At 55.5% G+C, this 56,975-nt stretch carries 51 protein-coding genes, 6 tRNA genes and 1 other RNA gene (1 of these 58 only partly in view); 28 read left to right on the top strand and 30 right to left on the bottom strand.

Features of this window, described 5'->3' with window-relative positions:
• Nucleotides 1–112, top strand: the final stretch of a protein-coding gene (ypfH, locus tag EKN83_RS02345) for an esterase (RefSeq protein WP_126800257.1). The gene continues 584 nt to the left of window position 1, outside the view; 112 of the gene's 696 nt are visible here — the last part of the coding sequence; the start codon falls outside the window, past its left edge; its stop codon occupies nt 110–112.
• 91 nt (nt 113–203) lie between these two features.
• Here ypfH and EKN83_RS02340 read toward each other — a convergent pair whose 3' ends face one another.
• The 3 genes from EKN83_RS02340 to EKN83_RS02330 are packed head-to-tail and all read right to left on the bottom strand — an operon-like array spanning nt 204 to nt 1,914.
• A complete protein-coding gene (locus EKN83_RS02340; protein ID WP_008501627.1) occupies nt 204–401 on the bottom strand; it encodes a YpfN family protein in 198 nt (65 codons plus the stop codon).
• A gap of 24 nt (nt 402–425) precedes the next feature.
• Nucleotides 426–1,553: a succinyl-diaminopimelate desuccinylase gene (gene dapE, locus EKN83_RS02335; RefSeq protein ID WP_126800256.1), complete on the bottom strand. Its 1,128-nt coding sequence runs from the start codon at nt 1,551–1,553 to the stop codon at nt 426–428.
• Between the two features lie 10 nt (nt 1,554–1,563).
• Complete coding sequence (locus EKN83_RS02330) at nt 1,564–1,914, bottom strand: ArsC family reductase (protein ID WP_126800255.1); 351 nt, start codon at nt 1,912–1,914, stop codon at nt 1,564–1,566.
• A gap of 387 nt (nt 1,915–2,301) precedes the next feature.
• On the opposite strand from EKN83_RS02330, the gene ypfM reads away from it, so the two are divergent.
• Entirely contained in the window at nt 2,302–2,361 is a 60-nt protein-coding gene (gene ypfM, locus EKN83_RS02325) for a protein YpfM (RefSeq protein WP_015572204.1), read from the top strand.
• Nucleotides 2,362–2,470: 109 nt separating this feature from the next.
• Here the strand turns inward: ypfM and acrD are convergent, their stop codons facing one another.
• The gene (acrD, locus tag EKN83_RS02320; RefSeq protein ID WP_126800254.1) at nt 2,471–5,584 is read right to left on the bottom strand and encodes a multidrug efflux RND transporter permease AcrD; all 3,114 of its coding nucleotides are present in this window, start codon (nt 5,582–5,584) and stop codon (nt 2,471–2,473) included.
• Between the two features lie 142 nt (nt 5,585–5,726).
• Entirely contained in the window at nt 5,727–7,421 is a 1,695-nt protein-coding gene (narQ, locus tag EKN83_RS02315) for a nitrate/nitrite two-component system sensor histidine kinase NarQ (protein WP_126800253.1), read from the bottom strand.
• A gap of 152 nt (nt 7,422–7,573) precedes the next feature.
• On the opposite strand from narQ, the gene aegA reads away from it, so the two are divergent.
• The 3 genes from aegA (at nt 7,574) to EKN83_RS02300 (ending at nt 11,359) form a co-directional block, all read left to right on the top strand.
• Entirely contained in the window at nt 7,574–9,550 is a 1,977-nt protein-coding gene (gene aegA, locus EKN83_RS02310; RefSeq protein WP_126800252.1) for a formate-dependent uric acid utilization protein AegA, read from the top strand.
• A 66-nt stretch (nt 9,551–9,616) separates the two neighbouring features.
• Nucleotides 9,617–10,210 carry a GDP-mannose pyrophosphatase NudK gene (nudK, locus tag EKN83_RS02305; protein WP_126800251.1) on the top strand — a complete coding sequence of 198 codons (594 nt, stop codon included), beginning with the start codon at nt 9,617–9,619 and terminating at the stop codon, nt 10,208–10,210.
• A gap of 105 nt (nt 10,211–10,315) precedes the next feature.
• Nucleotides 10,316–11,359 (top strand): DUF1176 domain-containing protein, encoded by a 1,044-nt coding sequence (locus EKN83_RS02300; protein ID WP_095452161.1) that lies wholly within the window; start codon nt 10,316–10,318, stop codon nt 11,357–11,359.
• A gap of 96 nt (nt 11,360–11,455) precedes the next feature.
• Here EKN83_RS02300 and tkt read toward each other — a convergent pair whose 3' ends face one another.
• Entirely contained in the window at nt 11,456–13,444 is a 1,989-nt protein-coding gene (tkt, locus tag EKN83_RS02295) for a transketolase (protein ID WP_126800250.1), read from the bottom strand.
• 19 nt (nt 13,445–13,463) lie between these two features.
• Nucleotides 13,464–14,414, bottom strand: coding sequence for a transaldolase (gene tal / locus EKN83_RS02290; protein ID WP_025758795.1), 951 nt, complete (start codon nt 14,412–14,414; stop codon nt 13,464–13,466).
• Between the two features lie 246 nt (nt 14,415–14,660).
• On the opposite strand from tal, the gene maeB reads away from it, so the two are divergent.
• The gene (maeB, locus tag EKN83_RS02285) at nt 14,661–16,940 is read left to right on the top strand and encodes an NADP-dependent oxaloacetate-decarboxylating malate dehydrogenase (protein WP_025758794.1); all 2,280 of its coding nucleotides are present in this window, start codon (nt 14,661–14,663) and stop codon (nt 16,938–16,940) included.
• A 97-nt stretch (nt 16,941–17,037) separates the two neighbouring features.
• Here the strand turns inward: maeB and hemF are convergent, their stop codons facing one another.
• Both hemF and amiA read right to left on the bottom strand, forming a co-directional pair.
• On the bottom strand, nt 17,038–17,937 hold the full coding sequence (gene hemF / locus EKN83_RS02280; protein WP_126800249.1) for an oxygen-dependent coproporphyrinogen oxidase: 900 nt from the start codon (nt 17,935–17,937) through the stop codon (nt 17,038–17,040).
• Nucleotides 17,937–18,812 (bottom strand): N-acetylmuramoyl-L-alanine amidase AmiA, encoded by an 876-nt coding sequence (gene amiA / locus EKN83_RS02275; RefSeq protein ID WP_045286561.1) that lies wholly within the window; start codon nt 18,810–18,812, stop codon nt 17,937–17,939. The genes hemF and amiA overlap by 1 nt, the downstream gene beginning before the upstream one ends.
• A gap of 212 nt (nt 18,813–19,024) precedes the next feature.
• Between amiA and EKN83_RS02270 the strand changes: the two genes are divergently transcribed.
• The 10 genes from EKN83_RS02270 (at nt 19,025) to pdxK (ending at nt 27,370) form a co-directional block, all read left to right on the top strand.
• Nucleotides 19,025–19,450 (top strand): GNAT family acetyltransferase, encoded by a 426-nt coding sequence (locus EKN83_RS02270; RefSeq protein ID WP_023308738.1) that lies wholly within the window; start codon nt 19,025–19,027, stop codon nt 19,448–19,450.
• Entirely contained in the window at nt 19,437–19,886 is a 450-nt protein-coding gene (locus EKN83_RS02265) for a DUF2919 domain-containing protein (protein WP_126800248.1), read from the top strand. Before EKN83_RS02270 ends, EKN83_RS02265 begins: the two co-directional genes overlap by 14 nt.
• A gap of 62 nt (nt 19,887–19,948) precedes the next feature.
• Nucleotides 19,949–20,524 carry an RpoE-regulated lipoprotein gene (locus EKN83_RS02260; protein WP_047959186.1) on the top strand — a complete coding sequence of 192 codons (576 nt, stop codon included), beginning with the start codon at nt 19,949–19,951 and terminating at the stop codon, nt 20,522–20,524.
• Nucleotides 20,525–20,616: 92 nt separating this feature from the next.
• Nucleotides 20,617–21,516 (top strand): Dyp-type peroxidase, encoded by a 900-nt coding sequence (locus EKN83_RS02255; protein ID WP_045286559.1) that lies wholly within the window; start codon nt 20,617–20,619, stop codon nt 21,514–21,516.
• A gap of 176 nt (nt 21,517–21,692) precedes the next feature.
• Entirely contained in the window at nt 21,693–22,706 is a 1,014-nt protein-coding gene (locus tag EKN83_RS02250) for a sulfate ABC transporter substrate-binding protein (protein WP_126800247.1), read from the top strand.
• Complete coding sequence (cysT, locus tag EKN83_RS02245; RefSeq protein WP_025758782.1) at nt 22,706–23,539, top strand: sulfate/thiosulfate ABC transporter permease CysT; 834 nt, start codon at nt 22,706–22,708, stop codon at nt 23,537–23,539. Before EKN83_RS02250 ends, cysT begins: the two co-directional genes overlap by 1 nt.
• The gene (gene cysW, locus EKN83_RS02240; protein ID WP_025758780.1) at nt 23,539–24,414 is read left to right on the top strand and encodes a sulfate/thiosulfate ABC transporter permease CysW; all 876 of its coding nucleotides are present in this window, start codon (nt 23,539–23,541) and stop codon (nt 24,412–24,414) included. Before cysT ends, cysW begins: the two co-directional genes overlap by 1 nt.
• Nucleotides 24,404–25,498, top strand: coding sequence for a sulfate/thiosulfate ABC transporter ATP-binding protein CysA (cysA, locus tag EKN83_RS02235; RefSeq protein WP_023615695.1), 1,095 nt, complete (start codon nt 24,404–24,406; stop codon nt 25,496–25,498). The genes cysW and cysA overlap by 11 nt, the downstream gene beginning before the upstream one ends.
• 118 nt (nt 25,499–25,616) lie before the next feature.
• Nucleotides 25,617–26,528 carry a cysteine synthase CysM gene (gene cysM, locus EKN83_RS02230; RefSeq protein WP_126800246.1) on the top strand — a complete coding sequence of 304 codons (912 nt, stop codon included), beginning with the start codon at nt 25,617–25,619 and terminating at the stop codon, nt 26,526–26,528.
• Nucleotides 26,529–26,533: 5 nt separating this feature from the next.
• Entirely contained in the window at nt 26,534–27,370 is an 837-nt protein-coding gene (gene pdxK / locus EKN83_RS02225; protein ID WP_095449844.1) for a pyridoxine/pyridoxal/pyridoxamine kinase, read from the top strand.
• Nucleotides 27,371–27,414: 44 nt separating this feature from the next.
• Here the strand turns inward: pdxK and crr are convergent, their stop codons facing one another.
• From crr to cysZ, 5 genes are all read right to left on the bottom strand, one after another.
• Nucleotides 27,415–27,924: a PTS glucose transporter subunit IIA gene (crr, locus tag EKN83_RS02220; protein ID WP_003861316.1), complete on the bottom strand. Its 510-nt coding sequence runs from the start codon at nt 27,922–27,924 to the stop codon at nt 27,415–27,417.
• Nucleotides 27,925–27,964: 40 nt separating this feature from the next.
• On the bottom strand, nt 27,965–29,692 hold the full coding sequence (ptsI, locus tag EKN83_RS02215; protein ID WP_008501604.1) for a phosphoenolpyruvate-protein phosphotransferase PtsI: 1,728 nt from the start codon (nt 29,690–29,692) through the stop codon (nt 27,965–27,967).
• A 44-nt stretch (nt 29,693–29,736) separates the two neighbouring features.
• Complete coding sequence (gene ptsH / locus EKN83_RS02210) at nt 29,737–29,994, bottom strand: phosphocarrier protein Hpr (RefSeq protein ID WP_000487600.1); 258 nt, start codon at nt 29,992–29,994, stop codon at nt 29,737–29,739.
• A gap of 317 nt (nt 29,995–30,311) precedes the next feature.
• Nucleotides 30,312–31,283, bottom strand: coding sequence for a cysteine synthase A (gene cysK / locus EKN83_RS02195; protein ID WP_014884739.1), 972 nt, complete (start codon nt 31,281–31,283; stop codon nt 30,312–30,314).
• Between the two features lie 163 nt (nt 31,284–31,446).
• The gene (gene cysZ, locus EKN83_RS02190; RefSeq protein WP_025758773.1) at nt 31,447–32,208 is read right to left on the bottom strand and encodes a sulfate transporter CysZ; all 762 of its coding nucleotides are present in this window, start codon (nt 32,206–32,208) and stop codon (nt 31,447–31,449) included.
• Between the two features lie 230 nt (nt 32,209–32,438).
• On the opposite strand from cysZ, the gene zipA reads away from it, so the two are divergent.
• From zipA to EKN83_RS02175, 3 genes are all read left to right on the top strand, one after another.
• Nucleotides 32,439–33,422, top strand: a complete 984-nt coding sequence (gene zipA, locus EKN83_RS02185) for a cell division protein ZipA (RefSeq protein ID WP_126800245.1) — start codon at nt 32,439–32,441, stop codon at nt 33,420–33,422.
• Between the two features lie 69 nt (nt 33,423–33,491).
• Entirely contained in the window at nt 33,492–35,507 is a 2,016-nt protein-coding gene (ligA, locus tag EKN83_RS02180; RefSeq protein ID WP_126800244.1) for an NAD-dependent DNA ligase LigA, read from the top strand.
• A 1-nt stretch (nt 35,508) separates the two neighbouring features.
• Nucleotides 35,509–35,724 (top strand): DUF3820 family protein, encoded by a 216-nt coding sequence (locus EKN83_RS02175; RefSeq protein ID WP_045286555.1) that lies wholly within the window; start codon nt 35,509–35,511, stop codon nt 35,722–35,724.
• Here EKN83_RS02175 and EKN83_RS02170 read toward each other — a convergent pair.
• Nucleotides 35,721–36,716, bottom strand: a complete 996-nt coding sequence (locus EKN83_RS02170) for a bile acid:sodium symporter family protein (RefSeq protein ID WP_126800243.1) — start codon at nt 36,714–36,716, stop codon at nt 35,721–35,723. The two genes, EKN83_RS02175 and EKN83_RS02170, sit on opposite strands and share 4 nt — an antisense overlap.
• Before the next feature lie 89 nt (nt 36,717–36,805).
• Here EKN83_RS02170 and EKN83_RS02165 point away from each other — a divergent pair, with 89 nt between their 5' ends.
• The gene (locus EKN83_RS02165; protein ID WP_045286553.1) at nt 36,806–37,741 is read left to right on the top strand and encodes a LysR family transcriptional regulator; all 936 of its coding nucleotides are present in this window, start codon (nt 36,806–36,808) and stop codon (nt 37,739–37,741) included.
• Here the strand turns inward: EKN83_RS02165 and EKN83_RS02160 are convergent.
• The 6 genes from EKN83_RS02160 to EKN83_RS02135 all read right to left on the bottom strand — a co-directional run bounded on the left by EKN83_RS02160 (nt 37,738) and on the right by EKN83_RS02135 (nt 38,738).
• A complete protein-coding gene (locus EKN83_RS02160; RefSeq protein WP_025758767.1) occupies nt 37,738–38,076 on the bottom strand; it encodes a FlxA-like family protein in 339 nt (112 codons plus the stop codon). The genes EKN83_RS02165 and EKN83_RS02160 overlap by 4 nt on opposite strands.
• Nucleotides 38,077–38,202: 126 nt before the next feature.
• Nucleotides 38,203–38,330: non-coding RNA, RtT sRNA (locus EKN83_RS02155), on the bottom strand.
• A gap of 29 nt (nt 38,331–38,359) precedes the next feature.
• Nucleotides 38,360–38,435 (bottom strand) — tRNA-Lys (locus EKN83_RS02150).
• A gap of 4 nt (nt 38,436–38,439) precedes the next feature.
• Nucleotides 38,440–38,515: transfer RNA gene (locus tag EKN83_RS02145), tRNA-Val, on the bottom strand.
• A 29-nt stretch (nt 38,516–38,544) separates the two neighbouring features.
• Nucleotides 38,545–38,620 (bottom strand) — tRNA-Val (locus EKN83_RS02140).
• Between the two features lie 42 nt (nt 38,621–38,662).
• Nucleotides 38,663–38,738 (bottom strand) — tRNA-Val (locus tag EKN83_RS02135).
• Between the two features lie 258 nt (nt 38,739–38,996).
• Here EKN83_RS02135 and gltX point away from each other — a divergent pair.
• Nucleotides 38,997–40,412: a glutamate--tRNA ligase gene (gene gltX, locus EKN83_RS02130; RefSeq protein WP_088244323.1), complete on the top strand. Its 1,416-nt coding sequence runs from the start codon at nt 38,997–38,999 to the stop codon at nt 40,410–40,412.
• Between the two features lie 45 nt (nt 40,413–40,457).
• Here gltX and EKN83_RS02125 read toward each other — a convergent pair whose 3' ends face one another.
• Nucleotides 40,458–40,850, bottom strand: a complete 393-nt coding sequence (locus EKN83_RS02125; protein WP_200895911.1) for a YfeC-like transcriptional regulator — start codon at nt 40,848–40,850, stop codon at nt 40,458–40,460.
• Nucleotides 40,846–41,214, bottom strand: coding sequence for a YfeC-like transcriptional regulator (locus tag EKN83_RS02120; RefSeq protein ID WP_045285814.1), 369 nt, complete (start codon nt 41,212–41,214; stop codon nt 40,846–40,848). The genes EKN83_RS02125 and EKN83_RS02120 overlap by 5 nt, the downstream gene beginning before the upstream one ends.
• Before the next feature lie 217 nt (nt 41,215–41,431).
• Between EKN83_RS02120 and EKN83_RS02115 the strand changes: the two genes are divergently transcribed.
• The 3 genes from EKN83_RS02115 (at nt 41,432) to EKN83_RS02105 (ending at nt 44,028) form a co-directional block, all read left to right on the top strand.
• Nucleotides 41,432–41,507: transfer RNA gene (locus tag EKN83_RS02115), tRNA-Ala, on the top strand.
• 41 nt (nt 41,508–41,548) lie between these two features.
• A tRNA-Ala gene (locus tag EKN83_RS02110) sits at nt 41,549–41,624 on the top strand.
• A 214-nt stretch (nt 41,625–41,838) separates the two neighbouring features.
• Nucleotides 41,839–44,028, top strand: coding sequence for an EAL domain-containing protein (locus tag EKN83_RS02105; RefSeq protein WP_126800242.1), 2,190 nt, complete (start codon nt 41,839–41,841; stop codon nt 44,026–44,028).
• 44 nt (nt 44,029–44,072) lie between these two features.
• Here the strand turns inward: EKN83_RS02105 and EKN83_RS02100 are convergent, their stop codons facing one another.
• Complete coding sequence (locus EKN83_RS02100; RefSeq protein ID WP_126800241.1) at nt 44,073–45,260, bottom strand: NupC/NupG family nucleoside CNT transporter; 1,188 nt, start codon at nt 45,258–45,260, stop codon at nt 44,073–44,075.
• A gap of 349 nt (nt 45,261–45,609) precedes the next feature.
• Between EKN83_RS02100 and EKN83_RS02095 the strand changes: the two genes are divergently transcribed.
• Complete coding sequence (locus EKN83_RS02095) at nt 45,610–46,848, top strand: Nramp family divalent metal transporter (RefSeq protein ID WP_126800240.1); 1,239 nt, start codon at nt 45,610–45,612, stop codon at nt 46,846–46,848.
• A 29-nt stretch (nt 46,849–46,877) separates the two neighbouring features.
• Here EKN83_RS02095 and EKN83_RS02090 read toward each other — a convergent pair whose 3' ends face one another.
• Together EKN83_RS02090 and mgrA are read right to left on the bottom strand one after the other, a co-directional pair.
• Nucleotides 46,878–47,228 (bottom strand): DUF2502 domain-containing protein, encoded by a 351-nt coding sequence (locus tag EKN83_RS02090; RefSeq protein ID WP_025758759.1) that lies wholly within the window; start codon nt 47,226–47,228, stop codon nt 46,878–46,880.
• 126 nt (nt 47,229–47,354) lie between these two features.
• Nucleotides 47,355–48,353 (bottom strand): L-glyceraldehyde 3-phosphate reductase, encoded by a 999-nt coding sequence (mgrA, locus tag EKN83_RS02085; protein WP_025758758.1) that lies wholly within the window; start codon nt 48,351–48,353, stop codon nt 47,355–47,357.
• 186 nt (nt 48,354–48,539) lie between these two features.
• Here mgrA and ipdC point away from each other — a divergent pair, with 186 nt between their 5' ends.
• Nucleotides 48,540–50,198 carry an indolepyruvate decarboxylase gene (ipdC, locus tag EKN83_RS02080; protein WP_126800239.1) on the top strand — a complete coding sequence of 553 codons (1,659 nt, stop codon included), beginning with the start codon at nt 48,540–48,542 and terminating at the stop codon, nt 50,196–50,198.
• Here the strand turns inward: ipdC and EKN83_RS02075 are convergent, their stop codons facing one another.
• Complete coding sequence (locus EKN83_RS02075; protein WP_126800238.1) at nt 50,199–51,434, bottom strand: ion channel protein; 1,236 nt, start codon at nt 51,432–51,434, stop codon at nt 50,199–50,201.
• A gap of 206 nt (nt 51,435–51,640) precedes the next feature.
• Here EKN83_RS02075 and glk point away from each other — a divergent pair, with 206 nt between their 5' ends.
• Complete coding sequence (gene glk, locus EKN83_RS02070) at nt 51,641–52,606, top strand: glucokinase (protein ID WP_025758756.1); 966 nt, start codon at nt 51,641–51,643, stop codon at nt 52,604–52,606.
• 32 nt (nt 52,607–52,638) lie between these two features.
• Here the strand turns inward: glk and EKN83_RS02065 are convergent, their stop codons facing one another.
• Together EKN83_RS02065 and EKN83_RS02060 are read right to left on the bottom strand one after the other, a co-directional pair.
• Nucleotides 52,639–53,370 carry a LytR/AlgR family response regulator transcription factor gene (locus EKN83_RS02065; RefSeq protein WP_126800237.1) on the bottom strand — a complete coding sequence of 244 codons (732 nt, stop codon included), beginning with the start codon at nt 53,368–53,370 and terminating at the stop codon, nt 52,639–52,641.
• A gap of 1 nt (nt 53,371) precedes the next feature.
• Complete coding sequence (locus tag EKN83_RS02060; protein ID WP_045285805.1) at nt 53,372–55,078, bottom strand: sensor histidine kinase; 1,707 nt, start codon at nt 55,076–55,078, stop codon at nt 53,372–53,374.
• Between the two features lie 386 nt (nt 55,079–55,464).
• On the opposite strand from EKN83_RS02060, the gene alaC reads away from it, so the two are divergent.
• Nucleotides 55,465–56,703, top strand: a complete 1,239-nt coding sequence (alaC, locus tag EKN83_RS02050) for an alanine transaminase (RefSeq protein ID WP_025757135.1) — start codon at nt 55,465–55,467, stop codon at nt 56,701–56,703.
• A 52-nt stretch (nt 56,704–56,755) separates the two neighbouring features.
• Here alaC and ypdK read toward each other — a convergent pair whose 3' ends face one another.
• Complete coding sequence (gene ypdK, locus EKN83_RS02045; protein WP_099458937.1) at nt 56,756–56,827, bottom strand: membrane protein YpdK; 72 nt, start codon at nt 56,825–56,827, stop codon at nt 56,756–56,758.
• Nucleotides 56,828–56,975 lie beyond the last annotated feature (148 nt).

Genomic DNA, 56,975 nt, shown 5'->3' with positions numbered 1-56,975 from the left:
TAGCATGCAGTTCGCACTCGACCATCTGCGCTATACCGTACCGAAGCACTACTTTGATGAAGCGCTCAGCGGCGGTAAGCCGGATAATGATGATATCGTTGAGTTTATGTGATTATTTCCCCTCACCCCCAGCCCCTCTCCCCAAAGGGGCGAGGGGTGTTTTGTTCCCTCTCCCCTATGGGGAGAGGGTTAGGGTGAGGGGATTACTTCTTCTGGTCCTTCTTCGGCCAGTCGTCGTCATCGTCCCACTTGTCGTTAAAATCGCGGTGCGGGGGAAGATCCGGTTTGTTGGCGAGAAATTTTTTATGGTCAACGCGCTTAAGGTCTTTAATCACATTCAGCAATACGCCGACCAGAAAAACCAACACCAGAACCCACCAGTACTTTGAAAGCCAGTCCATTCGCTATTCCTCTCAGAGCGTTCGTCAGGCGACGAGTTGCTCCATAATACGTTGATACATACGGGCCAGCAGTTGTAAATCTGCCGCATTAACACACTCATTGATTTTATGAATGGTCGCGTTCACTGGTCCCAGTTCGACAACCTGGGCACCCATACGGGCGATAAAGCGTCCGTCTGAGGTGCCACCCGTTGTCAGCAGCTGTGGCTTAATTTCATTATAGTGCTCGATGGCGTTGACCACCGCATCCACCAGCTTGCCGCGCTGTGTCAGGAACGGCTGGCCGGAAAGCCACCAGTCCACGGTGTAGCGCAGGTTATATTTTTCCAGCAGGGCGATAACGCGCGCCTTGATCATCTCGTCGGTCAGTTCCGTGCTGAAGCGGAAGTTGAACTGGACGAAGTAATCCCCCGGGATCACGTTATTGCTGCCGGTTCCGGCTTTGACGTTCGCAATCTGCATGCTGGTCGGTGGGAAGAACTCGTTGCCTTTATCCCATTCAATCGCCACCAGCTCGCTCAGCATCGGCGCAGCGCGATGAACCGGGTTATCAGCCAGATGCGGATAAGCAACGTGCCCCTGAACGCCGTGAATGGTCAGGTTACAGGTCAGCGAGCCACGGCGGCCATTTTTTACCACATCACCCACCACTTCGGTACTGGACGGCTCGCCCACCAGGCAGTAGTCCAGGCGCTCGTTGCGGGCCATCAGCGCCTCAACAACCTTTACGGTGCCGTTATGGGCGCTGGCTTCTTCGTCAGAGGTGATCAGAAACGCGAGCCGGTTTTTATGGTTCGGATGTTGCGCGACAAAGCGCTCAGCCGCCACCACCATCGCCGCCAGTGAGCCTTTCATGTCTGCCGCACCGCGGCCGAACAGCATGCCATCGCGGATGGTGGGTTCAAACGGCGGGTTGATCCAGCGGTCCGCATCGCCAGCGGGCACCACGTCAGTATGTCCGGCAAAGGCCAGTGTTTCGCCCTGGCCGCGCCAGGCCCAGAAATTCTGGGTGTCGCCAAAATCCATACGCTCCACGGTAAAACCGATAGCGCGCAGGCGCTCAATCATTAATGCCTGACAACCTGCGTCCTCCGGGCTAAGGGAAGGACGGCGAATAAGCTGCTGAGTCAGCTCAATGACCGGGCATGACATAAACTACACCTCAACGAATAAAGTCGGAATAAAGGGTTTCACTGAAACCCAGCAGCATAGGCTTCCCTGGCGCGCAGAGCAATGGGCGTTTGATGATTGCCGGCATGTCGAGCATCAGTTTTGCCGCGCTGTCGGCGTCATTGATGCTGGCGCGAAGAGATTCATCCAGTTTACGCCAGGTGGTACCGCGGGTATTCAGCAAGGCTTCCCAGCCCAGCTCGTTGATAGCGGTATGCAGAAATTCTGCATCAAGCCCATCGGCACGGTAATCGTGGAAACGGTACTCTACGTTGTTCGCCTCCATCCAGCGGCGGGCTTTTTTGATGGTGTCGCAATTTTTAATGCCGTACATCACAACCATGGTGAATCCTTTTGTCGTTCTGGTGATTAAATGTTCAGTAAATTCGAAGATATATCCTTAAGTGGAATATAACACATTCAGGAATCGTCTGGATTTATGCGTCATCTTAATTCAACTAACAACTGTACGCTGAATATTCTTTCATCCTTTAAGCATAGATGTCCATAAGCTTTAAATGTCGAATAAACTCAGCGGGTAAAATAAAACTCACCCGTCCGTAGGGTTATTTCAGAATATTGCTGGCCGTCACAAAAAATTGAGGGCTCTCCGTTCATATTTATCATAAATCCCCGTATGACGTGGGGTACAATCGCAGCAATTGGTTAAATAGTCTTCACAATGATGATACGTTTTTGTAGAATGCGCATAATAATAAGAGAGGTTGTTATGATTGAACGTGAACTGGGGAACTGGAAAGATTTTATCGAAGGCATGCTTCGTAAATGACATTCAGTAAGAATTGCAAGAGCACTTAAATAAGTAAAATAACCATAGTGTGAATAAATCACACAATAAAAAGGCGGCCGAATAAGCCGCCTTTTTTTATTTCAACCACTTACTCCGGACGTTCCTTTAGCGGGAAGCGGCGACGCACCAGCACAAAGAACAGCGGAACAAAATAGATGGCCAGGACGGTCGCCGAAATCATACCGCCCATGACCCCTGTGCCGACCGCATGCTGGCTGCTGGAGCCTGCGCCGGTGCTGGTTGCCATCGGCAGTACGCCAAAAACAAATGCCAGCGAGGTCATCAGGATCGGGCGCAGGCGCTGACGGCAGGCGTGCAGCGTGGCGGCCATCAGCTCGTGGCCTTTGGCATTCATCTCGTTGGCAAACTCAACGATCAGAATGGCGTTTTTCGCCGACAGCCCAATCACGGTGAGCAGCCCGACCTGGAAGTAGACATCGTTTTCCAGACCACGCATCCAGGTGGCGAGCAGGGCGCCAATGACACCAAGGGGCACCACCAGCATGACCGAGAACGGCACTGACCAGCTTTCATACAGTGCGGCAAGACAGAGGAAGACCACCAGCAGAGAGAGCGCGTAAAGTGCCGGTGCCTGTGCTCCGGAGAGGCGCTCCTGGTAAGACATGGCCGTCCACTCCAGACCAAAACCGGCAGGCAACTGTTGCACCAGTTTTTCCATGATGTCCATGGCCGTACCGGTACTCACGCCTGGCGCGGCTTCCCCGACGATTTCAACCGCGGAATAGCCGTTATAGCGCTCCAGACGCGGCGAACCGCTCTCCCAGTGTGAAGTCGCAAAGGCAGAGAACGGCACCATTCCCCAGGCACTGTTTCTGACAAACCAGCGGTTTATATCATCCGGCAGCATACGGAATGGCGCGGCGGACTGGACATACACTTTTTTCACGCGGCCGCGATCCATAAAATCATTCACATAGCTCGAGCCCCACGCCGTTTGCAGGGTGTCGTTGATATCGTTGATCGACACACCCAGCGCCTGCGCCTTGCGCTGATCGATATCCACCTGAAGCTGCGGGCTGTCATCCAGACCGTTATGGCGAACGCGGGTCAGGCCCGGATCGTTGCCTGCGAGCGCCAACAGCTTATCGCGCGCCGCCATCAGCGCCGTATGGCCCGCACCGGCGTGATCCTGGAGCTCCATATCAAACCCGGCGGAACTGCCCAGCCCGCTGATGGCAGGTGGGCTGCTGGCAAAGACGCGGGCTTCTTTAATGTGCGCAAAGGCTTTTGTCGCACGCTCAATAATGGCAAACGATGTTCCCGTTTTGCTATCGCGCGCGTCCCAGTCCTTCAGGCGAACGAACATGCGGGCGACGTTTTGCCCGTTCCCGCCCGGGCCGGACCCGACGGTGGAGAAGACGGAGACCACGTTATCCTTCTCTTTGGTGAAGAAGTACTGCTCCACTTTCTGCACCACTTTCAGCGTTTGCTGCTGCGTTGCGCCACTCGGGAGCTGCACCGAGGTGGTGAACATACCCCGGTCTTCCATCGGCAGGAATGAGGTGGGCAGGTGCAGGAACAGCCAGACCATCCCGCCCAGCAGCACAACGTAAATCATCATCCAGCGCAGGCTGCGGTGCAGCACGCGCCCGACGGCAGATTCATACCGGGCGGCATTGCGGTTGAACATCCGGTTAAACCAGCCGAAGAAACCTTTCTGACCGTGATGCTCCCCTTTATGCAGCGGTTTCAGGATGGTGGCGCACAGCGCAGGGGTGAGGATCAGCGCCACCAGCACGGAGAGCACCATTGCCGAGACGATGGTAATGGAGAACTGACGGTAAATCGCCCCGGTGGTGCCGCCAAAGAAGGCCATCGGGAAAAAGACCGCCGAGAGCACCATCGCAATACCGACTAGCGCCCCCTGAATTTGCCCCATCGATTTGCGCGTCGCCTGGCGCGGAGAGAGTCCTTCTTCGCTCATGATGCGCTCGACGTTTTCAACCACCACGATGGCATCGTCCACCAGCAGGCCAATCGCCAGCACCATCGCAAACATTGTCAGGGTGTTAATGCTATAGCCGAACGCGTAAAGCACCGAAAAGGTTCCGAGCAGCACCACAGGAACGGCAATAGTTGGGATCAGCGTCGCGCGGAAGTTTTGCAGGAACAGGTACATGACCAGGAACACCAGCGCGATGGCTTCCAGCAGGGTTTTCACCACGTCCTCAATCGACGCTTTAACGAAGGAGGTGGTTTCATAGGCGACTTTGTACTCCAGCCCGTGCGGGAAATACTGCGACAGCTCATCCAGACGGTCTAACACCAGTTTCGCCGTGGCCATTTCGTTCGCGCCGGAGGCCAGCTTAATCCCCAGACCGGAGGCCTGGTTGCCATTAAAGCGGCTCAGGTAGTCGTACTTTTCTGCGCCCATTTCCACCGTGGCGACATCGCCCAGACGAACTTCCGACCCATCCTGATTCACCCGCAGAGTGATGTTGCGGAACTGCTCCGGCGTCTGCAGCAGGGATTGCGAATTAATGGTAGCGTTCAGGGCCTGTTTATCAACGGACGGGGTTCCCCCGAGCTGCCCTACGGCAATCTGGGCGTTCTGGGCTTTGATGGCATCCGTCACGTCGGTTGCCGTCATCTGGTAGCTGTTGAGCTTGTTGGGATCGAGCCAGATGCGCATTGAATATTGTGAACCGTAAGCGTCGATATCCCCGACGCCGTTAATACGGCTGAGCGGATCCTGAATATTACTGGCGACGTAGTCCGCGATATCCTGTTTATCCATCGAGCCATCTGTCGAGACAAACGCGATGGTCAAAATATTGGTGTCGCCGGTTTTACGCACGGTCACGCCCTGGTTCTGTACCGCCTGGGGCAGTTTGCGCATGGCCGACTGCAGCTGGTTTTGTACCTGCTGCACCGCTTCATCCGGGTCAGTGCCTGCCTTGAAGCTCAGGGTCACCGTTGCCTGACCGGTGGCGCTACTTTGCGAGGACATGTACATCAGGTTATCCAGACCCGTCATGTTCTGCTCGATAACCTGCGTCACGGTATTTTCCAGCGTTTGTGCGGACGCGCCGGGGTAGTTTGCGGTGACACGCACGTTAGGCGGGGCCAGATCGGGATATTGCTCAACGGGAAGTGACGTAATTGCCAGGACACCTGTCAGACACAACAGAATGGCAATTACCCAGGCAAAAATGGGGCGATCGATAAAAAAATTCGCCATGAAAAAGTGACCTCGTTTTGCTGCTCGTCATTATTGTTTATTGCCCGCATAACTTTAGCGGTAAGGCTCAGGTCAAACGTGGAGAAAAAAAGGAGATAGTGTAAATTATCATGCGCTTTTCCCTGCGCTTCCTCCTTTACCGTTATTTACCCGCCGGTGCCTGCGGCACGGGGAACGTGACGCTGACCAGCGTGCCCCCGTTTTGTGGCTGCGAAAAGTGCAGTGCTCCCCCAAGCCTCTGTGCGCGTTCACGCATAATGTTCAGACCGTAGTGTCCCGGCGGCTCGCTGGCTTCGCCAATCCCGATGCCATTGTCACGAATGCTGACGCGGTGCGTACCGTCCACAGCCGTCACGCAGCTCACGGTGATCTCGCTGGCATGCGCGTGCTTAATGGCGTTCAACACCGCCTCACGCACGATCTGTAACAGATGAACCTGCTTTTGCGCGTCGAGCGCCAGCGAGGAGAGGCGACAGTCAAGGTGCAGCTTCGCCTGCGTCTGGCTCTGCAGCGCGTCAAGAGACTCCTGCAACGCCGCGGGTAAATTCGCGTGATTCAGCGTCAGGCGGAAGGTGGTGAGCAGCTCGCGCAACTGCTGCCAGGCGTTGTTCAGTTCGCGGGAGAAATCGGTAATGATGGTCTGCGCCGGGGTATTCTCCTCCGGCACGGCGCGTTTCAGCAGCGTAAGCTGAATGCGCAGATACGACAACACCTGCGCCAGCGAGTCATGCAGTTCGCGGGCAATGGTGGCGCGCTCTTCCATCAGCAGCAGCTGCTGGTAATGCTTCTGCGCCTGGTTAAAGTACAGTCCACGCCCGAGCATGGTCGCCACGCTTCTCATCAGAGGGAGAGGGACGCTGTCCGTCTCGCTTTGCCAGCGAAGCTCGCCGTAGAGCGTGTCCTGCATCACTACCGGCAGGTTTTGCAGTGGGATGTCGCGTGACGCCGTCCCTTCACACAGCCGCCAGTCGTCGCTGGTGCGCAGTTCCAGATAGTTCATCTGCGTATAGTCATGGACAATCTGCAGGATATGCCGGAAACAGTGGCTGTCTATCTGGCCGGTATTCAGCGCCTGAGAGCACTTGAACAGCATGTCGAGCTGCTGGTGGGCGTCATGCAAATGCCGCGTTTTTTCCGCCACCGAGGCTTCAAGCGAGCGGTAGAGCGTCGCTAACTCGCCGGACATGTGGTTGAAGGCGCGCGAAAGCTGGCCCAGTTCGTTCGGCAGGGCGGTATCCGGCGCAGGGGTGGCAAATTCACCGCGCTCAATCCGTTCGCTGGCGGCCACCAGATTGTTAAGCGGTAACACGACCTGACGACGAATGCGGCGCAGGGTAAACAGCGTCAGCAACAGGATCCCCAGCGCGCCGGCCAGGGAGAGCAGGGTCACCGTCTGGATTTTATGCTCAGTGTAGTGCTGCAGGGCGAGCACAAAGGCATCAATGCGGCCGACAAAATCCTCAATGTGGGTCTGATACCAGGCGCTGTCGCCGCGGGCGATACGTTTATCCATCTCCTGCCAGGCCACCTGCAGCTGCTGATAGCGGGCGTTAACATTGTCCGGGACGTACCAGCGGTCCAGCTTCTGCAGTGCCGGCGCGCGCAACGTCTGTTGCCAGTGCTCGCGGTGCGCGGCAAGGGAAGGGCTGTTGCGCTGCATCTCATAGCCCAGTCGATAGCTCTGCATGCGCAGCGAACCCGCAATATTAATCGCCTCGGCATCACGCTGGCTGCTGGCCAGCGTCAGCAGTGCGACGGTACTGGTCAGCGCGGATAAGACAATGATCGAAAAGAAAGCCCAGGCAAGGCTTGCGGAAACGGGTCGTTTAACGGTCACAGAACGGCTCTCTGAATAAAATTGATCTGCCACAGGTTCACTGGAAATAATTGGGTCTTCCGGGCATTTGCACATTGCCCGAACGCGCCGTGATGCGTAAATACCATACTCTTATAAAGAATAAGGATATTGAAGCAAAAACAGGTGTGGTTATGAATCGTTTTATTATGGCTAACAGCCAGCAATGCATTGGGTGTCGTGCCTGCGAAGTGGCCTGCGTCATGGCGCACAACGGTGAGCAACACGTTCTGAGCGAGCGCCATTTTCATCCCCGTATTACGGTCCTGAGGTCCGGCGGGAAGCGAAGCCCCGTCACATGTCATCATTGTGAAAATGCGCCCTGCGCGCAGAGCTGCCCGAACGGCGCCATCAGCAAACGCGGTGACAGCGTACAGGTGAATCAACAAAAATGCATCGGCTGTAAGGCCTGCGCGGTGGCTTGCCCGTTTGGCACGATGGAGATCATCGTCACCCCGCTCGACCACGGCGGCGTGAAGGCCTCGGCGAATAAATGCGATCTCTGCCTGACGCGTCCACAGGGCCCGGCCTGTATCGAAAACTGCCCGGCTGATGTCCTCTCCCTTGCGACGCCTGCCGTGCTGGACACGCTGGTCAAATCGCGCCGCCAGCGTGCGGCCTGCCTGGCGGTCCAGCCCTGGCATGGGGAGGTCGTCAGAGACGATCTTCCGCGTAGCAAACTGCAGCAGATGCAGATGTCCCTGCCACGCGGTGAGCCAGACAAACTGCCCGCTGCGGAACGCGTGTGCCATTTTCACGAAATTTACCTGCCGTTTCGGGCCGAACAGGCCGCCCGCGAGGCGTCGCGCTGCCTGAAGTGCGGAGAGCACAGCATTTGCGAATGGACCTGCCCGCTGCACAACCACATCCCGCAGTGGATTGAGCGTCTGAATGCGGGGGATATTGCCGGCGCGGTCGAACTTTCTCATCAGACCAACTGCTTGCCTGAAATAACCGGCCGCGTCTGCCCGCAGGACCGGTTATGCGAAGGGGCCTGCACGCTTCGTGATGAGGCGGGGGCCGTTACCATCGGCAACATCGAGCGCTATATCGCCGACAGGGCGCTGGCGATGGGCTGGCGGCCGGACATGTCCGCCGTCACGCCGACGGGTAAACGTGTCGCGATCGTCGGCGCCGGTCCCGCCGGGCTGGCTTGCGCCGACGTACTGGCGCGCAGCGGGGTGAGCGTGACGGTCTATGACCGGCATCCGGAAATCGGCGGTTTACTCACCTTTGGCATTCCGGCATTCAAGCTGGACAAATCGCTGCTTGCGCGGCGCAGGGAGATATTTACCGCGATGGGGATCCGCTTTGCGCTGAACTGCGAGGTGGGCAAGGACGTGTCGATGTCACAGTTAAAAGACGAGTACGACGCCCTGTTCATTGGCGTGGGCACCTATCGCTCGATGAAGGCCGGTATCCCGCATGAAGATGCGCCAGGGGTCTATGACGCGCTGCCTTTCCTGGTGGGTAACACGCGGCATGTGATGGGGCTGGACGCAACGGCCAGCGAACCGTTCATAGATACCTGTGGGCTGAACGTGGTGGTGCTCGGTGGGGGCGATACCGCCATGGACTGCGTACGTACCGCGCTACGCCATGGCGCCGCGAAGGTGACCTGCGCCTATCGCCGGGATGAGGCCAACATGCCGGGGTCGAAGAAAGAGGTGAAGAATGCCAGAGAAGAGGGGGCGGCATTTGAATTTAACGTCCAGCCGGTTGAGCTGACGCAGGCTCCTGACGGGAAGGTCAACGGTATCCGGATGCTGCGTACCCGGCTCGGTGAGCCGGATGCGCAGGGGCGGCGTCGGCCCGTTCCGGTGCCCGGCAGCGAGTTTGTAATGGAGGCTGATGCGGTGATCATGGCGTTTGGTTTTAACCCGCACGCGATGCCGTGGCTGCAGGCGCAGGGTGTTGAAACGGATGAGTGGGGACGCATCGTGGCCTCGGTCGAAAGCCGCTACCGTTACCAGACGAGCAACCCACACATTTTCGCCGGCGGTGATGCGGTTCGCGGCGCGGATCTGGTGGTGACCGCGATGGCGGAAGGGCGTCATGCGGCGCAAGGGATACTCGACTGGCTTGGGGTTAGCGCTCCGAAACATCATTAAAGCGGCGGGCGACAAAGCGGGATTCACGGCGTAGTATAGGATCACTCATTATGTCGTGGAGCCCGTATGACCCTGAAAATTGACGTTATCAAAGACAAAATTCTCTCTGAAAACTACTTTGTCCTGCGTAACATCACCTACGATCTTACGCGTAATAACGGTGAAGTGATCCGCCATAAGCGCGAGGTTTACGACCGGGGTAACGGGGCGACCATTCTGCTCTATAACCGTGAAAAGCAGAGCGTGGTGCTGATCCGTCAGTTCAGGGTGGCGACGTGGGTCAACGGTAACTCTGACGGACGTCTGATTGAAACCTGCGCGGGCCTGCTTGATGACGATGAGCCGGAAGTCTGCATCCGCAAAGAGGCCGTAGAAGAAACCGGCTTTGAAGTGGGCGAGGTCAAAAAGATCTTTGAGCTGTACATGTCCCCAGGCGGCGTCACGGAACTTATCCATTTCTTCATTGCGGAATACAGCGACGCCCAGCGTACGCACCGGGGCGGTGGCGTGGAGGATGAAGATATCGAGGTGCTGGAGTTGCCTTTCTCCCGGGCGCTGGAAATGATGCGTTCAGGCGAAATCAGGGATGGTAAAGCAGTGATATTGCTGCAGTATTTGCAGAGTACCGGCTTAATGAATACCATTTTCGAACGGATGTAGAGTGTTTTTCGGATAAATCTATCCGATAAATCCGATTGAGACGACCCGGCCGGAACACGAAGATACTGCCCAGTTACGCGTTTTCGTTCCGGGATTGTGTCATTCATGCGCTATAGCGTCTTTTTATTTTCCCTGTTTTGTCTGCTCCTCGCGCCTCAGGTGCGGGCTGCGCCTGCTCAGCAAGCTTTCTCTGACTGGCAGGTGACCTGCAATAACCAGAACTTTTGCCTGGCCCGCAACACCGGCGAACACCGGGGGCTGGTCATGACGCTCACCCGAAGCGCCGGCGCGAAAACGGATGCCACGCTGCGTATCGATCTCGGCGGGCTGGATACGCCCTCCGTCAAAGAGCCGGAGATTGCCACCCGGCTGCTGCTGGACAATGTGCCTCTGAAGCTGGACAAGCAGCGCTGGCAGCTCACGCCATGGCACCTGAAAACGGACGACGCGGCCACCATCACCGCCTTTCTGAAAAATATTCAGGAAGGGAAGGCCCTGACGCTGCGCGGCGGTAAGCAGGTGATTTCCCTGAGCGGTCTGAAAGCCGCGCTGCTGTTTATTGATGCCCAGCAAAAGCGTGTCGGCAGTGAAACCGCGTGGATTAAGAAAGGTGACGATCCGCCGTTAAGCGTGCCGCCCGCACCCGCGCTGAAAAAGGTGGCGACCGTTAATCCTACTCCAACACCGCTTTCCCACGCCGAACTGAATGACCTGCTGGATTATGGCACCGGGCGGATGAACAGCAGCCAGTGTTCGCTCGATCCTAACCGCCGCGAAGTGCGCGTCACCGCGTTAACCGATGAAAAAGCGCTGTTGATCGTCAGCTGCGAGGCGGGGGCCTATAACACCGTCGATCTGGCATGGCTGGTGTCACGTAAAAAACCGTTCTCTGCCCGCAGCGTCAGGCTACGTCTGCCGTTTACGCCGTCGAGTGGCAGCAGTGAAATGGAGTTAATGAACGCCAGCTTCGATGAGAAGACGCGCGAGCTGACCACGCTGGCGCTCGGGCGCGGTTTGGGGGATTGTGGCATCCAGACGCGCTGGCGTTTTGACGGCCAGCGTTTCCGCCTGGTGCGTTATGCCGAGGAGCCCAGCTGCGATAACTGGAATGGGCCAGATGCCTGGCCCACGCTGTGGATCACCCGCTAGCTTTACCGGGTGGCGGCTTTGCCTTACCCGGCCTGCAAAACATCCGAACTGTAGGCCGGGTAAGCGGTAGCACCACCCGGCAATAAACAGACCGCACTACAGCACGCTCAGCGCCTTCTCTACCACGTTCTCAACGGTGAAACCAAAATACGGGAACAGCTTGTCGGCAGGGGCGGACTCACCGTAGCCGCGCATGCCCACAATCGCCCCTTTAAGGCCGACATATTTGTACCAGTAGTCGGCAATACCGGCTTCAACCGCCACGCGCGCCGCGACGTTAGAGGGCAGCACCGACTCACGGTACGCCTCATCCTGGGCGTCAAAAATATCCGTTGAGGGCAGGGATACCACGCGCACCGCGTGACCTTCGGCGGTCAGTTTTTCCGCCGCTTTCACCGTGATTTCGACCTCTGAACCGGTCGCAATCAGGATCACGTCCGGCTTGCCGCCGCTGTCTTTCAGGATGTAGCCGCCGCGGGCGATATTTTTCACCTGCTCCGGGGTGCGTTCAATCTGCGTCAGGTTCTGGCGTGACAGAATTAATGCCGTTGGGCCATTGTGGCGCTCTACCGCCAGCTTCCAGCCGACCGCGGCTTCGACCTGATCGCACGGACGCCAGGTGCTGAAGTTTGGCGTTAAGCGCAGGCTCGCCAGTTGTTCAACCGCCTGGTGCGTGGGGCCATCTTCCCCGAGACCAATGGAGTCATGGGTATAGACCATAATCTGTCGCGCCTTCATTAAGGCCGCCATGCGCGCTGCGTTACGGGCATATTCGACAAACATCAGGAAGGTGGCGGTGTAGGGCACGAAACCACCGTGATGAGCGATGCCGTTGGCAATGGCGGTCATCCCGAATTCGCGCACGCCGTAGTGGATGTAGTTCCCGGCAATGTCCTCTTTCAGCGATTTCGAGCCGGACCAGATGGTCAGGTTACTTGGGGCCAGATCCGCCGAGCCGCCAAGCAGTTCGGGCAGCAGCGGACCAATGGCATTCAGCGTGTTTTGCGAAGCCTTACGGGTGGCGATTTTCGCCGGGTTGGACTGCAGGTTTTCAATCAGCGCCTGGGTTTTATCGTCCCAGTCTTCCGGCAGGCCACCGCTCATGCGGCGAGAGAATTCGGCGGCCAGTTCCGGGTGTGCTTTTTTGTATGCGGCAAACTTCTCGTTCCAGGCCTGCTGGGCCTTTTCACCCGCTTCACGGGCGTCCCACGCCCGGTAAATCTCTTTCGGGATCTCAAACGGCGGATGTTTCCAGCCCAGTTTTTGCCGGGTCAGCGCCACTTCCTCATCACCCAGCGCCGCGCCGTGCGCCTCTTCCTTGCCGGCCTTGTTCGGTGAACCAAAGCCGATAACCGTGCGGCAGATAATCAGCGACGGTTTGTCCTTCACGCTTTGCGCTTCCTGAATCGCTTTTTTCACCGCCTCAGGATCGTGGCCGTCGATCTCATGCACCACGTGCCAGTGGTAGGCTTCGAAGCGTTTTGCCGTGTCGTCGGTGAACCAGCCCTCGGTTTCCCCGTCGATGGAGATACCGTTGTGATCGTAGAAGCCAATCAACTTACCCAGCCCCAGGGTGCCCGCCAGGGAACAGACTTCATGGGAAATCCCCTCCATCAGACAGCCGTCGCCCATAAACACGTACGTGTAGTGATCGACAATGTCGTGCCCCGGCTGGTTAAACTGCGCCGCCAGCGTGCGCTCGGCAATCGCCAGCCCGACAGCATTGGCCAGCCCCTGACCGAGCGGCCCGGTGGTCGTTTCTACCCCAGGCGTATAGCCAATTTCCGGGTGACCCGGCGTTTTTGAGTGCAGCTGGCGGAAGTTTTTCAGCTCCTCGAGCGGCAGATCATAGCCGGAAAGATGCAGCAGGCTGTAGAGCAGCATCGAGGCGTGGCCGTTGGAGAGAATAAAACGGTCGCGGTCGTACCAGGTGGGGTCATTGGGGTTGTGTTTCAGAAAGTCGTTCCACAACACTTCGGCAATATCAGCCATGCCCATGGGCGCGCCGGGATGGCCGGAATTGGCTTTTTGCACGGCATCCATGCTGAGGGCGCGAATGGCATTGGCTAGCTCTTTACGGGACATAGTTCACTCCGTGGCAAGGTTAAAGTTTGGCGGCGAGAAGATCTTCAAGTTTGCGCTGGTCAACGGCGAACAGGCGGATACCTTCCGCCAGTTTTTCCACGGCCATGGCGTCCTGATTGTGCTCCCAGCGGAATTCGGCTTCGGTCATGGCTTTCGGTTTTGGCAGCACGGTAGAGGTGGGGATCAGCTTGCGGATAACCGTCTCTTCTTTGTCCTGTAGCTCTTTCAGCAGGTTAGGGGAGATGGTCAGACGGTCGCAGCCGGCCAGGGCGAGGATCTGCTCGGTACGGCGGAAGCTGGCCCCCATCACGATGGTTTCATAGCGGTGCTGCTTGTAATAGTCGTAGATATTACGGACCGATTTCACGCCCGGATCCTCATCCACCACGTACGGATCCATCGGCTGTTTCGCCTGGTACCAGTCGTAGATGCGGCCGACAAACGGTGAGACCAGGAACACGCCGGCTTCGGCACAGGCGCGTGCCTGAGCAAAGGAGAACAGCAGCGTCAGGTTGCAGTGGATCCCCTCTTTTTCCAGCACCTCTGCCGCGCGGATGCCTTCCCAGGTCGACGCCAGTTTGATCAGAATGCGTGATTTATCGATCCCCTGTTCCTGGTAGAGTTCGACCAGGCGGCGGGCCTTATTGATGCTCTTTTCTTTATCGAACGAGAGGCGGGCGTCCACTTCGGTGGAGACGCGTCCCGGGATGCTTTTCAGAATTTCCGCACCGAAATTAACCGCCAGCTTGTCGCTGGCTTCGGCAACCTGCTGTTCCTGCGTTTTCCCGCGCTGTTTACCGTAGGCAATGGCGTCATCAATCAGATGACTAAAATGGGCAAGCCCGGCAGCCTTGAGCAGAAGCGAAGGGTTGGTGGTCGCATCTTCCGGCTGATAGTGGCGAATCGACTCGATATCGCCGCTGTCTGCAACCACGGTAGTGAATTGTTTGATGCCGTCTAGCTGGTTCATAAATGATTACTCCTTGGAAATAAAAGAGTTAGATGAGTGCGTTAGTTCACACTTCTGAGAAAATCATGATGGACTTAACAAAAAAGCATAGCAGACGGGGGAGGCATTGCTTTTGAGACGGGTAACATGGCTGTTATAAATTGATAACAATTTTTAATGTGTGATGGTGAGAGTTTGGCAGCCTTCAAAGTTTATGTGCTGTCCTGAGGCGATACTATCTGACCGATACGTAAAAGGAATAACAAGATGGACGATCAGTTAAAACAGAGTGCCCTCGATTTTCACGAGTTCCCTGTCCCGGGCAAAATCCAGGTCTCCCCAACCAAGCCGCTGGCAACCCAGCGCGATCTGGCGCTGGCCTATTCGCCAGGCGTTGCGGCACCGTGTCTGGAAATCGAAAAAGACCCGCTGGCGGCCTACAAATACACCGCGCGCGGCAACCTCGTGGCCGTTATCTCTAACGGTACGGCGGTACTCGGTCTCGGTAACATCGGTGCCCTGGCGGGTAAACCGGTGATGGAAGGGAAAGGCGTGCTGTTCAAGAAATTCGCCGGTATCGACGTGTTTGATATCGAGGTGGACGAGCTTGATCCTGACAAATTCATTAACGTGGTGGCCGCGCTGGAGCCGACCTTCGGCGGGATTAACCTGGAAGACATCAAAGCGCCGGAATGTTTCTATATCGAGCAGAAGCTGCGCGAGCGTATGAACATTCCCGTGTTCCATGATGACCAGCACGGCACCGCGATTATCAGCACCGCCGCGATTCTGAACGGCCTGCGCGTGGTGGAAAAAAATCTCTCTGACGTGCGCATGGTGGTTTCTGGCGCAGGTGCGGCGGCCATCGCCTGTATGAACCTGCTGGTGGCGCTGGGTATGCAGAAGCACAACATCGTGGTCTGTGATTCTAAAGGCGTTATCTATAAAGACCGCGAGCCCAACATGGCGGAAACCAAAGCGGCGTATGCGGTAGAAGACGACGGCAAGCGCACGCTCGAGGACGTCATTGACGGCGCGGATATCTTCCTCGGCTGCTCGGGCCCGAAAGTGCTGACCCAGGAGATGGTGAAGAAGATGGCGCGCGCGCCAATGATCCTGGCCCTGGCGAACCCGGAGCCGGAAATTCTGCCGCCGCTGGCGAAAGCGGTGCGTGAAGATGCCATTATCTGTACCGGCCGTTCCGACTACCCAAACCAGGTCAACAACGTGCTCTGCTTCCCGTTCATCTTCCGCGGCGCACTGGACGTTGGCGCAACGGCGATCAACGAAGAGATGAAGCTTGCCGCCGTGCACGCCATTGCGGAACTGGCCCACGCCGAGCAGAGCGAAGTGGTGGCCTCCGCCTACGGCGATCAGGATCTGAGCTTTGGCCCGGACTACATCATTCCTAAACCGTTTGACCCGCGCCTGATTGTCAAAATTGCGCCAGCGGTGGCCAAAGCGGCGATGGATTCCGGCGTGGCGACGCGTCCGATTCAGGATTTTGACGCTTACATCGATAAGCTCACCGAGTTTGTCTATAAAACTAACTTGTTCATGAAGCCGATCTTCTCGCAGGCGCGTGCTGACGCGAAGCGCGTGGTGCTGGCGGAAGGGGAAGAGGCGCGCGTGCTGCACGCTACCCAGGAGCTGATCACCTTAGGTCTGGCGAAGCCGATCCTGATTGGTCGTCCGAGCGTGATTGAGATGCGCATTCAGAAGCTGGGTCTGCAGATTAAGCCGGGCGTCGACTTCGAAATCGTCAACAACGAATCCGATCCGCGCTTTAAAGAGTACTGGAGCGAATACTACGCGATCATGAAGCGTCGGGGGATCACCCAGGAGCAGGCGCAGAAAGCCGTCATCAGCAACACGACGGTGATCGGCGCGATTATGGTCCATCGCGGTGAAGCGGACGCATTGATCTGCGGCACCATCGGCGATTATCACGAGCACTTTAGCGTGGTGCAGGAGATCTTCGGCTATCGTGACGGGGTTCATACCGCCGGGGCGATGAATGCCCTGCTGCTGCCGAGCGGCAACACCTTTATCGCTGACACCTACGTTAACGACGATCCGAGCCCGGACGAGCTGGCGGAAATCACCGTGATGGCCGCAGAGACCGTGCGCCGCTTTGGTATCGAGCCGAAGGTGGCGCTGCTGTCGCACTCTAACTTTGGTTCGTCTAAATCTGCGGCGGCCTGCAAAATGCGTGAGACGCTGGCGCTGGTGCGCGAGCGCGCGCCGGAGCTGATGATTGACGGGGAAATGCACGGTGATGCGGCACTGGTGGAAAGCATCCGTAACGAACGTATGCCGGACAGCCCGCTGAAAGGATCGGCGAATATCCTGATTATGCCGAACGTGGAAGCGGCGCGTATCAGCTACAACCTGCTGCGCGTCTCCAGCTCTGAAGGGGTGACCGTAGGGCCGGTGCTGATGGGCGTGGCGAAACCGGTGCACGTGTTAACGCCAATTGCTTCTGTGCGCCGTATCGTGAATATGGTGGCCCTGGCGGTGGTTGAGGCGCAGACGCAGCCGCTGTAAACCCCTCACCCTAACCCTCTCCCCATAGGGGAGAGGGAACTGCACCGAGCCGTCTTTCACCCTCTCCCCTATGGGGAGAGGGCCGGGGTGAGGGGAGTTACACCCAATCCCGCACCTGAATAAACTCTTTTAAGGCAGCCTCCGGGCTGCCTTCTTTTGGCTCGTAACAGTACTCCCAGCGCACCAGCGGCGGCATCGACATCAAAATCGATTCCGTGCGCCCGCCGGTCTGCAGGCCAAACAGCGTCCCGCGATCCCACACCAGATTAAACTCCACGTAGCGCCCGCGACGATAAAGCTGGAATTCGCGCTCGCGCACGCTGTAGTGAGTGTCTTTACGGCGTTCGACGATGGGCAGATAAGCGTCGGTATACCCTTCGCCCACCGCGCGCATAAAGCGGAACGCGGTATCAAAATCAGGCGTGTTCAGATCGTCAAAGAACAGCCCGCCAATGCCGCGCTGCTCGTCGCGATGCTTCAGGTAGAAGTAGTCGTCGCACCATTTTTTAAACTTCGGGTAGATGTCTTCGCCAAACGGCAGGCAGAGGTTCCGCGCGGTGGTGTGCCAGTGCACGGCATCCTCTTCAAAACCGTAGTAGGGCGTAAGGTCGAAACCGCCGCCAAACCACCAGACCGGATCGGCCCCCGGTTTTTCCGCAATGAAAAAGCGGACGTTGGCGTGGCTGGTCGGCACAAACGGGTTGTGTGGATGCACCACCAGCGAGACGCCCATCGCTTCAAAACTGCGGCCCGCAAGTTCAGGACGATGCGCGGTCGCAGACGCGGGCATGGCGTCTCCGTGGACGTGGGAGAAATTCACGCCCGCCTGTTCAAAGATACCGCCATTGCGCAGCACCCGGCTGCGCCCGCCGCCGCCGGCTTCACGCTGCCAGTTATCTTCCTGGAATTCACCGCCGTCCGCGGCGGCCAGTTTGCGGCAAATCTCATCCTGCAGCTGCAGCAGGAAGGTTTTAACCAGTTGAGCATTGGGTTTCATCAACGTTTCCTGGAGTGCGCTTTTTGGTTATCGAACCAGTTGAAGTAACTGATAATGCCGGAGGCGATGGCGTTGGCGATCTTCTGGCGAAACGCCGTGGTGCCGAGAAGACGCTCTTCATCCGGGTTGGTGATAAACGAGGTTTCCACCAGTACGGACGGGATAGACGGTGATTTCAGCACCACAAATGCCGCCTGTTCGGTGCTTTTACTGTGCAGACGATGCACCGGCTTAATTTTCTTCAGGATGTGCGAGCCGAGCGTCAGGCTGTTTTTGATGGTATCCGTCTGCACCAGGTCGAACAGCACCTGCTGTAACAGATGGTCTTTGTCGGTGGCTTTTTTCCCGGCGACTTCATCCGCCCGGTTTTCACGGTCGGAGAGGTATTTCGCCATGGCGCTACTGGCGCCACGGTTGGACAGCGCAAACACCGAGGCGCCCGCCGCTGAAGGGTTGGTAAAGCCGTCGGCGTGAATCGACATAAACAGATCCGCGCCGTGCTGGTGGGCGATCTCCACCCGGTCATACAGCGGAATAAAGGTGTCGCCAGAGCGCGTCAGACGGGCGTCAATGCCGTTACTGCGTAAAATTGCGCGCACATTTTTTGCAATCGCCAGCACGACGTGTTTTTCTTTCGAACCGTTTTTGCCGATGGCGCCGGTATCAATTCCGCCGTGGCCCGGGTCAAGCATCACCAGACGCTTCGCACCGGGTTTTTTGGTTTTGGGTTTGCTGTGCCCGTTACTGGTTTTGAGCGTGCTCTCGTCTTTTGCCTGAGCCTGCTTTGCGATGCCCGTTAACGTTAAGGCCGCCAGCCCCGCTTTGAGAACCTGACGACGCGATGTGAGTGCTTTTAATGGTTTGAATGTGCTCATGCGGCCTGAATACTAAAAAATGGGGTCCTGGTGTTATATCGTATCGCGTTTAGCGTTACGACAGTCCTTATTGAGAATTGTTTTACTTTTCATTTCAATACGTGACAAAGTGACATTATGCCAAATTTTGGCGAGATTTTCCCCGGTTATTGGCTAAAGGCACAGTTCACGCCATAATCACTGTTTTTAAACCCGAAAAGGCGGTTAATACCATGGAGATACGCGTTTTTCGCCAGGAAGATTTCGAAGAGGTGATCACCCTTTGGGAGCGCTGCGATCTGCTGCGTCCGTGGAACGATCCGGAAATGGACATAGAGCGGAAGGTGAATCACGACGTCAGTCTGTTTCTGGTTGCGGAAGTCAACGGCGAAGTCGTAGGCACGGTAATGGGCGGTTATGACGGCCATCGCGGCTCGGCCTATTATCTGGGCGTTCACCCGGAATACCGGGGGCGCGGCATTGCCAACGCGCTGCTCAATCGTCTCGAGAAGAAGCTGATCGCCCGCGGCTGTCCGAAAATCCAGATCATGGTACGGGAAGATAACGACGTGGTTCTGGGCATGTACGAGCGTCTGGGCTATGAACATTCTGACGTGCTGAGTTTAGGTAAGCGTCTGATCGAAGATGAAGAGTACTGAGATCCATCCGGCAGATTATGACGCGCAGGGTCGCGTCAGGTTGCCCTTTTTATTCTGGTGCGTTCTGCTGCTTCAGGCCCGTACCTGGGTGCTGTTTGTGATGGCCGCCGCGTCGCGCGGGCAGGGCGATACGCTGCTGAATCTCTTCTATCCCGATCACGATGCGTTCTGGCTCGGCTTACTGCCGGGCGTACCGGCGGTGGTGGCTTTTTTGTGCAGCGGCCGACGCCAGACGATCCCACGCTTGTGGCGGACGCTGCGCTGGCTGCTGATCCTCGCTCAGATTGCGCTGCTCTTCTGGCAGCCGGTACTCTGGTGGTACGGTGAGCCGCTTACGGGCATTGGCATTGCGCTGGTGGTGGCGGATATTGTGGCACTGCTGTGGCTGCTGACCAATCCGCGTCTTCGCGCCTGTTTCGCCCATCAGGATGATTAATACGGCACTTTTTGCAGAAGTCGCACTCCAACAAGCGTTGATTTAACACGTAAGGACTTTCAATGAAATCGCTGCGTTTACTTTTATGCGCTCTCCCGCTGGCCCTGACGGGCTGTTCTACGCTCTCCTCCATTAACTGGTCCGCTGCGTATCCGTGGAACTGGTTTGGCTCATCAACGGAAGTGACTGAGCAGGGCGTGGGGAACATTACCGCCGCGACGGCGCTGGATCAGGATGCTATTCAGGACGCCCTGAGCAGTGATTATCGCCTGCGCAGCGGCATGAAAACCGAGAATGGTAACATTGTTCGCTATTACGAAGCGCTGAAGGGCGACACGCTGGCGCTGGTGATCAACGGTGACAAAGGCACGGTAAACCGCGTTACGGTGCTGGATGAGGCCATTCCGACCGCCAGCGGCGTGAAGATAGGAACGCCGTTTAGCGATCTCTATAAGCAGGCCTTTGGCAACTGCGCCAGCGCCCCTTCTGACGATGGTGTGGCGGTGGCCTGTAAGGCGCAAGGCAGCCAGCACATCAGCTATGTCTTTACCGGCACCTGGAGCGGTCCGGAAGGATTGATGCCGTCGGACGACACGCTGAAGAACTGGAAAGTGAGCAAAATTATCTGGCAGCAGTAATTTGCGCCGGAACAAACCGCCTCGCTGAAATCCGGGTATAATACCCGCCATCCATGCCACGCTGACGTGGCATCTTTATTTCAGGAGGAGCGATGTCTCAGGTTCAGAGTGGCATTTTGCCAGAACATTGCCGCGCGGCGATTTGGATTGAAGCCAATGTAAAAGGGGACGTGGATGCCCTGCGTGCGGCCAGTAAAGCGTTCATTGATAAGCTGGCGACCTTCCAGGCTACGTTCCCGGAAGCCCACCTCGGCGCCGTTGTCGCCTTTGGCAATAACGTCTGGCGTCAGCTGAGCGGTGGCGAAGGGGCGGAAGAGCTGAAAGACTTCATTCCCTACGGCAAAGGCCTTGCGCCCGCAACGCAGTACGACGTGCTGATCCACATCCTCTCTCTGCGTCATGACGTTAACTTCTCCGTTGCGCAGGCGGCGATAGCGGCCTTTGGCGACAGCATCGACGTACAGGAAGAAGTGCACGGTTTCCGTTGGGTCGAAGAGCGCGATCTGAGCGGCTTTGTCGACGGAACCGAAAACCCGGCGGGTGAAGAGACGCGTCGTGAAGTGGCGGTGATCAAAGACGGCGTGGACGCGGGCGGTAGCTATGTGTTCGTGCAGCGCTGGGAGCACAACCTCAAGCAGCTTAACCGCATGAGCGTGCATGACCAGGAGATGATGATTGGCCGTACCAAAGAAGCCAACGAAGAGATCGACGGCGATGAGCGTCCGGTCACCTCGCACCTGAGCCGCGTTGACCTCAAGGAAGACGGCAAAGGGCTGAAGATTGTCCGCCAGAGCCTGCCGTACGGCACAGCAAGCGGCACGCACGGCCTTTACTTCTGCGCCTACTGCGCGCGCCTACATAACATTGAGCAGCAGTTGCTGAGCATGTTCGGCGATACCGACGGCAAGCGTGACGCCATGCTGCGCTTCACCAAACCCGTGACCGGCGGCTATTACTTCGCGCCGTCCGTGGAGCGTCTGCTGGCGCTGTAAACCCGCTCTCCATACGTAGGCCGGGTAAGCGTTAGCGCCACCCGGCAATTTTCCCCGCCCCCTTATTCCCTTTTCTGCTTGTAAATCACCAAACGGTATATAAAACCGTTACTCCTTTCATCCCCGTTATAAATATTATGACTATAAGATAGTCATCACATTTATAAGGGTGCGCAATGGCCGTTACTGTACTGAAAAAAGGAACTCTGGCGCTGGCAGGTTTACTGCTGGTGGCACAGGCGCAGGCGACTGAGCTGCTGAACAGTTCATACGATGTCTCCCGCGAGCTGTTCGCCGCCCTTAATCCCCCGTTTGAGCAGCAGTGGGCAAAAGACAATAACGGCGATAAGCTGACCATCAAGCAGTCCCATGCCGGTTCGTCCAAGCAGGCGCTGGCGATCCTCCAGGGGCTGAAAGCGGACGTGGTGACCTACAACCAGGTCACTGATGTGCAGATCCTGCACGACAAAGGCAAGCTGATCCCGGCGGACTGGCAGAGCCGTCTGCCGAACAACAGCTCGCCGTTCTACTCCACCATGGGCTTCCTGGTGCGCAAGGGCAACCCAAAGAATATCCACGACTGGAGCGACCTGGTGCGTTCTGACGTGAAGCTGATCTTCCCAAACCCAAAAACCTCCGGTAACGCGCGTTACACCTATTTAGCGGCGTGGGGCGCGGCGGACAAGGCTGACGGTAACGACAAAGTGAAAACCGAGCAGTTCATGACCCAGTTCCTGAAAAACGTCGAAGTGTTTGATACCGGCGGACGCGGCGCAACCACGACTTTCGCAGAGCGCGGTCTGGGCGACGTGTTGATTAGCTTTGAATCGGAAGTGAACAACATCCGTAAACAGTATGAGGCGCAGGGCTTTGAGGTGATTATCCCAAAAACCAACATCCTGGCCGAGTTCCCGGTAGCATGGGTGGATAAAAACGTGCAGGCAAACGGCACCGAGAAAGCGGCAAAAGCCTATCTCAACTACCTGTACAGCCCGCAGGCGCAGACCATCATTACCGATTACTACTACCGCGTGAATAACCCGGACGTGATGAACAAACTGAAAGATAAATTCCCGCAGACCACGCTGTTCCGCGTGGAAGACCATTTCGGCTCCTGGCCTGATGTAATGAAAACGCACTTTGCCAGCGGCGGTGAGTTAGACAAATTGCTGGCGGCGGGGCGTAAGTAATGTTTGCAGTATCGACTAAACGCGTGCTGCCGGGCTTTACCTTAAGCCTCGGGACCAGCCTGCTGTTCGTCTGCCTGATCCTGTTGTTGCCGCTCAGCGCGCTGGTGATGCAGCTGGCTCAGATGAGCTGGGCGCAGTACTGGGAGGTCGTCACCAACCCGCAGGTAGTGGCGGCCTATAAGGTGACGCTGTTGTCAGCGTTTGTCGCCTCCATTTTTAACGGCGTGTTTGGCCTGCTGATGGCGTGGATCTTAACCCGCTATCGCTTCCCGGGCCGTACGCTGCTTGACGCACTGATGGATCTGCCGTTTGCGCTGCCAACGGCGGTTGCTGGCTTAACCCTCGCGTCGCTCTTCTCCGTGAATGGGTTGTACGGTGAGTGGCTGGCGAAGTTTGACATCAAGGTGACCTATACCTGGCTCGGTATCGCAGTAGCGATGGCCTTTACCAGTATTCCGTTTGTGGTGCGAACCGTGCAGCCGGTGCTGGAAGAGTTGGGGCCGGAATATGAAGAAGCGGCGGAAACGCTCGGCGCCACGCGCTGGCAGAGTTTCCGCAAGGTGGTTCTGCCGGAGCTCTCCCCGGCGCTGATGGCGGGTATTGCGCTGTCGTTTACCCGCAGCCTCGGTGAGTTCGGCGCAGTGATTTTTATCGCCGGGAACATCGCCTGGAAAACGGAAGTGACCTCGCTGATGATTTTCATCCGTCTGCAGGAGTTTGATTATCCGGCGGCGAGTGCGATTGCTTCGGTGATCCTGGCGGCCTCGCTGCTGCTGCTGTACTCGATTAACACTCTGCAAAGTCGCTTTGGTCGACGTGTGGTAGGTCACTGATGGCGGAAGTTACGCAATTGAAGCGATACGATGTGCCCCGCATTAACTGGGGGAAATGGTTTCTGATTGGGGCGGGCGTGCTGGTGTCCGCCCTCATTCTCGTCGTGCCGACGATTTATATCTTCGTTCAGGCGTTCAGTAAGGGACTGATGCCCGCGCTGGAAAACCTGGCGAACCCGGATATGCTCCATGCCATCTGGCTGACCGTGCTGATTGCATTGATCACCGTGCCGGTGAACCTGGTGTTCGGTACTCTGCTGGCGTGGCTGGTGACGCGCTTTAACTTCCCGGGACGTCAGCTGCTGCTCACCCTGCTGGATATTCCTTTTGCCGTCTCGCCGGTGGTGGCGGGTCTGGTGTATCTGCTCTTTTACGGCTCCAACGGTCCGCTGGGCGGCTGGCTGGATGCGCATAACCTGCAGATCATGTTTGCCTGGCCAGGCATGGTGCTGGTCACCATCTTCGTCACCTGTCCATTTGTGGTGCGTGAGCTGGTACCGGTGATGTTAAGCCAGGGGAGCAACGAAGATGAAGCGGCGGTGCTGCTGGGCGCGTCAGGCTGGCAGATGTTCCGCCGCGTGACGCTGCCGAATATCCGCTGGGCGCTGCTTTACGGCGTGGTGTTGACCAACGCCCGCGCAATTGGCGAGTTCGGTGCCGTTTCCGTCGTCTCCGGCTCCATTCGCGGTGAAACCCTGTCGCTGCCGCTGCAGATTGAGTTGCTGCAGCAGGACTACAACACCATCGGCGCCTTTACTGCCGCAGCGTTGCTGACGCTGATGGCCATTTTGACCCTGTTTTTGAAGAGTGTGGTGCAGTGGCGTTTAGAAAATCAGGAAAAACGTCAGCATCAGGAGGGAAATCATGAGCATTGAGATTGCCAATATTAAGAAGTCTTTTGGTCGCACCCAGGTGCTGAATGATATCTCGCTGGATATCCCTTCCGGACAAATGGTGGCGCTGCTGGGGCCGTCTGGCTCGGGTAAAACCACGCTGCTGCGCATTATCGCCGGGCTTGAGCATCAGACCAGCGGACATATCCGCTTCCACGGCACCGACGTGAGCCGTCTGCATGCCCGCGACCGTAAGGTCGGTTTTGTGTTCCAGCACTACGCGCTGTTCCGCCACATGACCGTGTTTGACAACATCGCCTTTGGCCTGACCGTGCTGCCGCGTCGCGAGCGCCCGGATGCGGCAACCATTAAGGCGAAAGTGACTAAATTGCTCGAGATGGTACAGCTGGCTCACCTGGCGGACCGTTTCCCGGCGCAACTGTCCGGCGGGCAGAAACAGCGCGTGGCGCTGGCGCGTGCGTTAGCCGTTGAACCGCAAATTCTGCTGCTGGATGAACCCTTCGGCGCGCTGGATGCGCAGGTGCGTAAAGAGCTGCGCCGCTGGCTGCGTCAGCTCCATGAAGAACTGAAGTTTACCAGCGTGTTCGTGACCCACGATCAGGAAGAGGCGATGGAAGTCGCGGATCGCGTGGTGGTCATGAGCCAGGGCAACATTGAACAGGTTGACGAGCCAGAACAGCTGTGGCGTGAACCGGCGACCCGTTTCGTGCTGGAATTTATGGGCGAGGTCAACCGTCTGCAGGGCACCATTCGCGGCGGTCAATTCCATGTCGGGGCGCACCGCTGGCCGCTGGGCTATACCTCCGCGCACCAGGGCCCGGTCGATCTGTTCCTGCGTCCGTGGGAAGTGGACGTAAGCCGCCGAACCAGCCTGGATTCACCGCTGCCGGTGCAGGTGCTGGAAGCGAGCCCTAAAGGACATTACACCCAACTGGTGGTACAACCGCTGGGCTGGTATACCGAGCCGCTGACCGTCGTGATGCGCGACGATGTCCCGCCGCACCGCGGAGAGCGCCTGTTTGTCGGTCTGCAGCATGCCCGTATTTATCACGGAAATGAGCGCATCGAGACGCGCGAGGATATTGCTCTGGCGGAGTCAGCCTGATAGGTTATTAGGATGTTTATCGCCCGGTGGCGCTGCGCTGACCGGGCCTACAGCTAAAACTGCGTCTTGTAGGCCGGGATCGCTGCGCGCCACCCGGCTTTTTTATTGAGTAAAAATCGTGAATACACTCGAACACACCATCGGCAATACCCCTCTGGTCAAACTTCAGCGCATGGGGCCGGCTAACGGCAGCGAAATCTGGGTCAAACTTGAAGGCAATAACCCGGCCGGGTCGGTAAAAGATCGTGCGGCGCTGTCGATGATTGTCCAGGCCGAAAAGCGCGGTGAAATCAAACCCGGCGATGTGCTGATCGAAGCCACCAGCGGCAACACCGGTATCGCTCTGGCGATGATTGCGGCGCTGAAAGGCTACCGTATGAAGCTGCTGATGCCGGACAACATGAGCCAGGAGCGCCGCGCCGCGATGCGTGCGTACGGGGCCGAACTGATTCTGGTGACCAAAGAGCAGGGAATGGAAGGCGCGCGCGATTTAGCATTAGCCATGGCCGAGCGCGGCGAGGGTAAACTGCTCGATCAGTTCAACAACCCGGACAACCCTTACGCCCACTACACCACCACCGGCCCGGAGATCTGGCAGCAGACCGACGGACGGATCACCCATTTTGTCTCCAGCATGGGTACCACCGGCACCATTACCGGCGTGTCGCGTTTTCTGCGCGAGCAGACGAAAGCCGTCACCATCGTTGGGCTGCAGCCGGAAGAGGGGAGCAGCATTCCGGGTATTCGCCGTTGGCCTGCGGAATATATGCCGGGCATTTTTAATGCGCAGCTGGTGGATCAGGTGCTGGATATTCATCAGCGCGAGGCGGAGAATACCATGCGTGAACTGGCCGTGCGTGAAGGCATCTTTTGCGGGGTTAGTTCGGGTGGCGCGGTGGCAGGCGCGATTCGGGTAGCGCAGGAGAATCCCGGTGCCGTTGTGGTGGCGATTATCTGCGACCGCGGCGATCGCTATCTGTCTACCGGCGTCTTTGGTGAAGAGAGTTATTCGCAGGGGGCGGGGATTTAAGCGTCATGGAGATGATTCTATTCCGGGATAACACCCGGGCGCAGCAAACCGACATTGTCGCGGTGCAGTCGCAGGTGGTTTACGGCAGCGTCGGGAACAGTATCGCGGTACCGAATATTCGTACCCACAGGCTGAACGTCACCGCCGTACCGACGGTGCTGTTTAGCAACACACCGCACTATGACACCTTTTACGGCGGGGTAATCCCCGATGAGTGGTTCAGCGGCTATCTGAAGGCGCTGGAAGAGCGCGAGATCCTGCGCGAGCTTAAAGCGGTCACAACCGGCTATATGGGCAGCGCCAGCCAGATTGTCCTGCTGGCGCAGTGGCTGAAGGCGGTTAAAGCGCAGCATCCAGACCTGCTGGTGCTGGTCGACCCGGTTATCGGCGATATCGACAGCGGGATGTACGTGAAGCCCGATATTCCCGAAGCGTATAGGGAGCACCTGCTGCCGCTGGCGCAGGGGATTACGCCAAACGTCTACGAACTGGAAGTCTTAAGCGGCAAACCGTGTCGTACGCCGGAAAGCGCGATTGCAGCAGCGCAGGGATTGCTCTCCGATACCCTGAAATGGGTGGCCATCACCAGCGCGCCGGTGGCTGACGATCCGCAAAACATCCACGTGGTGCTGGTCACGCGTGAGGGGGTTACCGTCAGCGCGCATCCGCGCGTGGAAACCGATCTGAAAGGAACGGGCGATCTGTTCTGCTCGGAACTGGTGAGCGGCATTGTTGAGGGGAAAACCGTTGCCGATGCCATCCGTATGGCCGGCGATCGGGTGACTGACGTGATGCTGTATACGCAGTCGAAAGGGTATGACGAGCTAATCCTCCCCGCATAAACAAAAATGGCGCCCGAAGGCGCCATTTTACTGTGCGGCAAGAATTACTTCTTGATGCGGATAACCGGGGTTTCACCCACGGTGACGCTGCCAGACAGTTTGATCAGTTCTTTGATTTCGTCCATGTTGGAGATAACAACCGGCGTCAGGGTAGACTTGGCTTTTTCTTCCAGCAGTGGCAGATCGAATTCAATGACCGGGTCGCCAACTTTCACACGCTGGCCTTCTTCCGCGATACGTTTGAAGCCTTCGCCTTTCAGTTCAACGGTGTCGATACCGAAGTGAACGAACAGTTCGATACCGCTATCAGATTCGATAGAGAACGCATGGTTGGTTTCAAAAATTTTACCGATGGTGCCGTCAACTGGAGCAACCATTTTGTTGCCAGTTGGTTTGATAGCAATGCCATCACCAACGATTTTCTCAGCAAACACTACATCCGGCACGTCTTCGATGTTGACGATCTCGCCGGAGAGCGGAGCAACAATCTCAATAGTTCCGGAGTCTTTCTTATCATCAGAAACCAGAGATTTCAGTTTATCGAACAAACCCATGATCTTCTCCTAAGCAGTAATTTGGGCCGCATCTCGTGGATTAGCAGATTGTTTTTTCTTCAATGAACTTGTTAACCAGCGTCATTAACTCGTCCGTTGTCGGTTGAGCAAGAGCCTGCTCTGCTAACACCTTCGCATCTTCGAAGTTCGTGTTACGGATAATCTTCTTAATGCGCGGGATGGAAATGGCGCTCATAGAGAATTCGTCCAGACCCATACCCAGCAACAGAAGTGTAGCACGTTCGTCGCCTGCAAGCTCACCACACATGCCAGTCCATTTACCTTCTGCATGAGAAGCATCAATAACTTGCTTGATCAAGTTCAGTACGGACGGTGACATTGGCTGGTAGAGATGTGAAATCATATCATTACCACGGTCAACTGCCAGGGTGTACTGCGTTAAATCATTGGTGCCGATACTAAAGAAATCAACTTCTTTGGCTAAATGACGCGCAATCGTTGCCGCCGCTGGTGTTTCCACCATCACGCCGATCTCAATTGACTCGTCAAACGCTTTACCTTCGTCACGCAGTTCCTGTTTGTAGATTTCGATCTCTTTCTTCAGTGCACGCACTTCTTCAACAGAGATGATCATCGGGAACATAATGCGCAGCTTACCGAAAGCGGAGGCACGCAGGATCGCACGAACCTGATCGCGCAGGATCTCTTTACGATCCATGGCGATACGCACTGCACGCCAGCCCAGGAACGGGTTCTCTTCTTTCGGGAAGTTCATGTACGGCAGCTCTTTGTCGCCACCGATGTCCATGGTACGGACGATAACGGCCTGAGAGCCACAGGCTTCAGCCACTGCTTTGTACGCTGCGAACTGCTCTTCTTCAGTCGGCAGGGCGTCACGGTCCATGAACAGGAATTCAGTACGATAGAGACCTACGCCTTCCGCACCGTTACGCTCAGCGCCATCAACGTCGCGGACGGTACCGATGTTTGCGCACACTTCTACCTGATGGCCGTCCAGGGTAATGGCTGGCAGGTCTTTCAGCTTAGCGAGTTCCGCTTTTTCAGTCGCAACCTGCTCCTGAACTGCGCGCAGTTTCTCGATCTCTTCGTTAGTTGGGTTGACGTAAACCAGATTGTTTACGGCATCCAGAATCAGATAGTCACCGTTTTTCACCTGAGAGGTGACACTGCCGGTGCCCACGATGGCAGGCAGTTCCAGAGAACGCGCCATGATAGAAGTGTGGGAGGTACGGCCGCCCGCATCGGTGATGAAACCGAGGACCTTTTTCAGGTTCAGCTGTGCGGTTTCAGACGGGGTGAGGTCAGCGGCAACCAGGATCACTTCATCCTGAATCGCGCTCAGGTCGATAATGGCCAGGCCCAGGATGTTGCGCAGCAGGCGCTTACCGATGTCACGTACGTCAGCCGCACGCTCTTTCAGGTATTCATCATCCAGTTCTTCCAGGGCAGTTGCCTGACCTTCGATAACTTCATGGGCAGCCGCGTCGGCCGTCATGCCTTTATCTTTAATCAGGGCTATGATTTCCTGCTCCAGCTCCTCATCTTCGAGCAGCATGATGTGCCCTTCGAAGATGGCTTCTTTTTCTTCACCGAAAGTTTCGCCAGCTTTAGTTTTGATTGCTTCCAGTTGCGCAGATGCCTTGGCACGACCGCTCAGAAAACGTTCAACTTCCTGATCAACCTTGTCGGCAGAAATTTTTTTCCGGTCGATGACGATCTCGTCTTCTTTCAGCAGCAGTGCTTTGCCGAAAGCGATACCCGGGGATGCTAAAATGCCTGAAATCATAACCCTACCTTACTTGTGACTGATATTTAAAAGAACCCGGAAACTTACTCGAGCTCAGCCATCAGTTTTACCAGATGCTCAACTGCTTTCTGCTCGTCTTCACCTTCCGCAGAGATGGTGACGACGGTGCCCTGAGTCAGGCCCAGAGTCTGCAGTTTGAACAGGCTTTTTGCGCTGGCGCTTTTGCCGTTGGAAGTCACAGTGATTTCAGAAGTGAAGCCTTTCGCTTCTTTAACAAACTGAGCAGCAGGGCGGGTGTGCAGACCGTTCGGAGCGGTAATGGTAACTTCTTGCTGGAACATTGTATTTCCCCAACTTATAGGTTTAGTGTTGTGGAACTAAAGTCTAGCCTGGCGACTGAACTTTAGCCTGTATTGTTAGCGCTGACGTTTCGATCGTCATTAAACATTATGCAGCGAAAGCAAGACTTGAACCAAATCATAAAATCGATTCAGCAAGGCTATTTCGTTCACTGATTAATTTCACGCATCAAAATAATTGCTGGTTTAAATACCAGACCCTACGGGGTGAAGCAATGCCAGGAGGGGTAAAAGTTTGAAGCAGGCCACAAAAAAGCACCTGAAAAGGTGCTTTTTTACGCGTTATTAACATGCTGGCATTACTGTTGCAGCTCTTTTTCCGTGAAGAGATCGGCAAACAGTGCGGTGCTCAAGTAACGCTCACCCGAAGAAGGAAGGATAACCACAATATTCTTGTTGGTAAAGGCTTCGTCTTCCTGAAGTTTGAGCGCTGCCGCAACGGCCGCACCGGAAGAGATACCCGCCAGAATGCCTTCTTCATCCATCAGGCGACGCGCAGTAGAGATGGCTTCTTCGTTAGTGATGGTCACCACTTTATCAATAAGCTTCAGATCCAGATTGCCCGGAATGAAACCTGCGCCAATACCCTGGATTTTGTGCGGGCCTGGTTTAAGCTCTTCGCCCGCCAGCGCCTGGGTGATAACCGGGGAGTCTGTGGGTTCAACCGCAACGGTGATCAGGTCTTTTTTACCTTTTGTGCCTTTAATATAGCGTGACACGCCGGTCAGCGTACCGCCGGTACCCACGCCGGAGATAAAGACATCTACCTGGCCGTCCGTATCTTCCCAGATTTCCGGACCGGTAGTCTTTTCGTGAATTTCCGGGTTAGCCGGGTTGCTGAACTGCTGAAGCAGCAGGTATTTCGCCGGATCGCTGGCCACAATCTCTTCGGCTTTCTGAATGGCACCTTTCATGCCTTTCGCGCCTTCGGTCAGGACCAGATTCGCGCCCAGCGCTTTGAGCAGCTTGCGGCGCTCAATGCTCATGGTTTCAGGCATGGTCAGCGTCAGCTTATAGCCACGTGCCGCCGCCACATAGGCCAGTGCGATACCGGTGTTGCCGCTGGTCGGTTCCACCAGCTCAACGCCAGGCTTCAGTACGCCACGTTTTTCAGCATCCCAAATCATGTTTGCACCGATACGGCATTTTACGCTGAAGCTCGGGTTACGTGATTCGACCTTCGCCAGAATGCGTCCATTACCGATACGGTTCAGTCGAACCAGGGGCGTATGACCGATAGTCAGCGAGTTGTCTTCATAAATCTTACTCATGGCCTGTCCTTAACTGTATGAAATTGGGATACCGACCCAGCATACCTGTTGAGCAGGTAGGGGGAAGTAAGGAATTCGCATATCTATATACTGCAAGGAAATAATGGGGATCAGTATGGAATAAGGGGCGGCATAAGCCACCCCTGCTTTACACATTTTTGCATTATTTCCATAACGCGTGCTTAGCACGGTAGCAGTCCACCCACATCGCCGTCGCGCCACATACCGCCACCGGCATAATAAACAAATTGAGGAAGGGGATCATCGTGAACAGGCTGGTGAGGGCGCCGAACTGCATATTGGCGACCTTGCGGGTGCGCAGGGCGGTGCGCATCTCTTTAAACGGCACCTTATGGTTATCGAACGGGTAATCGCAGTACTGAATAGCCAGCATCCAGGCGCTGAAGAGGAACCACAGCACCGGCGCCACCGTCTGGCCAATGCCGGGCACAAAATAGAGGATAAGCAGCACAATCGCCCGGGGCAGGTACCAGACAAATTTCTGCCACTCGCGCTTCATGATACGTGGAAGATCTTTCATGATCCCCAGTATGCCGGTATCCGGTGGCGTCGCTCCGGTCAGACGTGCTTCCAGCTGTTCCGCCAGCAGGCCGTTAAACGGGGCGGCTATCCAGTTCGCAATCGTTGAGAAGAAGTACCCAAACACCAGCAGCACGGAGATCACCGCCACCGGCCAGAGCAGGTAGTTAAGCCACTGCAGCCAGTCTGGCACATGGCTCATCAGCGACGGGATCCAGCTCTCCAGCTTTGTGAACAGCCACCAGAACGCGCCACCCATCAGAATAATGTTGATGAACAGTGGCAGAATGACGAAGCGTCGAATACCCGGCAGGGAGACCAGTTTCCAGCCCTGAGAAAAATACCAGACACCGCTGCGCGGGGGAGAAGAAGATGTTGAAACCATAACCAGGCTGTACTCCTTTTTTCACAACCAGTGGAATTGCCCGCCTATATTATCCACTTACGGACCAATGACCAGTTCGGAAATGTTCGAAAAACCAGCAAAAAGCACGATTTCCTTCATCTTTATGCTGCGAATGCTCTGCACGCACTTGCACTTGACGTAAACGGCAAATACTCTTAGTGAGTAAATGTTTGCCGTGGTGGCAAGGTGTTAGAACAACAGAGAATATAATGATGCAGGATTTGCGTCTGATATTAATCATTGTTGGCGCGATCGCCATAATCGCTTTACTGGTACATGGTTTCTGGACCAGCCGTAAAGAGCGTTCCTCTATGTTTCGCGATCGCCCACTGAAGCGCATGAAGTCCAGTCGTGACGACGATGACAGTGAAGATGACATCGATGGCATCGACGACGACGGCGTGGGTGAAGTTCGTGTTCATCGGGTCAATACTGCGCCCGGCGCGGCTCATGGGGAGCATGAAGCCCCCCGTCCAGCGCAGCACCAGTATCAACCGCCGTATGCTTCTGCTCAGCCGCGCCAGCACGCGCCGCAGCCGGTAGAAGAGCCGGTGCGCCAGCCGCCGCAACAGCCTGTCCATCAGCAGCCTGCTGCACCGCAGCAGGTTCAACAGCAGCCTGTGCAGCAGCCCGTGCAACAACAGCCTGCACAGCCGGTACAACAGCCGCAGCAGCCTGTTCATGTGCAGCCTGCGCCGCAGCCTGCCCCGGCCCCACATGTTGAACCTGAGCCCGTTGCAGAGCCTAAACCGGTTGTTGAAAAACCGCAGCGTAAAGAAGCGGTGATCATCATGAACGTGGCCGCACATCAGGGCAGCCATCTCAACGGTGATGTGCTGCTTAACAGTATTCAACAGGCAGGTTTCAAGTTTGGTGATATGAATATTTTCCATCGCCATCTGAGTCCTGACGGTAGCGGCCCGGCGCTGTTCAGCCTGGCCAATATGGTCAACCCTGGCACTTTTGATCCGGAAATGACTGGTGATTTCGTGACCCCGGGCGTCACTATCTTTATGCAGGTGCCGTCCTACGGTGATGAACTGCAAAACTTTAAGCTGATGCTGCAGTCCGCTCAGCATATCGCCGACGAAGTCGGTGGTGTGGTACTCGACGACCAGCGTCGCATGATGACGCCGCAGAAACTGCGCGAGTATCAGGACCGCATCCGCGAAGTGAAGGAAGCCAACGCGTAATCGTCGCGTTTACTTCAACTCCTCCTCAACCCCCGCATGTCGGGGGTTTTTTCTCATTGATGGTGTGATATGGACTCAATCGAACAACAACTCACTGAACTGCGAACCACGCTTCGCCATCATGAATATCTCTATCATGTTATGGACGCGCCGGAAGTCCCGGATGCGGAGTATGACCGCCTGATGCGCGAGCTGCGTGAATTAGAGGCGCAGCACCCGGAACTTATCACCCCTGATTCCCCCACCCAGCGCGTTGGCGCCGAGCCGCTGGGGGCATTCAGCCAGGTACGTCATGAAGTACCGATGCTGTCGCTGGATAACGTCTTCGATGAAGAGAGTTTTCTGGCGTTTAACAAGCGCGTGCAGGATCGCCTGAAAAGCAGCGACTCTCTGACCTGGTGCTGTGAACTGAAACTGGATGGCCTGGCGGTCAGCCTTCTCTACGAAAACGGCGTACTGGTGCGTGCCGCGACCCGAGGGGATGGTACGACGGGGGAAGACATTACCACCAACGTGCGCACCATTCGCGCGATCCCGCTGAAGCTGCAGGGTGACAACATTCCAGCGCGTCTGGAAGTGCGTGGCGAAGTGTTCCTCCCGCAGGCGGGCTTCGAGAAAATCAACGAGGAAGCGCGCCGCACCGGTGGGAAGGTGTTTGCAAACCCGCGTAATGCGGCGGCAGGCTCTCTGCGTCAGCTGGATCCGCGCATCACCGCGAAGCGACCGCTTACTTTCTTCTGCTACGGTGTCGGTATTCTGGAAGGCGGCGAGCTGCCGGATACGCATCTTGGCCGTCTGCTGCAGTTTAAGGCATGGGGGCTGCCGGTAAGCAACCGCGTCCAGCTTTGCGACTCACCGGAGGCGGTGCTTGCGTTCTATCACAAGGTTGAAGAGGACCGTCCGACACTCGGTTTCGACATTGATGGTGTGGTCATTAAGGTAAACTCGCTGGCGCTGCAGGAGCAGCTGGGCTTTGTGGCGCGTGCGCCGCGCTGGGCGGTGGCGTTTAAGTTCCCGGCCCAGGAGCAGATGACCTTTGTGCGCGACGTGGAGTTCCAGGTAGGACGGACGGGCGCCATCACCCCTGTCGCGCGTCTGGAGCCCGTGCAGGTTGCGGGTGTGCTGGTGAGTAACGCCACGCTGCATAATGCCGATGAGATCGAGCGCCTTGGTCTGCGTATCGGTGACAAAGTGGTGATCCGCCGCGCGGGCGATGTGATCCCGCAGGTGGTTAACGTCGTTGAGTCAGAACGTCCTGACGATACGCGCGAGGTTGTCTTCCCGACCCATTGCCCGGTGTGTGGCTCTGACGTTGAGCGTGTGGAAGGTGAAGCGGTGGCGCGCTGCACGGGCGGTTTAATCTGTGGCGCGCAGCGTAAAGAGTCACTGAAGCACTTTGTTTCCCGTCGGGCGATGGACGTCGACGGCATGGGCGACAAGATTATCGACCAGCTGGTTGAGAAAGAGTATGTCCATACCCCCGCGGATCTCTTCAAACTGACCGCGGGCAAGCTGACAGGTCTTGACCGCATGGGGCCAAAGTCAGCCCAAAATGTGGTTAACGCCCTGGAAGCGGCTAAAGAGACCACCTTCGCCCGTTTCCTTTATGCGCTCGGCATTCGTGAAGTGGGTGAAGCGACGGCAGCAGGGCTGGCGGCGTATTTTGGTACGCTGGAGGCGCTGGAAAACGCGAGCATCGACGAACTGCAGAAAGTTCCGGATGTCGGCATCGTCGTCGCCACGCATGTCTTTAACTTCTTTGCTGAAGAGAGCAACCGCGAGGTCATCGGCAAGCTGCTGGCAGAGGGCATCAAATGGCCTGCGCCGGTCGTTGTCAATGCCGAAGAGATCGACAGCCCGTTCGCCGGTAAAACAGTGGTGCTGACCGGTAGCCTGAGCCAGCTATCCCGTGATGATGCAAAAGCACGTCTGGTCGCGCTGGGAGCTAAAGTGGCGGGCAGCGTGTCGAAGAAAACCGACCTGGTGATCGCTGGGGAAGCCGCCGGTTCCAAGCTGGCGAAAGCCCAGGAGCTGGGGATTGAGGTTATCGACGAAGCGGAAATGATGCGTCTGTTAGGAGAGTAAGGTGGAGAAAGAGCAGCTCGTCGAGATCGCCAATACGGAGATGCCGTTCGGTAAATATAGGGGCCGCAGGCTGATTGACCTGCCGGAGGAGTATCTGCTGTGGTTTGCCCGCAAGGATGAATTTCCGGCCGGGCGACTGGGCGAGCTGATGGCTATCACGTTACTGATCAAAACGGAGGGGCTGACCCAACTGGTCCAGCCCCTGAAACGTCCTTAAGCCTTCGCGGCGCGGGTCTCTTCCTGCGCCAGTTTTTCCGTCTGGCGCTTATAGCGACGCGCCAGCACCGCGCAGACCATCAGCTGGATCTGATGGAAAATCATCAGCGGTAGCACCATCATCCCAATCACCGAGGTCGGGAACAAAATGTTGGCCATCGGGATACCGTTTGCCAGGCTCTTCTTCGAACCGCAGAAGACAATGGTGATCTCATCCGCTTTGTTGAATCCGCACTTGCGTGCCACAAAGACGTTCACGGCAATCACAATCGCCAGCAGGATGAGGCTGACCACCACGATAAACAGCAGCGAGCCTGCGCCCACCTTGTGCCAGATTCCGTTCACGACCGCTTCACTGAAGGCGGAATAGACCACCAGCAGAATCGACGACTGGTCGGTTTTTGAAATCCATTTCTTGTGCTTTGCCACAAACTCGCCGGTCCACGGTCGGGAGAGATGGCCCAGCACAAACGGCAGCAGCAGTTGCAGACAGATTTTGCCCACCTGCTCAAGGTTACCTTCCGCGCCGTGCATGTTCATCAGCAGCCCGACCAGCAGCGGGGAGACGAAAATCCCCAGCAGACTGGATGCCGATGCCGAGCAGACGGCGGCCGCTACGTTCCCTCCCGCCAGAGAGGTAAACGCAATGGCGGACTGCACGGTGGCCGGCAAAATACACAGATACAGGAAACCGGTGTAGAGCGCAGGGTCGACATTAACCGGCGCCCACCAGGCAAACAGCACGCCGAGGATCGGGAAAAGAATAAAGGTGCTGCACATCACCCACAGATGCAGTCGCCAGTGGCTACCGCCGGCGATAATGGCTTCGCGGGAGAGTTTCGCCCCGTGCATAAAGAACAGCAGGGCGATGGCGGCCGTGGTTAGCCCTTCAAAGAACGGGACGAATCCCCCGCGAGCGGGAAAGAAAGAGGCCAGTAGAACGGTAACGACCAGGGTAAGCGTAAACGGATCAACAATACGAAATAGTTTCATAATGACTCCTGAAAACAGATGTCGCTATTGTGCTTTTTTCCATTTGAGAAATAAAATTGATTTATTGCATCCATTCATGAACGAAACAGATGAATTACTCGTTACGCCAGCTTCGTATTTTCGTTACCGTCGCGCAGGCCCGCAGCTTTAGTCGGGCAGGGGAGATGATTGGCCTGAGCCAGTCGGCGGTCAGCCACAGTGTGAAAGAGCTGGAGAATCAGACCGGCGTGAGGCTGCTTGACCGTACCACGCGCGAGGTTGTCCTGACCGAAGCGGGGCAACAGCTGGCTTTGCGCCTCGAACGGCTGCTGGATGAACTGAACAGCACGCTCAGAGACGTCGGGAGACTGGGGCAGCAGCTTTCGGGAACGGTGCGGGTCGCAGCCAGCCAGACAATTTCTGCACACCTTATCCCGCAATGTATCGCAGAGGGCAACCAGCGTTATCCGGATATCGATTTTGTGCTGCATGACAGGCCGCAGCAGTGGGTGCTGGAAAGCATCCGCCAGGGAGATGTGGATTTCGGTATTGTTATCGATCCCGGCCAGGTGAGCGATCTGACGTGTGAGAGCGTGCTTTCAGAGCCTTTTTTACTGCTCTGTCGGGACGACGATCCGCTGGCAATCTTGCCGGAGGTCAGCTGGCAGCGCCTGCAGGGCGCGAACCTGGTTTTACAGGACTATGCCTCGGGCAGCCGTCCGTTGATTGACTCCGCGCTGGTGAATCAGGGCGTAACGGCAACGATCGTACAGGAAATTGGTCACCCGGCGACGCTGTTTCCGATGGTGGAAGCCGGAATCGGGATCAGCGTGTTGCCGGCTCTGGCGCTTCCCCTGCCGCAGGGAAGCCGGCTGGCTGTGAAGCGACTCACGCCCGTTGTGGAGAGAAAGCTGATGCTGGTCCGGCGAAAAAATCGTTCCCTCTCGGGTGCCGCCCAGGCCATTTGGGAAGTGGTGCGTATCCAGGCACAGCGATTAACCGAGGCCCGCATACGCGACCCACTGTTTAACGCATCAGAAGATTAGATGTAGATATCGATCTGATGCGAGTCTGACGGGCTGTTCACACCTTCCACTTTGCCGAGCTTTTGATCCTGCTTCTTCTGCGCCTCTTCCGCCTGCTGGCGCTGCAGCGCGGCGAGCTGCGCCTGCAGCACTTTGATCTGGGTCTGAATCAGTTCCTGCTGCTTTTTCTTCTCATCCGTGCTGCCGGGGCTGTTCGCCAGCTCTTTTAACTGCTGAGTCAGCTTTTTGATCTTATCGAGAATGCGGCTGATTTGCGCGGCGATATCGTTACTGCTGGAAGTACCGCTCCCGCCGCTGGTCTGAATAGGTTGGGTTGAAGCCTGAATGGTCGTCATACTTTTTCCTCGCGTTATAAAACAGAGGTATCGGCACCGACGGGATTAGCTTGAGGAAAATGCGGCAGGTTCACATTTTTTATATCGCAGATAGCAAAAAAGCGCCTTTAGGGCGCTTTTTTACATTGGTGGGTCGTGCAGGATGACTCGGCTTCGCCTCGCCCTTCGGGCCGTCGCCGAAAACGGCTCCGGTGCCTCACTACGTTCGGCTCGAACCTGCAACAGGTTCGAATCATATATATCGCAGATAGCAAAAAAGCGCCTTTAGGGCGCTTTTTTACATTGGTGGGTCGTGCAGGATTCGAACCTGCGACCAATTGATTAAAAGTCAACTGCTCTACCAACTGAGCTAACGACCCGAAATGGTGGGCGATGACGGGCTCGAACCGCCGACCCCCTCCGTGTAAAGGAGATGCTCTACCAACTGAGCTAATCGCCCATTTCGGAACTGCTGCGATAAGGTGAGAATGGTGGGCGATGACGGGCTCGAACCGCCGACCCCCTCCGTGTAAAGGAGATGCTCTACCAACTGAGCTAATCGCCCAATCTCAATGCTTATCTACACTGCGAGTCTACGTAAAGTAGATGGTGGGTGATGACGGGCTCGAACCGCCGACCCCCTCCGTGTAAAGGAGATGCTCTACCAACTGAGCTAATCACCCCCGCTGTGTGGAGTCGCATTATAGGGAGAGTTGAAAATGAGTCAACGCATTTTCTAAAGTTTTTATTCGTTCGTCGTAAAATTAGACAAAACGATCGCGAAACGGGCAGTGGCGCATGATTTCTAAACAAAAATCGCAAACTCCTTCACGATAAAGGGATCAACATTGAGGAATCCCCCCACAGTGATAGAATATTGCCCATCGTTTTTTCCCCGGGATTTGCCGATTACCGGCATCTTTATAACGTAAGGCCATTTCATGAAAATCAAAACTCGCTTCGCGCCGAGCCCGACAGGCTATCTGCACGTCGGTGGTGCTCGTACTGCTCTCTATTCCTGGCTCTTTGCACGCCACAACAAAGGTGAGTTCGTGCTGCGTATTGAAGACACCGATCTTGAGCGCTCCACGCCAGAAGCAATTGAAGCCATTATGGATGGGATGAACTGGCTGAATCTGGAGTGGGATGAAGGTCCTTACTTCCAGACTAAACGCTTTGACCGCTATAACGCTGTCATTGATGAGATGCTGGTCGCGGGCACAGCGTATAAATGCTACTGCTCCAAAGAGCGTCTGGATGCGCTGCGTGAAGAGCAGATGGCAAACGGTGAAAAGCCACGCTATGACGGCCGTTGCCGTCACGACCACAGCGAACATGCCGCTGATGAGCCTTGCGTGGTGCGTTTTGCTAACCCGCAAGAGGGCTCTGTGATCTTCGACGACCAGATCCGTGGTCCGATCGAATTCAGCAACCAGGAGCTGGATGACCTGATCATCCGCCGTACCGACGGTTCTCCAACGTATAACTTCTGCGTTGTGGTTGACGACTGGGATATGGAAATTACCCACGTTGTTCGTGGTGAAGACCATATCAACAACACGCCACGTCAGATCAACATCCTGAAAGCACTGAACGCACCTGTGCCTGTCTATGCGCACGTTTCGATGATCAACGGCGACGACGGGAAAAAACTGTCTAAACGTCACGGTGCGGTAAGCGTTATGCAGTACCGCGACGACGGCTACCTGCCGGAAGCACTGCTGAACTATCTGGTGCGTCTGGGCTGGGCTCATGGTGACCAGGAGATCTTCAGCCGCGAAGAGATGATCGAACTGTTCTCTCTGAGTTCTGTGAGTAAATCGGCGAGCGCGTTCAACACCGACAAACTGCTGTGGCTGAACCACCATTACATCAATACCATGCAGCCAGAATATGTGGCGACGTACCTGCAGTGGCACATTGAGCAGGCAAATATTGATACCCGCACCGGCCCTGAACTGGCAGATCTGGTGAGACTGCTCGGCGAGCGCTGCAAGACGCTGAAAGAGATTGCTGAAAGCTGCCGCTACTTCTATGAAGAGTTTGATGAGTTTGACGCCGACGCCGCGAAGAAACATCTCCGCCCTGTTGCGCGTCAGCCGCTGGAAGTGGTACGTGACAAGCTTGCCGCACTCACCGAGTGGACCGCTGAGAATGTGCATCATGCCATTCAGGCGACGGCAGACGAGCTGGAAGTGGGCATGGGTAAAGTGGGTATGCCACTGCGCGTTGCGGTGACCGGTGCAGGCCAGTCTCCGGCGCTGGATGTGACTGTCCATGCTATCGGCAAGTCACGCAGCGTGGCGCGCATTAACAAGGCGCTGGACTTTATCGCCGAGCGTGAAAACCAGCAGTAATGACGTCCCCGAAAAGAAGAACGGCAGGGTAACCTGCCGTTTTTTTTATGCATTGTGTTCAGCAATATCCAGGCGCGTAAGAAAGCCGCGTATCCCTTCGCGTTTCAAAAAGTCTTCCAGACGCTTCTGCTCCAGCTCAGTCATATTCTCCAGCGTCTCAATAATGCCCGGGCGCAGGCTTGTAGGGGAGCTATGATATGCGGTGGTGGCCTCCGCGAGATGGTAAACCGCCTGACGGCTCCGGATCGCCGGGAGGCGCTTAATATAGTCTTTCACGCGTGCATCAACATGAATAAGCCTCGCCCGACCGCCTTTCACACCGTTGAGCCCTTCGGTTTTCCACGCCTGCTGGCGTATCCAGCGATTAACCGTTTGCCTGGCAACCCCCAAAATTAGCGCCAGTTCTTCCGTGGTCATTTTGCCAGGTAAATTTTTAATATTCATTCCGATCGCGAATCCCTAAACGTTGCAGCAATCCGGTAATCCCTTCCCGCAGTAACAGCGATGTCATCTGTTTCTGTTCTTCCGGCGTCATTTCGTTGGCCAGCGTCAGGAGCAGGGTATGAAGCGAACTGTCGTGGCTGGCGCCTTCGGGCAGCTCGGGCGTTTCAGTTGCCCGTCGTGCACTGCGAATAAAGTCACGCACTTTTTCGTTCACATGCACCAGACGCGCTTTCCCGCCCTGGACTCCCGGTTTTGGCGATGTAATCCAACCCTCTTTGCGTACCCATTTATTGATGGTCTGGCGGCTATAGCCAGTGAGGAGGGCTAACTCTTCTGGCGTCATTCGTTCCTTGATCATGCAATTTCCTGAATATTTGTGGGGTCAATTAACGGTTCATTTTATAGCACCGTTTTAGACGAAAACGTGACAGGCTTAACTCATGACTGCGAGCAGGCTCGCAAAGTGATTCATTTGCATGATTTTTCGGCGATTGAACGGCGGGTATTGATTTTGCCGTTGACACTCCGCAGCGGAATTCATATTATGCCGCCCGTCAACATGACAGCTTTACGATGGGGCTATAGCTCAGCTGGGAGAGCGCTTGCATGGCATGCAAGAGGTCAGCGGTTCGATCCCGCTTAGCTCCACCAAACTCTGAACCCAACAGAGTGCGGTCAGTAAAGTCACATGTGGGGCTATAGCTCAGCTGGGAGAGCGCTTGCATGGCATGCAAGAGGTCAGCGGTTCGATCCCGCTTAGCTCCACCAAAATTGTAAACCCTCGTCAAATGACGAGGGTTTTTTTTATCTGTTTGTTATGTCCATTACCTTCTTTTGTTATCAAATAGAGGTATTTCTGTCTCTCACCTCAATCGACATCAATAAACCAGTCCATAAATAGACTTGAACTTGATTCGCGCAATTAATAAACATATTATCCATCCGGTCAATGATACGAACGGATAATATACGTCCCTGCTTAATGAATAGAAAAACTTACAATAACGTAAAGATATTTATAATTGCCCTGGCGCTATGCCTGATTGCGGTACCTGTCTCCCGTTATCTTTCTCCCCGCGCAATGGTTAATGGTCACGACGTTTATTTAGCATGGTTACCGCTAAGCGTTATGCTGGCGATTATTTTGCTATTTGGGCGCAGGGCCATTCTTCCCATATTGTTAGGTTTTACTGTCACTAATTTATTTTATGTTAATTTAGCACCGCTACAATATTCAGTATTACTGTTTTGTCAGACCTTTGCGTTGTTCGCAGCGTGCGGCGTGCTGCGTCTTATACTGGGTAAACGCTGGCGCTACTGCATCCCTAACAAGCATATCGGATTACGTATCTTCTGGCTCGGTTTTATCGTGCCGGTAGGCATTAAGCTGTCGATGTATATGGCAGGCTATTTATTTGATTTCCCGCTGACTATTTCAACCTTTTTCGGCGAAGGCACGGTAATTTATAACGTAGTGGACATCCAAAGCCTGATATGCGCAGCGCTGATTTTTACCATGATGTTCTATTACCCATTAAGAATGATAATTAATCCTCGTTATGCCGTGACCTTCTGGCGGCGAAGCGTGAGGCCGGTGTTTTTACACAAGAATTCATTATATATTTTCGTCTGGCTAATACTGTTAAGTTTCATTCTCGTCATTTTATGTGGGCCTTTTGAATCTCCCGTCATTGCGGGCTATTTAATGCCGCTGATTTTTATTCTTTTTACGCTAGCGATAAGTCGCCTGACCTACGCGCTTATCTCTCTGCTTTGGGCCACATCAGCGCTCCTGCTGTTGAACTACAACTACAACTTCCTTAACGGGGTGGAGTCGGGCCATTCGCTCTCCTTCATCCTCTCCGTGCTGATCTCTTTCGCCATCTGTCTGCTGTATATGTCGCGCATTTACCAGCGCAGCGAGTGGCTGAAGCGGGGCTGGCAGGGAAGGGCGCTCACCGACCCGTTAACCGGTTTGCCCAATATTCGTGCGCTGGAGGATTATCTTGAGATCCACCCGGCTGCTAAAGTGTGCATTCTGCGCATGGACAACCTGGAGTTTTTGAGCCGCCACTACGGGATCCTCATGCGGGTGCATTGCAAACGAACGATTGCCACGTCGCTTCAGCCGCTTTTGCAGAAGGATGAGATGATCTTCCAGTTGCCCGGAAGCGAGCTGGTGCTGGTATTGCTCGGGTCAGACATTGCTGAACGCCTTCAGACTATGGTCGACCGGCTCAACAGCAGTAAGATTTTCTGGAACAACACCGGGCTGGATATTGAATTTGGCGCATCCTGGGGAATGGTCGAAAACGGCGAAAAGCTGCATCACACGCTGGGCCAGTTGAGCTGGCTGGCAGAGCAGGCCTGTGGCGCGCACAACGTGCTTGCGCTCACTAACAGCCTGGAAGCGGCATCAGGGCAAACGACCGAACGCGTACTCATGCTCGCGCGGATTAAGCATGCGCTGGATGCAGGGCAGTTCCATTTATACGCGCAGCCCATCCAGAAGGCGGATGGTAGTGGGTACAACGAGATCCTGGCGCGCATGGAAAGTGAAGGGGAGATCATTACCCCCGATCGCTTTATTCCATTGATTGCCCAGTTTAACCTGAGCCATCGGTTTGATATGTGCATTATGGAAAAGCTACTGTTGTGGCTGCGCGCCAATCCTGAAACGCAGGCCGGTGCCCGCTTCTCGGTCAATCTGATGCCGCTGACGCTGATGCAAAAAGAGGTCGCTGGCGAGATTTGTGCGCTCTTTGAACGGTATGGCGTCGCGCCGCAGGCTGTCGTGATTGAAATTACGGAGGAACAGGCTTTCTCAAATTCAGGCAGCAGCATCAACAATATTCAGCAACTGCGGGATTACGGTTTCCGGATTGCGATTGATGATTTTGGTACCGGCTATGCTAACTATGAGCGTCTGCGACGTCTGCAGGCGGACATCATTAAAATTGACGGCTGTTTTGTGAAAGATATTTGTACAGATGACATGGATGCGATGATCGTGCAGTCAATGTGTAATCTGGCGAAGACCAAATCACTGTGCGTCGTTGCGGAATACGTCGAAACACCGGCGCAGCGGGAGATGCTGCTTCGCTGCGGTGTGGATTATCTGCAGGGCTATCTGATCGGTAAACCCAGACCGCTGGAAGAGTTACGGGCATAAAAAAACCGGGAGCAGGCTCCCGGTTTTTTGTTTAACAGTAAAGGTTACAGTACCAGTGCTGCGATAGACGCAGACAGAACGCTCACCAGGGTAGAGCCGTAAACCAGTTTCAGGCCGAAGCGAGAAACCACGTTACCCTGTTCTTCGTTCAGACCTTTAATCGCACCAGCGATGATACCGATAGACGAGAAGTTCGCGAAGGAGACCAGGAACACGGACAGAATGCCTTCCGCGCGTGGAGAAAGCGTGCTGGCAATTTTCTGCAGATCCATCATCGCAACGAATTCGTTAGAAACCAGTTTGGTCGCCATGATACTGCCCACCTGCAGCGCTTCCTGAGCAGGAACACCCATCACCCATGCAACCGGGTAGAAGATGTAGCCCAGAATGCCCTGGAAGGAGATACCCAGCACCGCGGCGAACAGGGCGTTCAGTGCAGAAATCAGTGCAATAAAGCCGATCAGCATGGCGGCAACGATAATCGCCACTTTGAAACCAGCCAGAATATATTCACCCAGCATTTCGAAGAAGCTCTGACCTTCGTGCAGGTTTGACATCTGGATGTTCTCTTCGCTGGCGTCAACGCGGTACGGGTTGATCAGCGACAGAACAATAAAGGTGCTGAACATGTTCAGAACCAGCGCAGCAACCACGTATTTTGGCTCCAGCATGGTCATATACGCGCCCACGATCGACATGGATACGGTAGACATTGCGGTGGCCGCCATGGTGTACATGCGGTTGCGGGACATCTTGCCGAGAATATCTTTATACGCGATGAAGTTCTCAGACTGACCGAGGATTAGGGAGCTCACGGCGTTGAACGATTCCAGCTTACCCATGCCGTTGACTTTGGATAACAGGAAACCAATGCCACGAATCACAAACGGCAGAACACGGATGTGCTGCAGAATACCGATCAGCGCAGAGATGAAGACGATAGGGCACAGTACCTTCAGGAAGAAGAATGCCAGACCTTCATCGTTCATCTTACCGAAGACAAAGTTCGTTCCTTCATTGGCGAATCCGAGCAGTTTTTCGAACATTTCGGAGAAGCCTTTCACGAAGCCAAGGCCTACGTTGGAGTTCAGGAAGAACCACGCAAGTAAAACTTCAATGACCAGCAGTTGGACAACATAACGAATACGAATTTTTTTGCGGTCTGTGCTGACCAGCAATGCGAGTGCAGTAACGACAACAAGTGCCAGGACAAAATGAAGGACGCGGTCCATATTTGCTCCAAATATGAGGCAGGTTTAATTTTCGTGCACATTCTATGTAACAAGGGAAAAGAAAACGAGATCAAGGGCACACTATAGTTACATCCTGTGACGAGTCTCAAAAATAGTGATCCACAATACATTTTCGTTATGTTAGGTAAATGAGTGAAAAGTTAAGTTTGTGTGCTAGTCTTCACAAAAGAGCGCGCGATTTCAGTTTCTGTTAGATCGCCCCCGATTACCCGCCCGTCTATCGTTCAAAGCTATCAGAGAAATCACTGTAAACGTCATAAATGATCTTGATAATCATTCTCATTTTGGTAGCATTAAACATAGCAAAGGCTATATTTCAGAGGCAGACATGACAAACAGTCGCGTAGAGGGTAGCAGTGGCAGAGCAGCGCGCAAGTTGCGGTTCGCATTAATGGGACCTGCGTTCATCGCTGCCATTGGCTATATCGATCCAGGTAACTTTGCGACCAATATTCAGGCCGGGGCCAGCTTCGGCTATAAACTGCTGTGGGTGGTCGTCTGGGCGAACCTGATGGCGATGCTGATTCAAATGCTCTCCGCAAAACTGGGCATTGCCACCGGTAAAAACCTGGCGGAGCAAATTCGCGACCACTACCCGCGCCCGGCCGTCTGGCTTTACTGGGTGCAGGCAGAAATCATCGCCATGGCAACGGACCTCGCTGAATTTATCGGCGCGGCTATCGGGTTCAAACTGATTCTGGGCGTGTCGCTGCTGCAGGGGGCGGTGCTGACCGGGATCGCCACGTTCCTGATCCTGATGCTGCAGCGTCGCGGTCAAAAACCGCTGGAGAAGGTCATCGGCGGTCTGCTGCTGTTTGTCGCGGCGGCGTATATTGTCGAGCTGATTTTCTCCCAGCCGAATCTGGCGCAGCTCGGTAAAGGGATGTTGATCCCAGATTTGCCAACCTCGGAAGCGGTGTTCCTCGCCGCCGGGGTGCTGGGCGCGACCATCATGCCGCATGTGATTTACCTTCACTCCTCATTAACGCAGCATCTGCATGGCGGGACGCGGAAAGAGCGTTACTCTGCGACAAAATGGGATGTGGCCATCGCCATGACCATCGCCGGGTTTGTGAATCTGGCGATGATGGCGACCGCCGCTGCCGCTTTCCACTTTAACGGCCATACCGGCATTGCCGATCTCGACCAGGCTTATCTCACCCTGGAGCCGTTACTGAGCCATGCTGCCGCGACGATATTTGGGCTGAGCCTGGTGGCTGCCGGTCTCTCTTCCACCGTTGTGGGCACCCTGGCAGGCCAGGTGGTCATGCAGGGGTTTGTCCGGTTCCATATTCCGTTGTGGGTGCGTCGTACTGTCACCATGCTGCCGTCATTTATCGTGATTCTGATGGGGCTCGATCCTACGCGAATTTTAGTGATGAGCCAGGTGCTGTTGAGTTTTGGGATTGCGCTGGCGCTGGTGCCGCTGCTGATCTTTACCAGCAACAAAACCCTGATGGGTGAACTGGTTAACTCAACGCTGGTGAAAAGGATCGGGTGGGCTATTGTGGTTGTGGTGGTCGCGCTGAACCTGTGGTTGTTGATAGGGACGGCACTAGGGTTATAAAAAAAGGAGCCGGGAGGCTCCTTTTTAGATTAGTGACGGCCATGACCGTGGCCGTGACCATGGCCTTTTCCGCGACCCCAACCGCCGCGGCGGTCATCACGGTCATTCCAGCCTTCACGGTAGCCGCGCTCATAGGCGTTGTCTTTATACCACCCACGGTGTCTGCCGTTGTCATGTTTCCACCAGCGATCGCCGCGCCACTCATAGTGACGATGCCAGTAATCACGGTCGCGCCAGTAGCCACCGTCCCAGTATCTGCCGTAGTCGTCACGATCGCCAATTTGTAATTTTACTGATGGCAACAGGGTGATTTCGCCAGCAGTGGCGACCAGCGGGGCCGAAGCCAGTAATACCGCTGCAAGAATCAGTGACCTGAACATACTCTTTCTCCTTCACGATCGGGGCCTTGTGGGGCCTGTTAACGCAATTTTACGAGTTGGTAAAGACTCGTTTCATCGCCTCAACTCCGAATTCAGAAGTGATAGCACTTTTTGCTAAAAGCGTATCTATTTTGAGCCGTTCAGGATCCCGTCAATGGTAGCCAGCTCTTCTGCGCTGAAATGGCGATTCTTAAGCATGCCCACCGCATCCTCTATCTGTGTGGTTTTACTGGCACCAATAAGAACAGACGTGACCGCCTCGTGGCGTAATATCCAGGCCAGCGCCATCTGCGAGAGCTTCTGACCACGGCCTTCCGCCATGGCATTGAGCTTTCTTACCGTTTCCAGTTTCTCTTCGGTGATCTGCTCAGGATTAAGGAACTTACTGTCGCTTGCCGCGCGTGAATCTGCGGGAATACCATTCAGATAGCGGTTGGTCAGTTGCCCGCCGGCGAGCGGCGAGAAGGGAATGCAGCCGACCCCTTTTTCCTGCAGCACCTCCAGCAGCCCCGCTTCCGGCGCACGTTCAAACATGGAGTATTTTGGCTGGTGGATAAGGCAGGGCGTACCGAGATCGTTGAGGATATCAATCGCCTTGCGAGCCAGAACAGCCGGGTAGTTGGATAACCCGACATACAAGGCTTTTCCCTGACGCACCACATGGTCAAGCGCTTTCATGGTTTCCTGCAGCGGTGTTTGGGGGTCTGGACGGTGGTGATAGAAGATATCCACATACTCCAGCCCCATGCGCTTCAGACTTTGATCGAGGCTTGCCAGCAGATATTTACGTGACCCCCAGTCGCCGTAAGGGCCTTCCCACATCGTATAACCGGCTTTGGTTGAGATAATGAGCTCATCACGCCAGGGCAGGAAATCTTCCTGCAAAATACGGCCGAAATTACGTTCGGCGGATCCGGGTGGCGGACCATAGTTGTTGGCAAGGTCGAAATGCGTAATGCCCAAATCGAACGCACGCTGTAAAAGTTGACGGCTGTTTTCCAACAGCGTGGCGTCGCCAAAATTATGCCACAGCCCAAGTGAGATGGCGGGCAACGAAAGCCCGCTACGTCCGCAGCGGCGATATTCCATTGTCTGATAACGATTTTGGTCCGGCTGATAACCCATTCTGGTGACCTCTGGCGCTGAAGAGAAGAATCAGTGTATGCGTTTACATTTACCTGAAAAAAAAACAGCATAGCGCAGCCTTTTTTGTAAAGCATTCTTTCCATGCTCTTCTTACTGCCGATTCTGGACAGTCATCACGCTTCTTTAATACTCAAAGTGAGGTCAACATTAGAAGGATACCTGTTCATGCGTACCCCATACTGCGTCGCCGATTACCTGCTGGACCGTCTTACAGAGTGTGGAGCCGATCATCTGTTTGGCGTGCCAGGCGACTACAACCTGCAGTTTCTCGACCACGTGATAGACAGCCCGGATATCTGTTGGGTGGGCTGTGCCAATGAATTAAACGCCTCTTATGCCGCTGACGGCTATGCCCGATGTAAGGGCTTCGCCGCGCTGCTGACGACGTTCGGCGTAGGAGAGTTAAGCGCCATGAACGGCATCGCTGGCAGCTATGCTGAGCACGTTCCGGTATTACATATTGTGGGCGCGCCGGGGACGGCGTCGCAGCAACGAGGGGAACTGCTGCACCATACGCTGGGTGATGGCGAGTTCCGTCACTTTTACCATATGAGCGAGCCGATCACTGCCGCCCAGGCGATCCTGACCGAACAAAACGCCTGTTATGAGATCGACCGGGTACTGACCACCATGCTCCGGGAGCGCCGCCCAGGCTACCTGATGCTGCCTGCTGATGTGGCTAAAAAGGCTGCCACCCCGCCTGTAAACGCTCTCACTCTCAGACATGCGCATGCCGATAGTGCCTGCCTGAAGGCGTTCCGCGATGCCGCCGAGAACAAGCTGGCCATGAGCAAGCGTACCGCGCTGCTGGCTGATTTCCTTGTCCTGCGCCATGGCCTGAAACATGCCCTGCAGAAGTGGGTCAAAGACGTGCCGATGGCGCACGCCACCATGCTGATGGGTAAGGGCATTTTTGACGAACGTCACGCGGGTTTTTACGGTACGTACAGCGGTTCGGCGAGCGCCGGCGCGGTGAAAGAGGCCATTGAAGGGGCGGACACGGTGCTGTGCATCGGGACGCGATTTACCGATACCCTGACCGCTGGCTTCACCCACCAGTTAACCCCGGCGCAAACCATTGAAGTCCAGCCTCATGCCGCCCGCGTCGGTGATGTCTGGTTTACCGGCATTTCTATGCATCAGGCGATTGAGACGCTGGTGGACCTGTGCAAGCAGCACGTACACGGCACGCCTGCACCGTCGTCTCAAAGCGCGATGGCCTACCCGCAGCCGGACGGCTCTCTGACGCAGGAGAATTTCTGGAGAACGCTACAGACGTTTATTCGCCCGGGGGACATCATTCTTGCCGATCAGGGGACGTCGGCCTTCGGCGCGATCGATCTTCGCCTTCCGGCAGACGTGAATTTTATCGTTCAGCCGCTGTGGGGGTCGATTGGCTACACGCTGGCGGCGGCATTTGGTGCGCAAACGGCCTGCCCGAACCGGCGCGTAATCGTGCTGACCGGAGATGGCGCGGCGCAGCTCACCATTCAGGAGCTCGGCTCGATGCTGCGGGATAAACAGCACCCCATCATTCTGGTGCTTAACAACGAAGGGTACACGGTGGAAAGGGCGATCCACGGACCTGAGCAGCGGTATAACGACATTGCGCTCTGGAACTGGACGCAAATTCCGCAGGCACTGAGCCTTGATCCTCAGGCCCAGTGCTGGCGGGTCAGTCAAGCGGAGGAACTGGCGGACGTCCTCGAAAAAGTGGCGCACCACGAGCGGCTCTCGCTGGTTGAAGTGATGCTGCCGAAAGCGGACATCCCGCCGCTGCTGGGGGCGATTACCAGGGCGCTGGAGGCGCGCAATAGCGCCTGATTACCTGTCGTTTCGCCAGGCCATCATCATCGGTTTGCCCGCCAGCAGGAGCCAGGCGGGCAACATCACGATGCACAGTAACGGGATAAGGGTAGTATCCGGCACTACCACGGCGGCCATAAACAGACTCAGCCAGGCATCGCGCGTCACCACCAGCACCAGTCCCAGAATCGAACAGGAGACGGTAATCGCCGCCGGTACGGCATCGACATGTTCATGCAGCATCAGCCCCAGCGCAACGCCGATAAACACCGCAGGGAAGATGCGTCCACCGCGGAAACCACAGGCAGCAGCCACCACCAGCGCGGCGAGTTTTATCAGCGCAAACAGCAGATAATCGGATACGCTAAACACCTGGCTGAAAGCCAGCTGCTGCATTTCATCCAGACCTTTAAACAGCGTTACCGTCCCGCCGATGGCCCCTAAAACACCGAGAATCAAACCGCCGGTTCCCAGAATCAACACCGGGTGTTTGAGCTTATGCACCAGACGGTGCAGGCGTGGAAGGCACCATACCGCCACCATTCCCAGTGCGATGGCAATGGCGACCACGATGGCACCACTGAAAATATCGGCGATCTGCATCTGGCCATAGTGGGGCAGGGAGAGTGAAAAATGGGGATGGAAAAACAGGCTGGTCGTCAACGCCCCGGCGGCGGCGGCCATCAGCGGGGCGAAGAGTTTATCCCAGAGCGGAACATCATTATTGCTGCTGAGCGTCTGAGAAAAGATCAGCGCGGCGGCAACAGGCGTGCCGAAAAGCGCCCCGATGGTGCCTGCGGAGGCGAGAATGGTCCAGTCCAGCGCGCTTACGCGAGGCAAAATGCGTGAACCGAGGAACACCGCCATCCCAATATTGACCGCCATGATGGGATGCTCAGGGCCCAGGCTGACGCCGCCTGCCAGGCCCATAATCAAGGCAATAATAAGCCCTGGCAGCGCTGAAGGGGGCACCGGGGCACCAATCAGAGGCTCCTGCGCCGGGTCAGGCCCGGCATGCCCGGGGCTGAAACGGATCACCAGGCCTACCGCAACACCGGTCAGCGTTAACATGATGACGATCCACGCAGGCGAATCGGCGGCGACCCCCAGTTTTACTGGAAGCGCCGTCCATAACATGGTTTGCAGCACCGACGCGACTTTCATCACGACAATGAGCACCAGACTTGAGACCACACCAATGATTAACGCCGGAATGGCCAGCAACAGCATGGTTCTGGCTCGCGGGTGGAGCATGATGATTTCCTTGTACAAAACGCAATGACGTTACTTTGCACATTAAGCCTTATGGCAATAGTGCAAAAGGTGCTGAAACGGTAAAGTTATTCTGTGACGAAGATCGATAATCCACGGGCATTCACCTTCCGGTCGTTGTTGTTATCACGCCTTGAATTTACAGTGTCCCAAAAGATTTATTCTGACTTTAGCGGAGCAGTAGAAGAATGACAAAGTATGCTTTGGTAGGTGATGTGGGCGGCACGAACGCACGCCTCGCATTGTGCGATGTAAGTAGCGGTGAAATTTCCCGGGCGAAAACCTACTCGGGGCTGGATTATCCCTCCCTTGAGGCCGTTGTCCGCGTCTATCTGGAAGAGCATCAGGTCAGCGTCGAAGATGGCTGCATCGCGATTGCCTGCCCGATAACCGGTGACTGGGTCGCCATGACCAACCATACCTGGGCATTCTCCATCGCTGAGATGAAAAAAAACCTCGGTTTTGCGCATCTTGAAATCATCAACGACTTCACCGCGGTCTCCATGGCGATCCCGATGCTGAAGCCTGAGCATCTGATCCAGTTTGGCGGCGCCGAACCGGTCGAAGGCAAGCCGATTGCGGTTTACGGGGCTGGTACGGGCCTGGGCGTTTCGCATCTGGTGCATGTGGCTCAGCGCTGGGTGAGCCTGCCGGGTGAAGGCGGCCACGTGGACTTTGCGCCAAACAGTGAAGAAGAGGGGATTATCCTCGAAGAGTTACGTGCGGAGATCGGCCACGTTTCTGCCGAGCGCGTCCTCTCCGGTCCGGGGCTGGTGAATCTGTACCGGGCGATCGTGAAATCGGATGGCCGTCTGCCGGAAAATCTGCAGCCGAAAGACGTTACCGAACGGGCGCTGGCTGATAGCTGCATTGACTGCCGTCGCGCGCTGTCGCTGTTCTGTGTGATCATGGGGCGGTTCGGCGGCAACCTGGCGCTGACGCTGGGCACCTTTGGTGGCGTTTACATTGCCGGCGGCATCGTGCCGCGCTTCCTGGAGTTCTTCAAAGCATCCGGCTTCCGCGGCGGGTTTGAAGATAAAGGGCGTTTCAGAAGCTACGTACAGGACATTCCTGTTTATCTTATTGTGCATGACAACCCTGGCCTGCTTGGCGCGGGTGCCCACCTGCGTCAGGTTCTCGGTCAAATCCTCTGACGACACAGCCCTCTCCCCCGGGAGAGGGGCTTTTACAGATGCATCAGCTGACGGAACTCTTTCACCTTGCTGCGGCTCACCGGCACCTGAAAATCCAGATCCTTTAAGCGCCAAATATAGGTGTTGTTAAACCACGGTTCGATCTCGCGGATCTTGTTTAAATTCACACAGAACGACCGGTGACAGCGGAAAAAGTGTGCCGCCGGCAGCTTGCTGCAAAACTCGGTGATATTCATCGCCATCACGTACGATTCCCGCCGCGTATAGACAAACGTCATTTTTTCATGGGCTTCAGCGTAATAGATATCGTTGACCGGCGTCACGATGATGCGCTCGTCTTTCACCAGGTTGATGGTGTCGTTTTCCCGCACCGTTGGGCTGGCGGTGGCGGGGGCGCTCTGCTGCTGCCATGCGGCTTCCAGTTTTTGCAGCATGCTGACTATCCGCGACTCCTGGTAAGGCTTGAGGATATAGTCAAACGCCTCCAGCTCGAAGGCCTCCACGGCGTGCTCTTTCCAGGCGGTGACGAAAACAATAAACGGCTTATGGGCAAACTGATTGATGTTCTGCGCCAGCAATACGCCGTCCAGCGACGGGATATTGATATCCAGGAAAATGGCGTCGACCCGGTTATGCTGCAGAAACTTCAGCACGTCCAGACCATCATCAAAGGTGCCCACAATCTCCATCCGGCTGTGGGTTTTGATAAGCCAGCTTAGCTCCTGTTGAGCCAGAATTTCATCTTCTACGATGATGACTTTCATATTACTCACCCAACGGTAACAGTGATGGTGATGTATGAACGGGAGTGCGTTCATTCGGGACGTAAAAGGCAATTTCGGTGCCTGGTTCAAGACGGTGAATATGCAGTCCATCGCCATAAAGCAGTTTCACCCGGTGGTGCACATTCAGCAGGCCGATTTTATTTCCGGGCATCTCGTTAGACTCCACGCGCTCAATGACCTTTGGATCAATCCCGTGGCCGGTATCGCGCACGGCAATGCGCACGCGGTTACCGCTTTCGGTGACGCTGATGGTCACAACGCCTTTGCCTTTACAGGGCTGAATACCGTGAACAATCGCGTTCTCGACCAGCGGCTGAATAAGCAGGCTTGGGATCACGCAGTTGACCTCTTCATCAATATCGTAAATAACCGTGAGTTTGTCGCCAAAGCGGGCCTGCTCAATCGCGATGTAGTCTTTGATCTGATACAGCTCTTTTTTGATGTCGATCTGCTCGTCATCTTTCAACTCGATGTTGTAACGCAGGTAGCGCGACAGGTTGAAAATCAGCTGGCGGGCGGTGTCCGGATTAAGACGTATGGAAGAGGAGATGGCATTCAGGGCGTTAAACAGGAAATGAGGATTGATTTTGCTCTGCAACGCGCGCAGCTCTGCCTTATTTGCCATTTCACGCAGCTGTTCTGCCCGCGAGACCTCAAGTTGGGTGGAGATAATCTGCGACAGGCCAATGGCCATCTCCTGCAGCGAGGAGGTGATCTGATGCGCGTGACAGTAATAAATTTTCAGCGTGCCCGTTACGACACCTTTCTCCCACAGCGGGATCACCAGCATGGAGTGTATTTCCGGCGTTCGGTGTGCTTCATCATTGTTTTTGATGATGATTTTACCGTAGTTGATCGCCTGCCTGGTGGTAGGGCTGATGGTGTCATCATTGTCGCGATAGTTGTGCTCCCCCACGCCGACGTAGGCCAGCACGTGGTCGGTATTGGTGATGGCGACGGCATCGGCATGAATGTCGTGGCGGATAATCTCACAGACCTGACGCAGCGATTGGGCATTCACGTGGCGGAAAAGCGGCAGCGTTTTGTTGGCAATATCCAGCGCCAGCTTGGCCTGACGCGCGGCACTGGCCTCTTTTTCCCCTTCAACGCTCTGCACCAGCAGCACGATAAAACCGATGCAGACGCTGCCGAGGATCATAGGAATACCGATTTTCGAGACGATATCCAGCCCCAGCGCGGTGGTGGGGGCCCAGACGACCACCAGGATCATGGTCAGCGTTTCACACACCATGCCCGCGACAATCCCGGCGCGCCAGCGCTGTTTTTTCGGGATTTTGCGGCTGATCCAGCCGGACAGTATCCCGGCGATAATGCTGGTGATAAAGCACGGCACCGCCGTTACGCCGCCGATATCAATCAGGTAGCGATGGGTTCCGGCAATCAGACCGGTGATAACGCCCACCCACGGGCCAAACAAAATTCCGCCTGACATCACGGCGATAATGCGCACGTTAACCAGCGAGCCCTCTACCGGCACGCCGGACCAGGTGCTGAACAGGGCGAACAGCGAAAAGATGGCGGTAACGGCCAGCAGCTCCTTAGGCGAGTGTGCAGACTTGTGCAACAGCTCGCGGAACAGGCGAATGCGAATAAGGAAGAACAGGCAAATCAGCATTAATGCCGCACGGTCAAATACCGCCAGCAGCATAGTGAATATTTCGTGCACGAGCAGACCTGGGAAAACGGGAAAGAACCATGATAAAAAACCTGGCGCGTATTGACCAGCTATCCGTCAGGTTTATCAAATGAGGAAAAACCATAATTTGCAAAGGGGATTATCGGGTGAGGATTGACGCGTCCTGACTTGCGATTATTGGGCCGGCGTCAGGTAACTGTTTTGATATCATTGTGTTAAATAACAGCTATCAGAACGACAGACCTGAAACAAAGGCTTCCGCTTTTAGCCACAGCAATGTTCCGGTTTTTGTGCGAACGCTTTTTTTTCATTTCCCTCTCGACAGCATGAATTTTTTCAGGTTATTTTCTAAACACGCCACATCAGTGGCAGCGTCGCTCGGACGGTCCGGGCGCTAACGTTAATCTGAGGAATCTATGGCTGAATTCAGTCCTGAACGCCGTTTTACGCGTATCGATCGTCTCCCCCCTTATGTTTTCAATATCACCGCTGAACTGAAGATGGCTGCACGTCGGCGCGGCGAAGATATTATCGATTTCAGTATGGGTAACCCTGATGGCCCAACGCCAGCGCACATTGTAGAGAAACTCTGCACGGTAGCGCAGCGTCCGGATACTCATGGGTACTCTACGTCTCGCGGTATTCCTCGGTTACGTCGCGCGATCTCGCGCTGGTATCAGGATCGCTATCAGGTTGATATCGATCCTGAAAGTGAAGCCATTGTGACCATCGGCTCGAAAGAGGGGCTGGCACACCTGATGCTGGCTACCCTGGATCATGGCGATACGGTGCTGGTACCGAATCCCAGCTACCCAATCCACATCTACGGCGCGGTGATTGCCGGGGCGCAGGTCCGTTCGGTGCCGCTGGTGGAAGGTGTCGATTTCTTTAACGAACTGGAACGTGCGATTCGCGAAAGCTATCCGAAACCCAAGATGATGATCCTCGGTTTCCCGTCGAACCCAACGGCTCAGTGCGTGGAGCTCGATTTCTTCGAGAAAGTGGTTGCGCTGGCGAAGCGTTATGACGTGCTGGTGGTGCACGATTTAGCCTATGCTGACATCGTCTATGATGGCTGGAAAGCGCCATCCATTATGCAGGTCCCGGGCGCGCGTGACGTGGCGGTAGAGTTCTTCACCCTGTCGAAAAGCTACAACATGGCGGGCTGGCGTATTGGCTTTATGGTGGGTAACAAAACGCTGGTGAGTGCACTGGCGCGCATTAAGAGTTACCACGATTACGGCACCTTCACGCCGCTACAGGTTGCGGCTATCGCTGCCCTGGAAGGCGATCAGCAATGTGTTCATGATATTGCTGCCCAGTATAAGCGCCGTCGCGACGTGCTGGTCAAAGGGTTACATGAAGCGGGCTGGATGGTAGAAATGCCGAAAGCGTCCATGTACGTCTGGGCTAAAATTCCGGAGCCGTATGCGGCGATGGGGTCGCTGGAGTTTGCCAAAAAACTGCTCCAGGATGCAAAGGTCTGTGTGTCACCGGGCATTGGCTTTGGTGATTATGGCGATACCCATGTGCGATTTGCCCTGATTGAAAACAGCGACCGTATTCGTCAGGCGGTAAGAGGCATCAAGAGTATGTTCCGCGCCGACGGTCTACTCTCCTCAAAGAGCGTTGCTGAAACCCCCGCGTCGTCATGACATAAAAAAACAGGAGCCAATGGCTCCTGTTTTTTTGACAGCATGTTCTTCACTAGATCATCAGGGCGAAGGTTCCGGCCCAGACTAAAACAATCACCGAAATGCCCATAAAGAAATATTTCACGTTTCATCGCTCCGCGTATCTTGTGGTACGCATTTAAAAACAGAGTCCACCTGATTATAGAGAACTGAAATCCGGTCAAAACGGAAATGAGAATTTTCCCGTTACGCCGCCAACTCCAGTTCAGAATTCTGTGCTTTCCTGATGCCAG

The sequence above is a fragment of the Enterobacter sp. WCHEn090032 genome, assembly GCF_003986875.1.
Lineage (GTDB): Bacteria > Pseudomonadota > Gammaproteobacteria > Enterobacterales > Enterobacteriaceae > Enterobacter > Enterobacter sichuanensis.
The sequence above is the reverse complement of the archived record's forward strand: the minus strand, read 5'-3'. Positions and strand labels throughout refer to the sequence as shown.

Excerpts from the sequence above, each read along its gene's own strand:
- EKN83_RS02340 (WP_008501627.1), bottom strand. The coding sequence starts at position 401 with ATGGACTGGCTTTCAAAGTACTGGTGGGTTCTGGTGTTGGTTTTTCTG.
- dapE (WP_126800256.1), bottom strand. The coding sequence starts at position 1,553 with ATGTCATGCCCGGTCATTGAGCTGACTCAGCAGCTTATTCGCCGTCCT.
- EKN83_RS02330 (WP_126800255.1), bottom strand. The coding sequence starts at position 1,914 with ATGGTTGTGATGTACGGCATTAAAAATTGCGACACCATCAAAAAAGCC.
- acrD (WP_126800254.1), bottom strand. The coding sequence starts at position 5,584 with ATGGCGAATTTTTTTATCGATCGCCCCATTTTTGCCTGGGTAATTGCC.
- aegA (WP_126800252.1), top strand. The coding sequence starts at position 7,574 with ATGAATCGTTTTATTATGGCTAACAGCCAGCAATGCATTGGGTGTCGT.
- nudK (WP_126800251.1), top strand. The coding sequence starts at position 9,617 with ATGACCCTGAAAATTGACGTTATCAAAGACAAAATTCTCTCTGAAAAC.
- EKN83_RS02300 (WP_095452161.1), top strand. The coding sequence starts at position 10,316 with ATGCGCTATAGCGTCTTTTTATTTTCCCTGTTTTGTCTGCTCCTCGCG.
- tkt (WP_126800250.1), bottom strand. The coding sequence starts at position 13,444 with ATGTCCCGTAAAGAGCTAGCCAATGCCATTCGCGCCCTCAGCATGGAT.
- tal (WP_025758795.1), bottom strand. The coding sequence starts at position 14,414 with ATGAACCAGCTAGACGGCATCAAACAATTCACTACCGTGGTTGCAGAC.
- maeB (WP_025758794.1), top strand. The coding sequence starts at position 14,661 with ATGGACGATCAGTTAAAACAGAGTGCCCTCGATTTTCACGAGTTCCCT.
- hemF (WP_126800249.1), bottom strand. The coding sequence starts at position 17,937 with ATGAAACCCAATGCTCAACTGGTTAAAACCTTCCTGCTGCAGCTGCAG.
- amiA (WP_045286561.1), bottom strand. The coding sequence starts at position 18,812 with ATGAGCACATTCAAACCATTAAAAGCACTCACATCGCGTCGTCAGGTT.
- EKN83_RS02270 (WP_023308738.1), top strand. The coding sequence starts at position 19,025 with ATGGAGATACGCGTTTTTCGCCAGGAAGATTTCGAAGAGGTGATCACC.
- EKN83_RS02265 (WP_126800248.1), top strand. The coding sequence starts at position 19,437 with ATGAAGAGTACTGAGATCCATCCGGCAGATTATGACGCGCAGGGTCGC.
- EKN83_RS02260 (WP_047959186.1), top strand. The coding sequence starts at position 19,949 with ATGAAATCGCTGCGTTTACTTTTATGCGCTCTCCCGCTGGCCCTGACG.
- EKN83_RS02255 (WP_045286559.1), top strand. The coding sequence starts at position 20,617 with ATGTCTCAGGTTCAGAGTGGCATTTTGCCAGAACATTGCCGCGCGGCG.
- EKN83_RS02250 (WP_126800247.1), top strand. The coding sequence starts at position 21,693 with ATGGCCGTTACTGTACTGAAAAAAGGAACTCTGGCGCTGGCAGGTTTA.
- cysT (WP_025758782.1), top strand. The coding sequence starts at position 22,706 with ATGTTTGCAGTATCGACTAAACGCGTGCTGCCGGGCTTTACCTTAAGC.
- cysW (WP_025758780.1), top strand. The coding sequence starts at position 23,539 with ATGGCGGAAGTTACGCAATTGAAGCGATACGATGTGCCCCGCATTAAC.
- cysA (WP_023615695.1), top strand. The coding sequence starts at position 24,404 with ATGAGCATTGAGATTGCCAATATTAAGAAGTCTTTTGGTCGCACCCAG.
- pdxK (WP_095449844.1), top strand. The coding sequence starts at position 26,534 with ATGGAGATGATTCTATTCCGGGATAACACCCGGGCGCAGCAAACCGAC.
- crr (WP_003861316.1), bottom strand. The coding sequence starts at position 27,924 with ATGGGTTTGTTCGATAAACTGAAATCTCTGGTTTCTGATGATAAGAAA.
- ptsI (WP_008501604.1), bottom strand. The coding sequence starts at position 29,692 with ATGATTTCAGGCATTTTAGCATCCCCGGGTATCGCTTTCGGCAAAGCA.
- ptsH (WP_000487600.1), bottom strand. The coding sequence starts at position 29,994 with ATGTTCCAGCAAGAAGTTACCATTACCGCTCCGAACGGTCTGCACACC.
- cysK (WP_014884739.1), bottom strand. The coding sequence starts at position 31,283 with ATGAGTAAGATTTATGAAGACAACTCGCTGACTATCGGTCATACGCCC.
- cysZ (WP_025758773.1), bottom strand. The coding sequence starts at position 32,208 with ATGGTTTCAACATCTTCTTCTCCCCCGCGCAGCGGTGTCTGGTATTTT.
- zipA (WP_126800245.1), top strand. The coding sequence starts at position 32,439 with ATGATGCAGGATTTGCGTCTGATATTAATCATTGTTGGCGCGATCGCC.
- ligA (WP_126800244.1), top strand. The coding sequence starts at position 33,492 with ATGGACTCAATCGAACAACAACTCACTGAACTGCGAACCACGCTTCGC.
- EKN83_RS02170 (WP_126800243.1), bottom strand. The coding sequence starts at position 36,716 with ATGAAACTATTTCGTATTGTTGATCCGTTTACGCTTACCCTGGTCGTT.
- EKN83_RS02165 (WP_045286553.1), top strand. The coding sequence starts at position 36,806 with ATGAATTACTCGTTACGCCAGCTTCGTATTTTCGTTACCGTCGCGCAG.
- EKN83_RS02160 (WP_025758767.1), bottom strand. The coding sequence starts at position 38,076 with ATGACGACCATTCAGGCTTCAACCCAACCTATTCAGACCAGCGGCGGG.
- gltX (WP_088244323.1), top strand. The coding sequence starts at position 38,997 with ATGAAAATCAAAACTCGCTTCGCGCCGAGCCCGACAGGCTATCTGCAC.
- EKN83_RS02120 (WP_045285814.1), bottom strand. The coding sequence starts at position 41,214 with ATGATCAAGGAACGAATGACGCCAGAAGAGTTAGCCCTCCTCACTGGC.
- EKN83_RS02105 (WP_126800242.1), top strand. The coding sequence starts at position 41,839 with ATGAATAGAAAAACTTACAATAACGTAAAGATATTTATAATTGCCCTG.
- EKN83_RS02100 (WP_126800241.1), bottom strand. The coding sequence starts at position 45,260 with ATGGACCGCGTCCTTCATTTTGTCCTGGCACTTGTTGTCGTTACTGCA.
- EKN83_RS02095 (WP_126800240.1), top strand. The coding sequence starts at position 45,610 with ATGACAAACAGTCGCGTAGAGGGTAGCAGTGGCAGAGCAGCGCGCAAG.
- EKN83_RS02090 (WP_025758759.1), bottom strand. The coding sequence starts at position 47,228 with ATGTTCAGGTCACTGATTCTTGCAGCGGTATTACTGGCTTCGGCCCCG.
- mgrA (WP_025758758.1), bottom strand. The coding sequence starts at position 48,353 with ATGGGTTATCAGCCGGACCAAAATCGTTATCAGACAATGGAATATCGC.
- ipdC (WP_126800239.1), top strand. The coding sequence starts at position 48,540 with ATGCGTACCCCATACTGCGTCGCCGATTACCTGCTGGACCGTCTTACA.
- EKN83_RS02075 (WP_126800238.1), bottom strand. The coding sequence starts at position 51,434 with ATGCTCCACCCGCGAGCCAGAACCATGCTGTTGCTGGCCATTCCGGCG.
- glk (WP_025758756.1), top strand. The coding sequence starts at position 51,641 with ATGACAAAGTATGCTTTGGTAGGTGATGTGGGCGGCACGAACGCACGC.
- EKN83_RS02065 (WP_126800237.1), bottom strand. The coding sequence starts at position 53,370 with ATGAAAGTCATCATCGTAGAAGATGAAATTCTGGCTCAACAGGAGCTA.
- alaC (WP_025757135.1), top strand. The coding sequence starts at position 55,465 with ATGGCTGAATTCAGTCCTGAACGCCGTTTTACGCGTATCGATCGTCTC.